51 protein-coding genes and 1 pseudogene are annotated in these 49250 nt (G+C 47.8%); 24 read left to right on the forward strand and 28 right to left on the reverse strand.

The features are described from left to right. The first annotated feature begins 298 nt into the window (after positions 1-298). From AC5JR3_RS11410 to AC5JR3_RS11440, 7 genes are all read left to right on the forward strand, one after another. Complete coding sequence (locus tag AC5JR3_RS11410; RefSeq protein ID WP_495846000.1) at positions 299-1585, forward strand: TIGR04295 family B12-binding domain-containing radical SAM protein; 1287 nt, start codon at positions 299-301, stop codon at positions 1583-1585. A 50-nt stretch (positions 1586-1635) separates the two neighbouring features. Next, complete coding sequence (locus AC5JR3_RS11415; RefSeq protein ID WP_495846002.1) at positions 1636-2766, forward strand: glycosyltransferase family 4 protein; 1131 nt, start codon at positions 1636-1638, stop codon at positions 2764-2766. A 177-nt stretch (positions 2767-2943) separates the two neighbouring features. Further along, positions 2944-4071 (forward strand): CgeB family protein, encoded by a 1128-nt coding sequence (locus tag AC5JR3_RS11420; RefSeq protein ID WP_495846004.1) that lies wholly within the window; start codon positions 2944-2946, stop codon positions 4069-4071. A 135-nt stretch (positions 4072-4206) separates the two neighbouring features. After that, complete coding sequence (locus AC5JR3_RS11425) at positions 4207-4572, forward strand: hypothetical protein (RefSeq protein WP_495846006.1); 366 nt, start codon at positions 4207-4209, stop codon at positions 4570-4572. 24 nt (positions 4573-4596) lie between these two features. Further along, complete coding sequence (locus tag AC5JR3_RS11430) at positions 4597-5688, forward strand: CgeB family protein (RefSeq protein ID WP_495846008.1); 1092 nt, start codon at positions 4597-4599, stop codon at positions 5686-5688. Between the two features lie 212 nt (positions 5689-5900). Next, on the forward strand, positions 5901-6194 hold the full coding sequence (locus tag AC5JR3_RS11435; RefSeq protein ID WP_495846098.1) for a BrnT family toxin: 294 nt from the start codon (positions 5901-5903) through the stop codon (positions 6192-6194). Continuing rightward, positions 6148-6480, forward strand: coding sequence for a BrnA antitoxin family protein (locus tag AC5JR3_RS11440; RefSeq protein WP_495846010.1), 333 nt, complete (start codon positions 6148-6150; stop codon positions 6478-6480). The genes AC5JR3_RS11435 and AC5JR3_RS11440 overlap by 47 nt, the downstream gene beginning before the upstream one ends. 140 nt (positions 6481-6620) lie before the next feature. Here AC5JR3_RS11440 and AC5JR3_RS11445 read toward each other — a convergent pair. After that, a pseudogene (locus tag AC5JR3_RS11445) lies at positions 6621-6788 on the reverse strand (site-specific integrase); the annotation flags it as partial. A gap of 158 nt (positions 6789-6946) precedes the next feature. Here AC5JR3_RS11445 and AC5JR3_RS11450 point away from each other — a divergent pair. Next, complete coding sequence (locus AC5JR3_RS11450; protein WP_495846012.1) at positions 6947-7243, forward strand: type II toxin-antitoxin system TacA family antitoxin; 297 nt, start codon at positions 6947-6949, stop codon at positions 7241-7243. Further along, positions 7234-7752, forward strand: coding sequence for a GNAT family N-acetyltransferase (locus AC5JR3_RS11455; RefSeq protein WP_495846014.1), 519 nt, complete (start codon positions 7234-7236; stop codon positions 7750-7752). The genes AC5JR3_RS11450 and AC5JR3_RS11455 overlap by 10 nt, the downstream gene beginning before the upstream one ends. 14 nt (positions 7753-7766) lie before the next feature. Here AC5JR3_RS11455 and AC5JR3_RS11460 read toward each other — a convergent pair whose 3' ends face one another. After that, the gene (locus AC5JR3_RS11460; protein WP_495846016.1) at positions 7767-8807 is read right to left on the reverse strand and encodes a hypothetical protein; all 1041 of its coding nucleotides are present in this window, start codon (positions 8805-8807) and stop codon (positions 7767-7769) included. Between the two features lie 354 nt (positions 8808-9161). On the opposite strand from AC5JR3_RS11460, the gene AC5JR3_RS11465 reads away from it, so the two are divergent. The 3 genes from AC5JR3_RS11465 to AC5JR3_RS11475 all read left to right on the forward strand — a co-directional run bounded on the left by AC5JR3_RS11465 (position 9162) and on the right by AC5JR3_RS11475 (position 12779). After that, the gene (locus tag AC5JR3_RS11465) at positions 9162-11051 is read left to right on the forward strand and encodes a TIGR04290 family methyltransferase (RefSeq protein WP_495846018.1); all 1890 of its coding nucleotides are present in this window, start codon (positions 9162-9164) and stop codon (positions 11049-11051) included. A gap of 229 nt (positions 11052-11280) precedes the next feature. Next, on the forward strand, positions 11281-12522 hold the full coding sequence (locus AC5JR3_RS11470) for an MFS transporter (RefSeq protein WP_495846020.1): 1242 nt from the start codon (positions 11281-11283) through the stop codon (positions 12520-12522). A 74-nt stretch (positions 12523-12596) separates the two neighbouring features. Then, complete coding sequence (locus AC5JR3_RS11475) at positions 12597-12779, forward strand: hypothetical protein (protein WP_495846022.1); 183 nt, start codon at positions 12597-12599, stop codon at positions 12777-12779. A 152-nt stretch (positions 12780-12931) separates the two neighbouring features. On the opposite strand, the gene AC5JR3_RS11480 is transcribed toward AC5JR3_RS11475, so the two are convergent. Next, the gene (locus AC5JR3_RS11480; RefSeq protein ID WP_495846024.1) at positions 12932-13714 is read right to left on the reverse strand and encodes an alpha/beta fold hydrolase; all 783 of its coding nucleotides are present in this window, start codon (positions 13712-13714) and stop codon (positions 12932-12934) included. A 127-nt stretch (positions 13715-13841) separates the two neighbouring features. On the opposite strand from AC5JR3_RS11480, the gene AC5JR3_RS11485 reads away from it, so the two are divergent. Then, the gene (locus AC5JR3_RS11485) at positions 13842-14681 is read left to right on the forward strand and encodes a DUF1838 family protein (protein ID WP_495846026.1); all 840 of its coding nucleotides are present in this window, start codon (positions 13842-13844) and stop codon (positions 14679-14681) included. Between the two features lie 74 nt (positions 14682-14755). Here the strand turns inward: AC5JR3_RS11485 and AC5JR3_RS11490 are convergent, their stop codons facing one another. Further along, on the reverse strand, positions 14756-15313 hold the full coding sequence (locus AC5JR3_RS11490; protein ID WP_495846028.1) for an HdeD family acid-resistance protein: 558 nt from the start codon (positions 15311-15313) through the stop codon (positions 14756-14758). A gap of 273 nt (positions 15314-15586) precedes the next feature. Here AC5JR3_RS11490 and AC5JR3_RS11495 point away from each other — a divergent pair, with 273 nt between their 5' ends. Continuing rightward, the gene (locus AC5JR3_RS11495) at positions 15587-15802 is read left to right on the forward strand and encodes a high light inducible protein (RefSeq protein ID WP_495846030.1); all 216 of its coding nucleotides are present in this window, start codon (positions 15587-15589) and stop codon (positions 15800-15802) included. Positions 15803-16082: 280 nt separating this feature from the next. Here the strand turns inward: AC5JR3_RS11495 and AC5JR3_RS11500 are convergent, their stop codons facing one another. The 6 genes from AC5JR3_RS11500 to AC5JR3_RS11525 all read right to left on the reverse strand — a co-directional run bounded on the left by AC5JR3_RS11500 (position 16083) and on the right by AC5JR3_RS11525 (position 20567). Further along, a complete protein-coding gene (locus AC5JR3_RS11500; RefSeq protein ID WP_495846032.1) occupies positions 16083-16373 on the reverse strand; it encodes a hypothetical protein in 291 nt (96 codons plus the stop codon). A 208-nt stretch (positions 16374-16581) separates the two neighbouring features. Further along, a complete protein-coding gene (locus AC5JR3_RS11505) occupies positions 16582-17433 on the reverse strand; it encodes a peptidoglycan-binding domain-containing protein (protein ID WP_495846034.1) in 852 nt (283 codons plus the stop codon). Between the two features lie 46 nt (positions 17434-17479). Then, positions 17480-18364 carry a peptidoglycan-binding domain-containing protein gene (locus AC5JR3_RS11510; RefSeq protein WP_495846036.1) on the reverse strand — a complete coding sequence of 295 codons (885 nt, stop codon included), beginning with the start codon at positions 18362-18364 and terminating at the stop codon, positions 17480-17482. A 158-nt stretch (positions 18365-18522) separates the two neighbouring features. Beyond that, positions 18523-18681, reverse strand: coding sequence for a hypothetical protein (locus tag AC5JR3_RS11515; RefSeq protein WP_495846038.1), 159 nt, complete (start codon positions 18679-18681; stop codon positions 18523-18525). Positions 18682-18750: 69 nt separating this feature from the next. Next, complete coding sequence (locus AC5JR3_RS11520; protein WP_495846040.1) at positions 18751-18927, reverse strand: hypothetical protein; 177 nt, start codon at positions 18925-18927, stop codon at positions 18751-18753. 206 nt (positions 18928-19133) lie between these two features. Then, positions 19134-20567 (reverse strand): fimbrial protein, encoded by a 1434-nt coding sequence (locus tag AC5JR3_RS11525; RefSeq protein ID WP_495846042.1) that lies wholly within the window; start codon positions 20565-20567, stop codon positions 19134-19136. Positions 20568-21066: 499 nt separating this feature from the next. Here AC5JR3_RS11525 and AC5JR3_RS11530 point away from each other — a divergent pair, with 499 nt between their 5' ends. After that, on the forward strand, positions 21067-23490 hold the full coding sequence (locus AC5JR3_RS11530) for a glycoside hydrolase family 31 protein (RefSeq protein ID WP_495846044.1): 2424 nt from the start codon (positions 21067-21069) through the stop codon (positions 23488-23490). Between the two features lie 33 nt (positions 23491-23523). On the opposite strand, the gene AC5JR3_RS11535 is transcribed toward AC5JR3_RS11530, so the two are convergent. The 9 genes from AC5JR3_RS11535 to AC5JR3_RS11575 all read right to left on the reverse strand — a co-directional run bounded on the left by AC5JR3_RS11535 (position 23524) and on the right by AC5JR3_RS11575 (position 29800). Then, positions 23524-23985, reverse strand: a complete 462-nt coding sequence (locus AC5JR3_RS11535) for an SH3 domain-containing protein (RefSeq protein WP_495846046.1) — start codon at positions 23983-23985, stop codon at positions 23524-23526. A 92-nt stretch (positions 23986-24077) separates the two neighbouring features. After that, positions 24078-25592, reverse strand: a complete 1515-nt coding sequence (locus AC5JR3_RS11540) for an AAA family ATPase (RefSeq protein ID WP_495846048.1) — start codon at positions 25590-25592, stop codon at positions 24078-24080. An 89-nt stretch (positions 25593-25681) separates the two neighbouring features. Beyond that, entirely contained in the window at positions 25682-26185 is a 504-nt protein-coding gene (locus AC5JR3_RS11545) for a YceD family protein (RefSeq protein ID WP_495846050.1), read from the reverse strand. Between the two features lie 53 nt (positions 26186-26238). Next, a complete protein-coding gene (locus tag AC5JR3_RS11550; RefSeq protein ID WP_495846052.1) occupies positions 26239-26745 on the reverse strand; it encodes a Jag family protein in 507 nt (168 codons plus the stop codon). Positions 26746-26747: 2 nt separating this feature from the next. Beyond that, positions 26748-27896: a membrane protein insertase YidC gene (gene yidC / locus AC5JR3_RS11555; RefSeq protein WP_495846054.1), complete on the reverse strand. Its 1149-nt coding sequence runs from the start codon at positions 27894-27896 to the stop codon at positions 26748-26750. A gap of 197 nt (positions 27897-28093) precedes the next feature. Further along, the gene (locus AC5JR3_RS11560) at positions 28094-28486 is read right to left on the reverse strand and encodes a PH domain-containing protein (protein WP_495846056.1); all 393 of its coding nucleotides are present in this window, start codon (positions 28484-28486) and stop codon (positions 28094-28096) included. Continuing rightward, positions 28473-28895 carry a ribonuclease P protein component gene (rnpA, locus tag AC5JR3_RS11565; protein ID WP_495846058.1) on the reverse strand — a complete coding sequence of 141 codons (423 nt, stop codon included), beginning with the start codon at positions 28893-28895 and terminating at the stop codon, positions 28473-28475. Before rnpA ends, AC5JR3_RS11560 begins: the two co-directional genes overlap by 14 nt. A 76-nt stretch (positions 28896-28971) precedes the next feature. Continuing rightward, entirely contained in the window at positions 28972-29109 is a 138-nt protein-coding gene (gene rpmH / locus AC5JR3_RS11570) for a 50S ribosomal protein L34 (RefSeq protein ID WP_495846060.1), read from the reverse strand. A 151-nt stretch (positions 29110-29260) separates the two neighbouring features. Further along, entirely contained in the window at positions 29261-29800 is a 540-nt protein-coding gene (locus AC5JR3_RS11575) for a DUF2808 domain-containing protein (RefSeq protein WP_495846062.1), read from the reverse strand. Between the two features lie 778 nt (positions 29801-30578). Between AC5JR3_RS11575 and AC5JR3_RS11580 the strand changes: the two genes are divergently transcribed. From AC5JR3_RS11580 to AC5JR3_RS11590, 3 genes are all read left to right on the forward strand, one after another. After that, positions 30579-31724 carry a Re/Si-specific NAD(P)(+) transhydrogenase subunit alpha gene (locus AC5JR3_RS11580; protein ID WP_495846064.1) on the forward strand — a complete coding sequence of 382 codons (1146 nt, stop codon included), beginning with the start codon at positions 30579-30581 and terminating at the stop codon, positions 31722-31724. Positions 31725-31827: 103 nt separating this feature from the next. After that, complete coding sequence (locus AC5JR3_RS11585) at positions 31828-32121, forward strand: NAD(P) transhydrogenase subunit alpha part 2 (RefSeq protein WP_495846066.1); 294 nt, start codon at positions 31828-31830, stop codon at positions 32119-32121. A gap of 355 nt (positions 32122-32476) precedes the next feature. Beyond that, entirely contained in the window at positions 32477-33892 is a 1416-nt protein-coding gene (locus AC5JR3_RS11590; protein WP_495846068.1) for an NAD(P)(+) transhydrogenase (Re/Si-specific) subunit beta, read from the forward strand. 315 nt (positions 33893-34207) lie between these two features. On the opposite strand, the gene AC5JR3_RS11595 is transcribed toward AC5JR3_RS11590, so the two are convergent. From AC5JR3_RS11595 to AC5JR3_RS11615, 5 genes are all read right to left on the reverse strand, one after another. Next, positions 34208-35752 (reverse strand): serine/threonine protein kinase, encoded by a 1545-nt coding sequence (locus AC5JR3_RS11595; protein ID WP_495846070.1) that lies wholly within the window; start codon positions 35750-35752, stop codon positions 34208-34210. Positions 35753-35883: 131 nt separating this feature from the next. Further along, positions 35884-36063, reverse strand: a complete 180-nt coding sequence (locus tag AC5JR3_RS11600; RefSeq protein ID WP_495846072.1) for a hypothetical protein — start codon at positions 36061-36063, stop codon at positions 35884-35886. A 24-nt stretch (positions 36064-36087) separates the two neighbouring features. Beyond that, positions 36088-36531: a hypothetical protein gene (locus AC5JR3_RS11605; RefSeq protein ID WP_495846074.1), complete on the reverse strand. Its 444-nt coding sequence runs from the start codon at positions 36529-36531 to the stop codon at positions 36088-36090. A gap of 158 nt (positions 36532-36689) precedes the next feature. Further along, a complete protein-coding gene (locus AC5JR3_RS11610; protein WP_495846076.1) occupies positions 36690-37910 on the reverse strand; it encodes an anhydro-N-acetylmuramic acid kinase in 1221 nt (406 codons plus the stop codon). Between the two features lie 125 nt (positions 37911-38035). After that, a complete protein-coding gene (locus tag AC5JR3_RS11615) occupies positions 38036-38335 on the reverse strand; it encodes a P-II family nitrogen regulator (RefSeq protein ID WP_495846078.1) in 300 nt (99 codons plus the stop codon). A 142-nt stretch (positions 38336-38477) separates the two neighbouring features. On the opposite strand from AC5JR3_RS11615, the gene AC5JR3_RS11620 reads away from it, so the two are divergent. From AC5JR3_RS11620 to AC5JR3_RS11635, 4 genes are all read left to right on the forward strand, one after another. Beyond that, positions 38478-40358, forward strand: a complete 1881-nt coding sequence (locus AC5JR3_RS11620; protein WP_495846080.1) for a tetratricopeptide repeat protein — start codon at positions 38478-38480, stop codon at positions 40356-40358. A gap of 83 nt (positions 40359-40441) precedes the next feature. Continuing rightward, positions 40442-41866 (forward strand): 16S rRNA (cytosine(967)-C(5))-methyltransferase, encoded by a 1425-nt coding sequence (locus AC5JR3_RS11625; RefSeq protein WP_495846082.1) that lies wholly within the window; start codon positions 40442-40444, stop codon positions 41864-41866. Positions 41867-41929: 63 nt separating this feature from the next. Continuing rightward, on the forward strand, positions 41930-42349 hold the full coding sequence (locus AC5JR3_RS11630) for a tellurite resistance TerB family protein (RefSeq protein WP_495846084.1): 420 nt from the start codon (positions 41930-41932) through the stop codon (positions 42347-42349). A gap of 297 nt (positions 42350-42646) precedes the next feature. Further along, positions 42647-43909, forward strand: a complete 1263-nt coding sequence (locus tag AC5JR3_RS11635) for an S-layer homology domain-containing protein (protein WP_495846086.1) — start codon at positions 42647-42649, stop codon at positions 43907-43909. 401 nt (positions 43910-44310) lie between these two features. On the opposite strand, the gene AC5JR3_RS11640 is transcribed toward AC5JR3_RS11635, so the two are convergent. Continuing rightward, on the reverse strand, positions 44311-45660 hold the full coding sequence (locus AC5JR3_RS11640; RefSeq protein WP_495846088.1) for a sensor histidine kinase: 1350 nt from the start codon (positions 45658-45660) through the stop codon (positions 44311-44313). A 373-nt stretch (positions 45661-46033) separates the two neighbouring features. On the opposite strand from AC5JR3_RS11640, the gene AC5JR3_RS11645 reads away from it, so the two are divergent. Next, positions 46034-46351 (forward strand): DUF3155 domain-containing protein, encoded by a 318-nt coding sequence (locus AC5JR3_RS11645; protein WP_495846090.1) that lies wholly within the window; start codon positions 46034-46036, stop codon positions 46349-46351. Between the two features lie 83 nt (positions 46352-46434). On the opposite strand, the gene AC5JR3_RS11650 is transcribed toward AC5JR3_RS11645, so the two are convergent. The 3 genes from AC5JR3_RS11650 to AC5JR3_RS11660 all read right to left on the reverse strand — a co-directional run bounded on the left by AC5JR3_RS11650 (position 46435) and on the right by AC5JR3_RS11660 (position 48478). Beyond that, on the reverse strand, positions 46435-47001 hold the full coding sequence (locus tag AC5JR3_RS11650; protein ID WP_495846092.1) for a cofactor assembly of complex C subunit B: 567 nt from the start codon (positions 46999-47001) through the stop codon (positions 46435-46437). A gap of 155 nt (positions 47002-47156) precedes the next feature. Beyond that, positions 47157-47501: a PadR family transcriptional regulator gene (locus tag AC5JR3_RS11655; protein ID WP_495846100.1), complete on the reverse strand. Its 345-nt coding sequence runs from the start codon at positions 47499-47501 to the stop codon at positions 47157-47159. A gap of 347 nt (positions 47502-47848) precedes the next feature. Continuing rightward, complete coding sequence (locus AC5JR3_RS11660; RefSeq protein WP_495846094.1) at positions 47849-48478, reverse strand: hypothetical protein; 630 nt, start codon at positions 48476-48478, stop codon at positions 47849-47851. An 89-nt stretch (positions 48479-48567) separates the two neighbouring features. Here AC5JR3_RS11660 and AC5JR3_RS11665 point away from each other — a divergent pair, with 89 nt between their 5' ends. Then, the gene (locus AC5JR3_RS11665) at positions 48568-49134 is read left to right on the forward strand and encodes a DUF3611 family protein (protein ID WP_495846096.1); all 567 of its coding nucleotides are present in this window, start codon (positions 48568-48570) and stop codon (positions 49132-49134) included. Positions 49135-49250: the final 116 nt, after the last annotated feature.

Genomic DNA, 49250 nt, shown 5'->3' on the forward strand with positions numbered 1-49250 from the left:
AAGTATGAAGTATCAAGTATGAAGTATGAAGTATCAAGTATGAAGTATGAAGTATGAAGGGTAAGAAGTTAGGGCGTGTTTCCGCTCCTCCCCTGTTAAATTCAGATCCCCCCCAGCCCCCCTTAAAAAGGGGGGAGAATTCACTCAAAGTCTCCTGTGATATCAAAGGCGGGCGAAGCAACATCTAGCTTCCCCCTTTTTAAGGGGGACGGGAGGGGGATCTCCGGGGCATAAAAACACTTCCCTGCTCCCCATCTCAGGGCAATGCCTACCTGACAACTACGTTGGATTTATTTATATGAAGTACGCACTTATTAATCCCAACTGGACATTTACGGGCAGCATCTACTTCGGCTGTCGAGAACCCCATCTGCCATTGGAATACGGTTATGCTAAAGCCCTGCTGGAGCAGCAAGGGCATGAAGTTTTAATTGTTGATGGGCAGTTATACAACCTTTCACCAGAAGACATCAGAAACCAAGTCGCTGCTTTTAAGCCAGACTTTACTGTTGTTACTACTGCTCCTAGCTATCTATTCTGGCGCTGTGCCCCTCCAGAACTGCGCGTTCCCCAAGAAACCGTGCTAGACCTGCGGAATATCGGCGGCACAATGGTTGCAGTTGGGCCCCACGGCTCCACAACTCCCAAAGCAACGCTGAAGAAACTGGGTGTGGATGTGGTTGTTTTAGGGGAATGCGAGGAATTTTTGCCTAAATTAACGGAAAATTGGGAGAATGTCTCCTCTATCTGTTACTGGGATGGGGATAAACCCCGTCTCCAGGGTAGTCCTCATACTTCTGATATGACGGCATTGCCAGCGTTGCATTGGCAAGCAGAAACAATTCAACGCCATCATCACCACCATCATCGTTTCGAGGCGGCACCAACAGGTGCGGGTGCGGAGATGGAAACCTCTCGCGGTTGTCCTTACCATTGCTCATTCTGCGCGAAGGACAACTTCCGCAACAGCTACCGCAAGCGTCCTCTGGCTGTAATTTTGGAAGAACTGGACGGTTTAATTGCTCAGGGTGTGGAGTACGTCTACTTTATTGATGAGATTTTCTTGCCCAATCGCTCGCTACTAGAAGCCTTGGTAGAACGTCCGGTGAAATTTGGGATTCAGACGCGGATCGATTTGTGGACGCGATCGCTATTGGAACTATTAGGTCGTGCGGGTTGCGTTTCCATTGAGGCAGGTGTGGAGAGCATTTCTGAACAAGGGCGTCAGCTATTAGATAAAAACTGCAAACTCTCCACTGAAGCGCTGAGTGAGTTACTGATTCACGCTAAGAAACACGTTCCGTTTGTGCAGGCGAATTTGCTAGAGGGGAAAGTGGATGATCCAGAAGCGATCGCAGCTTGGCGTCAGCACTTACAGCAGTTTGGTGTCTGGGCAAATAAACCTGTGCCGCTATTTCCTTACCCTGGCTCTCCTGACTATACGAAAAAGTGGGGTTTCCCAGATGAGGAAGCGTGGGAACGGGCAAATGCTTACTATTTGGATGTTTATGCAGAATTTAGCGATATTCAAGATGAGCAGCCCTTGCCTTTATCTCAGTTGGAACTTAGCGCGCCTACAAAATAAATCGGTTGCAATCTCTAAAACCCCTCTCCATTCATGAGGGGATTCCACGAATGTTAGTGAAACGCGTTTTGATGACGGCTGACACTATTGGCGGTGTCTGGACTTACGCTTTGGAACTCGCGCAGGAGCTGGGAAAACAGGGGGTAGAGGTGGCACTGGCAACAATGGGCGCACCTCTAACGCCCCAACAGCGTCAGGTAAGCCAACAAATAGGAGCGCAAAGCCTTGCACCCATACAGGTGTTTGAGAGTAGTTTCAAGTTGGAGTGGATGGAGGAGCCTTGGGAGGATGTCATCAAGGCGGGGGAGTGGTTGCTGGAGTTGGAAGCACGCCTCCAGCCTGATGTGGTGCATCTCAATGGCTATGCTCATGGGGGATTGGCTTGGCGATCGCCTATTTTGATGGTAGGGCATTCTTGCGTGCTGTCGTGGTGGGAGGCGGTGAAGGGGGAACCCGCCCCTGCTAGTTGGGAGCGATATCGCCAAGAGGTAAGGCGAGGGTTGCAGGCGGCAGATTTAGTGGTTGCACCTTCTGCGGCAATGTTGGCAGCATTAAAGAAACATTATGGTGTCACCCAGGGGAGAGTAGTGCCGAATGGTGGCGATCGCGATCGGTTTTATCCCCTTGAGAAAAAGCCGTTTATCCTGACGGCGGGGCGGTTGTGGGATCAGGCAAAGAATGTGGCGGCGTTGGAGGCGATCGCGTCGGAGGTGTCTTGGTGTATTTATCTGGTGGGGGAGGGGAAGTATGGGAGTAATGAACCACAGAGGCACAGAGGACACGGAGAAGGAGGGGGAGAGGGGGATTCTCCGGTGTTTTTGGGGCGGTTGTCTCCTGAGGAGTTGGCGGGGTGGTATGCTAAGGCGGCGATTTATGCGCTTCCGGCACGGTATGAACCGTTTGGGTTATCGGTGTTGGAGGCGGCACTGTCGGGCTGTGCGTTGGTGTTGGGGGATATTCCCAGTTTGCGGGAGATTTGGGGGGAGGCGGCTTTGTTTGTACCACCGGACGATCGAGAAGCGCTTTTTAGTGCAATTGATAGTTTGATGGGTGACTCTTCTCTACGCACATCTCTTGCTAAGAGTGCCCGTACTCGTGCGCTTGAGTTTACGCCTGAGCGGATGGTACTTAGTTATTTGGATGCTTATCAAGACTTAAGAAGGCTGAAGTGTAAAGGATGAAGGATGAAAAAGTTAGGACTTATGCAAAACTCACGGATTAAGGGCGTGGCAATGCCCCTACGAGATAATTAACGTTTTCACGCCTCATCGACGTAAGTCTAGATAAAACTTCATCCTTCATACTTCATCCTTCATACTTCATCCTTCACACTTCATCCTTCATCCTTTTATTCAGTTATGCGGATTGTACTGTTTTATCACTCACTCTTATCTGACTGGAATCATGGGAATGCTCATTTTTTGCGGGGTGTAGTGAGTGAGTTGCGATCGCGTCATTATGATGTGAGCGTATACGAACCGAAAGATGCTTGGAGTCTGCAAAATCTGTTGGCAGAACATGGAGAGGAGCCGATTCAAGGATTTTATTCTGCCTATCCAGGTCTTGATAGTATCCGCTATGACTTAAACGCCCTCAATCTTGATCAAGTGCTGGATGATGCAGATTTAGTCATTGTCCATGAATGGAGCGATCGCACGTTAGTTCGACGCCTCGGAGAACATCGCCACAAAGTCGGCGGATATCGGCTGCTGTTCCACGATACCCATCATCGCTCTGTCAGCGATAAGGCTAGTATGGCAGCCTACGACCTCTCCAACTACGATGGCGTCTTGGCATACGGCAATGTGATCCGCGATATTTATCTCACCGAAGGCTGGACGCAACAGGCTTGGACTTGGCACGAAGCCGCAGATACACGCCTTTTTCATCCAGAAGTGGGGGAAAACTCAAAATCCCTTGGTGACTTAGTTTGGATTGGCAACTGGGGAGATGAGGAACGCACCGCTGAATTATACGAGTTTCTAATTGAACCCGTGAAGGCATTGGGGATAAAGGCACGGGTGCATGGAGTGCGCTATCCAGAAGAGGCGATCGCTTCCCTATCATCCGCTGGAATTGAATACGCCGGATGGCTGCCGAATTACGAAGTCCCGCAGGTATTCTCACGATTCAAAGTTACCGTCCACATTCCCCGCTGTCCCTACGTCAAAGCCCTCCCCGGTATTCCCACTATCCGCGTTTTTGAAGCCCTCGCCTGTGGCATTCCGCTCATATCCGCGCCGTGGGAAGATATTGAAGGCTTATTTACACCCGGTAAAGACTTCTTAATTGCTCATACTGGCGAGGAAATGCAACGCCATTTAAATACCTTACTTCAAGATGACCAGATGCGAAACGAAATAGCCCAGCACGGACACCAAACCATCCTCTCTCGACACACCTGCGCCCATCGAGTTGATGAACTGCTAAATATTTATGTAGAACTCGAAGGTTCCGAAGCGGTCGAGACATCATCAAAACTTTAGAATCAACCCTCTTTCTATAACCATCCAAAATAAGCTAAAAAACTCTCTCTTCTCCTCCTCCGTGACCTCTGTGCCTCTGTGGTTCGTCAAACTTACTTACTTCCTCCACTTACCATCTAACTATTAAATTAAACAATGAAACTAACCATTGAGAACGAAATTCTAAAAATTGAATGGGAAGAAATTGAGCAGTTTTGGGCCTTTAACTTTACCAACCCATTTAAAATTCCCTTAGCTCATATCCTCAACATCACAACAGATGAACCTCCCAGCAGTTGGCAAGAAATTCGTGCCCCTGGAACCTTCCTTCCTGGCATCATCAAAGCTGGAACTTACTACACTCCTAGAGGTCGGGAGTTTTGGTATGTCGTAAAAGACCGGGATTATTTAGTTTTAGAACTTCAGGAAGAACCCTTCAAAAAAATTGTTCTTACCCTAGAAGGCAATCAAAGCTGGAAAAATCGAATTATGCAACTAAAAAACTCATCAGAATTCAACTGATAACGGCGGAATAATAAGTTTGAGATGACAAATAGACTCAATATTGCATTTTTCGGTTCTAGCCTTGTCTCTGCCTACTGGAACGGTGCAGCAACTTATTATCGCGGGATGATTCGAGCCTTACATGAGCGGGGACATCACGTTACCTTCTACGAGCCAGATGCTTACGATCGCCAAAAACACCGCGATCTTCCCGATCCAGACTGGGCAACGGTTGTCGTCTACGATGCTTCTAAGGATGCTCTACTTGGCTGTTTGAAAGATGCCCAGAATGCCGACTTGATTGTGAAAGCAAGTGGGGTGGGTGTCTTCGATGAATTTCTAGAATCCGCCGTTTTAGAACTTAAACAACCTCACTCCCTGATTGTCTTCTGGGATGTGGACGCACCAGCCACCCTTGACCGAGTTCAAAATAACCCTGCTGATTCCTTTCGTTCCCTGATCCCCCGCTACGACTTAATTCTCACCTACGGCGGCGGCGAACCCGTCGTCAACGCTTACAAAGCCTTGGGTGCTCGTGAGTGCGTCCCCATCTACAACGCCCTTGATGCAACGACTCACTACGGCGTCGCACCCGATCCTAAATTTGAGTGCAAGCTGGGCTTTTTAGGAAATCGCCTCCCCGACAGAGAAGCGCGTGTGGAAGAATTTTTCCTCCGTGCGGCGGCGGAGTTACCACAGGAGCAATTCCTTCTGGGCGGTAACGGCTGGGACGATAAGCCATTACCCAGCAATGTTAAATATTTAGGGCATGTTTATACCCGCGACCACAACGCCTTCAACTGCACGCCCCAAGCTGTGTTGAATATCAGCCGCGAAAGTATGGCAAGATACGGCTTTTCTCCAGCCACACGAGTCTTTGAAGCCGCCGGGGCTGGGGCTTGTATTATTTCGGATGTCTGGAAAGGGATTGATTTATTCCTTGAGCCAGAGCGCGAAATTTTGGTTGCCGAAAATGGTCATGACGTAGCAGAACACCTGCGCCAACTAACACCAGAGAAGGCACAGATGATCGGTGAAGCTGCTCGTAAGCGGGTATTAGCTGAACACACCTACGCCCATCGAGCTGAACAACTAGAAGCTTTACTGACAAAGACTCTAGGGAATTTTTTTTAAACGCAGAGGTGCGTAGAGGATGATTCCTCTCCTCTGAGGTCGGTTAGGTGAAAGAAGTCCGGCAAGAAGACACAACGAATGCCTCTAAACCATGGGTTGACATCTTTACAGCCTCCGAAATATCAGGCGATATTCAGTTGCGATCGCTGATTTATATCCTCTAGGCTCCAAATCCTAATACCGTCACACTGTTGGATCGCGGCGATCGCCTCCTGCTTGGTCAACACAGTTGGCACATACTGAGTTCGTTTCGCTCGAACGGCTTCAATGCCTGCCCTGTCGAGATTGAGTACTTCACGATAGAGAAACAGCTGCTTGTCGAATTTGATGATCGGGAAGATTATGGTGAAGATCGATGGATTGGCATCGGTTTACTAAGTGGGCGGGTTGTAGTCGTTGTGTACACCGAGCTTGAAGAGGAAATAGTCCGTATCATCTCCCTACGAAAGGCACTGACTCATGAACGCAGACGCTATGAACAATACCTCCAGAACCGATTGGGCTAGGATCGACGCGATGAGCGATGAAGATATTGACACCTCTGATATTCCGCCACTGTCAGAGGAGTTTTTTGCCAAAGCGCAATTGCGAATGCCAAAGTCACCAATAAAAGTATCAGTTTTAGTCGATCCCGATACACTTGCTTGGTTTCAGGCACAAGGAGAGAGCGCTGAACAACAGCTGTCTGTGGCGCTGAGAATTTATGCTGAGGCACACAAAGCTCATCCAGCGTCAGCAAGCAAAGTGAGCCTCATCCAGCAGGCTAACAATTCAAATGCAACGGGCGGTTGAAAACCGCTAGTGCTGAGTTCGAGGTTAACTGCCTTCGCTGATTTGAGTCGTTATCATGCAAGGCGTTGGCTTGCAGAGCGCACTCTGGGTTGGCTGATCGCCTCCTACTTGGTCAACACGGTTGGCACATACTGAGGTCATTTCGCTCGAACGGTGTCAATGCCTGCCATATCAAGATTAAGTACTTCCCGATAGAGAAACAGCAAGGCACTGAGAGCTTGATTTTGTGTCGAAGCCGAAACCTGACCCTCGACGGCTAGATGTGTGAGAAATGCTTCGATTTCAGCTTTGCCCATCTCCTTGGGATGGTTTGTTTAACTGTAGCCACGGTCAAAAAATCACAGAAATGTGTTGACATTGTGTATACAAAGCTTTTAAATTAGAAGAGTCTCCTATGGTCAGTAGCTTTAATACTGCTGTAGGTAAAGATGTAGTATCTTTGTCCCTCTTAGAGGGGGTAAGCGTTATGTCTGCCTCAGCCGGTGAAGGGTCAGCTAGCCAAACCCGCGATGTCACAATCAACATCCGAGCTAAGAAAAATCAACGCGATCTAATTGATCATGCGGCTGAAGTGCAGGGCAAGAGCCGCTCAGAGTTTATGCTTGAGTCAGCTTATCAGAAGGCTCAAGACGTTCTTCTAGATCGAAGTTTCTTTGGGTTAGATGAAGTTAAATTTAAGCAATTTGTGGCGTTGCTGGATGCACCACCTACGCGAGATGAGAAACTACACACGTTGCTGACAACCAAGTCTCCGTGGGATTAGATCGAGATCAAGACAAGCTATGTCCGCCTGAAAAACTGAATTCGTCACATCGAAGTGAAAGCTTTGACTCAGGTAACAGTCAGCTAGATGACTGGCTGAAGCGCCGTGCTCTGAAAAATGAGTTAGAAGGAGCTTCACGCACTTATGTTCTCTGCGTTGGTGAAATAGTCGTCGCTTACTACTGTCTTGCCAATGGAGCAGTGGCACAAACTGCTGCAACAGGTCGAGTTCGCCGTAATATGCCCGATCCGATCCCAGTTATGATTATTGGACGACTGGCGGTTGATCGCCACTGGCAAGGTAAAGGTATCGGGCGTGCTCTGCTGCGAGATGCAATTCTTCGCACTCTGCAAGCTGCTGAGATTGCAGGGATACGGGCAATTCTCGTACATGCCATCTCGGAAGATGCGAAGCAGTTTTATAAGAAGTGTGGTTTTACTGCTTCACCTATTGATCCGATGACACTCATGGTGAAAGTTAACGATGCCACTGCTTCACTTTACTTATGAGAGTGTTAATACTTTTACAAAGAGTTTAAGTATTGTGAGAGTTGCAACTGCAAAATCTCTCCTTTAATCTGTTCTACCTCAAAGAGAGTCTCAAGGCATTGGCTAGCAAGTGTTTCAGTCTCCACATTCTTTGCTTTCTCTAGAGCCTCATTACATTGTTTAACCACAGTTTCCATATCTAAACTGCCTACTTCTAGCGGCTTTAGTCCCGGTACTTGGCTTGACAATTGCTCGCTCAGTTGGGCAAGCATTGCTTCTTTCTCCTGAAGCTGTTGCTGTCGCTTTTCAATTTCAGCTAGTTGTTCTGAGGACATAATATTCGCCCATTCTTGCTCTTGAAGGAGTTTCTTTAGCTTTTCAATTTCAGCTAATTGCTCTGGGGATATAGTATTCGCCCCTTCTTCCTCCTGAAGGAGTTCCTGCTGCTTTTCAAGTTCAGCTAGTTGTTCTGGGGACATAATATTTGCCCATTCTTGCTCCTGAAGGAGTTCCGCCTGTCGCTTTCCAATTTTGGTTAATCGTTCCGGAGATTCAACGCTTGCCCAGGCTTTCCACTCACTGAGGGGAAGCGACCACCTGCCAGTTTTTACTGGGATTTTATATTGTTCAGCTAGATAGAGTAAATAGTAAGTAGCATGACGAAAATTCCTGTGCAACGAACTGTCAAAGGAAACTTTTTTGTTAAAGCCAAACTTACGATGTTTAGCGTAAATTTCAGCAGATCGTCTTTCATTCCTGCCATTGATTAGTTTGATTTCTTTAACAGAATCCCAAGGAAGATAAGTTTTCCAAAATAACCCTCGCATAAGAATGCCATTACTTCTTATCTGTAATGAAGTATCTATAGTATTGAGAATTACCCAAAAAATAAAAGAATAAAACACAGCGCCGAAAAAACTTGAAAAAAGCATAAAGCTTGTTAATTCAGGATTGAATAAATTTTGGATAATTATCAAGAAAACATATATCCAGAGAACTTTTATAAATAAAGCAACTATCTGAGGAATCCTGCGAGGCTTTAATATCGCTAAAATGTCCTGACTGTCTTTGAACATTTTTCTCTAGGTGGTGAAATTAGTTAGCTCTTTTGAGTGGCACGATTATCGCAAAAATTAACGGATTAGGGAAAGAATCTTCAAGAAAAGCAGGACTACTTGATCAACCCTGTCTAAAGACAAGTTCGCTATTTGAAAGGGCTTGATACCGCATGAGGAGAACGATCGCCAAAGTGTACCCGTTCAACTTATACGCGATCGCCCTAGGGTGTGTTTTTGGGATAAAGCCACGCAATTGCTCTTGATGAATCAGCTTTGCTATTTCCTAAGCAGGTGATGCGAGGGTTCAAAGTAGCGGCAGATCGTATCCAGACTCTTATAAGCTGCTAATAGCATTTGCGATCGCCACTTAGTATGAAAATCATCATCCTAGGATTATCCATCACTTCCTCTTGGGGCAACGGACACGCCACTACCTACCGGGGACTGGTGCGCGAACTGGTAGCCAGAGGTCATGATGTCCTGTTTCTTGAACGGGATGTGCCTTGGTACGCTACCAACCGCGACCTTCCTCATCCTCCCTACGGGCGCACTAACCTATATTCCAATCTTGAGGAGCTAAAAGACAGTTTTACTCAAGATGTGCGCGAGGCAGATTTAGTCATAGTTGGCTCCTATGTGCCGGAAGGGGTGGCGGTGGGGGAATGGGTAACAGCGACTGCACGCGGCGTCACAGCGTTCTACGATATCGACACGCCAGTAACTTTGGCAAAGTTGGAACGGGGCGATACTGAATACCTATCACCCCCATTGATTTCCTGCTACAACCTCTATCTCTCCTTTACTGGCGGTGCAACGTTACATCGGCTTGAGCAGCAGTATGGCTCACCGATGGCAAGGGCGTTGTATTGTTCTGTTGACCCAACTTTGTATGCTCCAGAAGAGGGCGATCGCCTCTGGAATCTTGGTTATATGGGCACTTACAGCGACGATCGCCAACCAACCCTGAATCACTTGCTGATGGAACCCGCACACCAATGGGGAGAAGGTCGTTTTGTTGTTGCTGGCCCTCAGTATCCCAGTACCATTAAATGGTCGAGCAATATTGAGCGGATTGAACACCTACCACCCGCTGAACATCGCACCTTCTACAACGCTCAACACTTCACGCTCAACGTCACGCGGGCTGACATGATTCGGGCTGGATACTCCCCTAGTGTGCGACTATTTGAAGCGGCGGCTTGTGGGACTCCGATCATCAGTGACTATTGGGAAGGGCTAGATACCTTCTTTGAACTTGGTAAAGAAATTTTGGTGGCAGATTCCCCGGCGGATGTTTTAGGGTATTTGCGCCAAATGCCAGAAGAGGAGCGTCGTGCAATTGGCGATCGCGCCCGCAAGCGTGTCCTAGCAGAACATACATCTGCCCACCGTGCAGCGGAACTGGAGCAGTATGCGATCGCGGCAATGGCGATGAAAAGTTCACCAAAGCCCTCTTTCTCCAATCACCCAAAAGATTTGCCAAGTGCGATCGCTAATCTTGCTCCTTGGTTTCACAACCTCCACCTTCCTGACGGCACCCAGACAGCACCCGATCATTTCCTAGGGGATTTTCCCGCCTTCAAATGGCAGCAATTGGCTACTTCCCTGCCAGAAAATCTCGAAGGTTGGCGTGTCCTCGATATCGGCTGCAATGCGGGTTTCTACAGTTTTGAACTCGCCCGTCGTGGTGCCTACGTCACCGGGATTGATGTTGATCCGCACTATCTAGCACAAGCAAACTGGGCACTCTTGCAGCTTGGGCTTGAGGAACGAATTGAGTTTAAGCAGATGCAAGTCTACGATTTAGCCCACACCGAGGAAAGCTTTGACCTAATTTTGTTTATGGGCGTTTTTTACCACCTGCGTTACCCACTGTTAGGTTTAGACATCGTGGCGCAAAAGGTGAAGCGTCTTTTAGTCTTCCAAACCCTTACCCTGCCGGGAGAAGAGGTGTATGAAGATACAAGCGATCGCCCTATCCATGACCGAGAAGCATTAACTCAACCCGGTTGGCCCAAAATGGCATTTATTGAACATTCCTTTGTTGGTGACCCCACCAACTGGTGGATTGCCAATCATGCTGGGGTGGAAGCGATGTTGCGTTCTAGCGGTTTGCGGGTTATCAATCGTCCGGGGCACGAAATTTATCTATGCCAACCCGATCCGGCTAATCCTTCCTGCGTGCAAACCTGGAACGAAAAAGAATATCTCGCCGCTACGGGCAAATTATGGCACCAAGGGGGATCAGGTGATGGGGAGTAGGGATACGGCATGTCGTGCCCCACCGACTCAGCACTTTGCTATCACCTCCAATCTCAGCCTGAAGTGCTGAAGATGTTTCTCTCAGCAAACGAAAGAGAGATTATTTCTGTAGTCTCATATACGTTTATTAACCTTTTTCGGCTATTGTAACCATATTGTAACTTTAGACAATTTTCCTCAGAGTCAAAGCGGCGGCGATAGAAGAGGAATTGTGAAGTAGAGGGAGCTAATGCCGAACCAACCCCATAACTTTAGCCATATTGAGGAAGTAAACCCAGAAAGGAGATTAAAGCAGCACCATCGTTTATTTTTTTGGTTAGCGATCGCGGCGGGCTTAATATTTTTCCAAGGCTACATGATCGCCCCGCTGATCCCTCGCCTCGCCGAGGTTTTTGAGGTTTCAGACCAGGAAATTGGACTCATCGTTCCTGCCTACCTCCTCTCCTATGCCCTTGCTGCTCTCTTCTACGGGTTACTCTCAGACCGTTTTGGTCGTTGGCCAATTATCCGCGCCTCTCTATACGTCTTCATTCTCTTCACCGCACTGACAATAACAGCTCAGTCTGCCACACAACTAATCTTCTGGCGACTCTTAACGGGTTTAGGAGCCAGCGGTTTGATTCCCATGACCTTCGCCTTGACCGGAGATTTATTTCCCTTTCGAGAGCGAGGAAAACTGCTGGGTTTTGTATTTGCGGCAATGGAAGGCGGAATGGCTCTCGGTTCCGCAGGTGGGGCACTTCTCGAACCCTTTATCGGCTGGCAAATGCTGTTTATTGCCACATCAGTGGCGGCGGCATTCATTCTTTGGCGCTTGCAACGCTACAGCGCGCTATTTGATTCCCCCAAACAGCAATCTTTACCATCGATCAGAGATATTTTTGCAGGCTATAGCACCGTACTGGCAACATTTCGCGGTAAGCGGACTTATGCCTATGTCTTCCTAAACGGCATCTTCCACTCTGGAGTTTATACCTGGCTGGGACTCTACCTATCTCAACGGTATAACTTGGGAGAGATTGGCATCGGGCTAGCAATTTTCGGATATGGAGTTCCCGGTCTTATATTTAGCCCCCTGATTGGTAGAGCCGCAGACCGCTGGGGACGCCGCTGGTTAATTCCCCCAGGATTGGCTGTAGCCGCAGTAGCAGGAGCCGCTTTAAGTTTTCAAATTCCCTTATGGATGACGACAGCATCAATACTGGTTTTGTCCCTTGGCTATGACCTAACTCAGCCTTTGTTTGCAGGCATCGTAACTGATTTGGGGGACGAAGACAGCTTAGGTCAGACGATGGGGCTAAAAGTTTTTACCCTCTTTACCGGATTCGGTATTGGTAGCGTACTTTTCGGTCAAGCACTGCTTTTGGGGTTTGCCCCTGCTTTGATAATCTTTAGTCTTGTGCAACTGTTAATTGCCATTGCCGCCATCCCCTTGTTCCGTTCCGAGGCTCCACAACATAAAAAGTCTTGAAGTTGCACTAGAGAAAGATGTTTTCTCCGCTCAAGACTGGTTTCCTAGGATGTAAGAACAGGAAAACAAACGCAATGGGTAAAACAAAGCCAGCGCAGTCAGAGGTAAAACAAGTTCTTGCTGCTCTCGAAGCCAAAGGCATCAGAAAGTGGGAAATTCTCAACGCTTGGTCAGAACTAGCCTACCAACAAGGCAACTATCCCGCTGCCAACACACTAGCAACAGCGGTGGCACTAGGAAAGCCAGTGATTGAATAGTACGAGCAAGGGTTGAAATAGAAATGACAAGCAAAATAGAAGAACGAAGAGGCTTTTTAGGACGGTTGTTCCGCGTCATCAACGACGTTTTGCTCTGGCTCGTCCGCTGGATTAAGCCGCGTCGAGAGTAGGGAATAACGGGTACTGGAAGCTTACGAATTCAATTCAACTTGCTCAAGAAAATCAAAAATCAGAGCAGCTAATTCTTCCGCCCTAAAAAGACTCCACTCATGATAAACCCCCTCAATCACCCTGAGTTGAGAACCCTTTATTCCCTGGGCAATCTCTTGACCCATATTAAGGGGAGTAAAAAGGTCATTTTCTCCCCATAAAACTAAACAAGGAGATTCAACGTGGGGCAAAAATGGTCTGATATCTTCGTCTAGAGAAATTTGAGCTGCTTGAATAACATTACCCGTTTGGAAAAGACTGTTGTACAGGAAAGCTTGAACAATATTAGATAAAGGCTCAGGCTTTGTCATGGGCATTTGGGCAACTATTTCAAATGACCTTCTCAGCATAACCTCCGCTAAATATCCTAAAGGGATACCTGTACTGTCTAGTACAACAACACTACTTACCAAAGAGGGCATTATAGTGGCTAAGATAATGCTGATCGCTCCTCCTAAAGAATGCCCAACTAAATGAACTTTTTTTAGGTTCAATAAATGAGCAAACTCAATCAAGCAATCAACGTAATCTTTATAAGTTGCCAGAGATTTGGTGCTAGTAGATTTGCCAAAGTTTGGTAAATCAGGAGCAATGATGTAATGATTTTTTGCTAAAGCGTTAAAAATCGATTGATAAGCAAGGGTAGAGACACTCCAGCCATGGATAAATAATATCGGGTCTGAATTTGATTTTTTGCCTCCCTCTAAATAGAAAAGGTGGGATTGACTTAGATTAATTCGCTTTTCAGTAAATTCACTCTTCACTTTTTGAGGTAACAGCTTTTAAAGGTTTATGGGGTTAAAACTATATCCCCGGAGGGAATGTTGAATAGTGTAAGTCGTGATAAAGAGCTAATACCAGTGTTGGTTATTCTGGAGTGGCATAAATTAAATGAGTTTCGCTAAGCCGACGATTACAGACGAGCAATTTGTAAAGATACGCTGTAGTACAGATAGCAGAACATCTTATTTTGAAGCAACAGGTGCGATGTATGCTCAACCGATGGATATAGATGAACCAATGCACCTGTTTGATTTCTTTGGTGTCGATATTTCACGCTGTATTCAGGATGAGTCTACCTCACGGTGGACGTTAGTCAGTCGTAAAATCACGCTTTATCTCGATCCAGAAAGCGGAGAAGTTTTGCGGAATTGGCAAAACCCTTGGACGGGGGAAACCTTAAATGTGATGCATCGCTCTTATGACTACCAGGAGTTTCTTATTCCCCCGCAGTTACCCGCTTACATCACCCCGGAAATCTCCTCAGTCTCAATTGACATCAACCTCAAACTCCCGAATCCCCTAGCCAAAAATCCTAAGTTTGCTGATTATTCTTCGGAGGAGTACATCCAATCTTCGGACTCCTACAAATTCCTGTTTCCGACAAAGATGTTGGAGGCGGAAGCCGTGAGTCCTAGTGACAATCGCTCGGTTGCACTGTCGTACTACCGCATGGGAGTGTGGGAACCCTGGATGAAAATGAAGGGCAAACCAGGCTTTCTCGTCTTGAACTATACGGGGGCTAAAACTGATGCTTTTGATGAGCTACACCCCGATATTAGAGCTTTAATTGTAGAGCGAATGCCTTTGTTCCGCGAAGCTCCTCCCCAGCAATTGGAGCGTTCAATTGCTACTAGTTGGAGCCGTTTTGAAGAGAAGTTCGATGCTTATTTGCGGGGTGAGGAGTTTCCGCTACCAGCACCGATACAGGAGGAACCTTCTCGATCATGATAAATGACTCTCCAGTGGCACTATTTTCGAGCAGTTCCCCTGATCGAGTCCAAGATTTATCGCTTAATGCTTTTTTAGAGCAGTGTTGGCGGCTCTTCTTTGTGCCAATTTCGTAGCCGGAAGGCGAGAATCAGCAACATTATGCCGAAACTGATGGCATAAGCGCCAATTACCCACAGAATCGCCAAAGCACCAGCAACGGGGCGGATTGTCAAGAGTAGACCAAATAATAGCGAAGCCACACCTGCAGCCGCTAGCAGCCACTCATTCTGTATTTCCTTCCGCAGGGCGATCGCTGCAAGAATCTCGAAGACGCCAGAGATAATTGCCCAAGCTGCGATCAGGTAGACCAAGATTACCCCGGCACGCACTGGTTGTAAGAAAACGAACACACCTATGAGGATGCCGACTAAACCTTGTAGTAGGAGTATCAACCCTTGAGCGCCTGCCCCTCGTCCTCTTAATGCCGCAATCAAGGCAAAAACCCCACCGATAATGGCAAAGGCACCGAAGAGTGCCACCAGTACTGCCAAGCTGATACCAGGCAATAGGAAAACTGCTATACCGAAGAGGATAGCGATCGCCCCCCGTAATGCCAGCGTCCACCAGTTACGAGCAAGCAGGGTTCCCATTCCCAATCTGCTTTCAGGGTTCGGTCTCATTGGTTAGAAGTAACGCATCATCAGCCCATCAATAACATTAATTACTCCGTTGGTAAAGCCAGCGGTGTTATAATCTATCGATTTTTTTAGATTTTAAACAAGTTTATACTACTTTTGTATCTGAGAACACATTTTTTGACTCCTGAGGTCATCCCTGAGAATGGCACAACTATAAATCTATTGGTAGGTAATTCAGGTAAGGGTAAATCGCTATCATTCAAAGGTTCTCTGAATATACTAATCATGAAAGATCGTCCGACTGAAGAAATTCGCGCTGTTAATTTACCTCCTGTTGCTACTGCCTATAACAACAAAGATCGTAATGCCTTTATTTTGGGACGGAATCCTCAAGCTGAACTCTGGAATGGACGTTTAGCAATGCTTGGTTTCTTGAGCTATGTACTTTGGGATTGGAAAGGTTACAGCGTACTCCGTGATGTCCTTAACCTAATGAATTAGTTCCCATAGCGAATTGCCCAACTTTTTTAAACCAACTGCAATAAATAAGCGGTTTAGTTCATTGAAATCGACTCAAGTTATTAACCTGAAATTTAAACTTCGAGCGGACTACGGGAAAATAGATCAGCCCTAGGATAAGTAGATGTATCAGTCTCAGTTAAGTTAAAAGATAGTTTCTCTCCTGCTCCGTATCAGGGCTAACCACTTACTGGCTAGCCCTTTTTTTATTCCCATAAGAGAAGTTAGGGGAGCCAAGGGGAGAAATTAAACAACATACGCTTTAATAAATATGATTGTGAATCCACTCTTCATTTTCTCGCAAAACATTCATAATGTTCGCACGGATCAAAGCTTTCAAAAGAAGTTGTTCTTCAGGGGTTCCATACAATATTTGAGTATCTTTAGGTAGTTCTTGCTGTGCTTCAAGAATTACATAGCATTGATCGGAAATTTGGTTGAGTACCGAGGAAATTAACTTTTGTCGTAATTCCTGAAAAGAGAATGCCATTTGATAAGGATACTCCGGATAATCTTCTAAGAGATCTTCAGTTTCCTTAATGACAAGCCACAAAGTTAAATTAATTATTCGAGGAAGCATTCTGAATTTTAATTTGTTTTATTTTGCTAAAAAATATACTGTTTTCTAAACTTGATGGAATTAAATTTTTTACGCTAGTTAATTTAAAAATAATGGCTTCTGACTCGCTGTTGCGTCTGCCAAAAGCCGGGGAAAGATGTTAAGTTTGCTTGTGATTATGCTTACAATTCAAGACAAAGCGTTACTTAACGCCATACGCCTGCTGGGCAGCTTCGACGGCGGTTTGGGTTTGTGACCCCCAGATACCATCTAGTGCCCCTCGATAGAATCCCTGTGCTTGCAAACGCTGTTGTAGTGAGAGAACGCTAGCGCGATCGCGCTCAGGACAGAGTTGTTGTCCATCGCTTGATTTTGAGGTGGAGGTAGGGATTGTTCCCCCAATTGCTGGGAGGGCTGTCCTGGTTTGGGAACCGATAACTCCATCCACGGGAAGCCGTCTGGCTTGCTGAAACTGTTTAACGGCGGCTTCTGTTAAGGGGCCAAATATGCCGTTAATCGGCCCTTTAAAAACGCCTGCCACTGCCAAGCTTTCCTGCACTGCACTGACTTGGGTGCCGCGATCGCCTCGCCGCAAAACATTCGTCACGGGACGCGAACCAACTGCCCTAGCTGGCTGTTGTCGTTGAGTGCTGCTAGGGGGAAGGCTAGCGGTTGCTTTCGGTGTACATTGCAAAGAAGCAAGAGTTTGTGCCCCAGCAATACCGTCAGGCGCGAGTCCCTGCTTTTGCTGAAAGCGGATCACAGCTTCTTTTGTAATCGGGCCAAAGTTTCCTGTCACCCGTGCCCGAAAGTAACCTAAATCCTGCAAACGCTGTTGTATAGCAACCACTTCAGAACCGCGATCGCCTGGTTGAACGAGTGCCATTGTCTGAGTTGCTGTACCTACAGTGCTCAAGACAAGCATTAAAGACAATAACGGCATCCCACACCGGGGAAGCTGCCAATTCCACGTCACAACCCAGTCAGCCTCTATCGGTGCCTGATTTGCCAAAGCAAGATGAAGATAAGCCAGGGTTTCCATATTTTTTACCATTTCTGACTGCACACCAGCACCAGTCTATCTTGCGTGCTATCCGCGATCAAAAACGCACTACCCGTGCATCTAGTCCCCGCGATCGCAGCAAGTAGGAACGGCTTTCAGCGAGGTTGCGGTCGTTAAACGACCCAGCATTCACGTACTGACCTCTTCTGCTAGCAGCTAGAAAGGCATCAGACACGGCTCTACGGGCTTGAAGGAGGGTGTCTTGACCTCCTGGTATCACGACGATATAGCGATTCTGTTGTGCTACCCCAGCCAGTCCTAACGCCACAAGCGTCTGGCTATCGGCAATACCATCAGGGCGCAACTCATTGGCGCTCTGAAATCGCCTGACCGCCGCCGTCGTTTGCGGGCCATAAACTCCATCAATTGTACCGGGATCGTATCCTCGCTCTCTTAAGCGTTCCTGAAGCCGCCTGACTTCAATCCCTCTATTCCCCGGTTGGAGGGTAGTAGGTCTAATAGGAGTCGGAGACGGAAGCGGAGCCGCTGCCGCGAAGCTTGGTTCTCCCGGTCTTGCAGGAGGGAAATAGGCATTGCTGTTGTAGCTTGGTACACCGCTCTGCCTAAATAAAGCTGTCTCAGTTGCTCCCTGAACGAAACCATCCGGATAAAGCCCCTGCGCTCGTTGAAATGAGGTTACTGCTGCTTGCGTTTGGGGGCCGTATACACCATCAATTGTTCCGAAAAAATAACCTAATTCCCGCAAGCGCTCTTGAACGACTGTGACATTAAATCCCCTCTCGCCTGGTCTCGCCTGCTGTGCGATCGCCTCATTTGCCCCTAAACCACTCAAGGCGATAACTACAGGTAATAAATACTTCCATGCACGCCTAGAAAGCTTTTGCTGCTCTAGCCATGCCAAAAAATTAGCCTCTTGAGAAGGCTGGCGATCGCAAAGAGGCAGGAAATCCGGATTCTCCATAGTTCTTAGAGCACACTTTTTTATCAGTCAGTCTACCCTAGAGCTTGAGACGTTGTTGATTATTCAATGAATATTGATAACCTGCTCTCTTGCTTAGCCAAAAATCGTCACAACAGTCACTCCCTTGTCTTGATTGGGGGAGATTCAGTATTCAGTGCCTAGTTGCGATCGCCCAAGCCAATAGCTTGCACTACCAAACTTCCTGGGGATTTTGTGGCAATTATCTCTAATTCTTTGCAAATCTTTAACTTGATTGCCTTTTCCTCAAGCAAAGGCTCAACTAATATCGTGTTGAGAATAGTCTCAATTTGAGGCACTCAAATCAACGACTTTGCCAAGAATGATTCAAAGAGGTAATTCTGCCAAAAAGCTATTTTTAAGGATAGCTAAATTAGTCCCGTTAGAGAAAACAGAACAGCTATCAATGCGGAAAAAGCGGTGATCCCTAGGGCGACAAAAGGGTTTTGTCCTTGACTTACGGCAAAAGATGTCACAACTCCCGCACCTAATGCTGCGATAAGAACAGATCCCAACCAATCTTTGTCTGAATTATTTTTGTACATTTTTTACTATCCACCAGTAAGGTTTGGAGTGGAGTGGGTTTCAGTTTTTAAACCGTAGCACTACTTCCGAAGTACCTCTCCTGGTAGAGAGAATTTTGAAATCAAGCTTCAATTTTAGTCAAGTTTCTTTACATAGAAATGTAAATTCCGTCAGCCGTTAAGTCGGTGCACTTAAGGAAGCCGAAGGTTGAAAATGCCACTAGGTATTAAATCCAGCGAACCGAGTAGCGATCGCCTTCCTGTGCGAGGAAAGCATCGAGTTGATGTAGAGTCAGAGGTTCTAGGAGGGGGACTGGGTAACGCCCATCGAGTTTCTTGAGATCAGTGTAGTGGCGGGCAAATGAGCCTAAATCTCCAGGGTAGGTCTGTTCATTCACCCCAACAAACTGACCGTGCTGACGGGCCCGATTGACCATAGACCGCCACTGATCAATTGAGGCAATACCGAGTGAGTTAAGACCATTGGAGAACAGGTTGGCGTAAATTTCATCGTAAGGCTGGGCAGTATCCAGATAGCGATTCAGGTGATCCAGTGAGGTTAGATCATTAAATACAGCCCAATAAGGCACTAGCCCCAGACGTAGCGCCAACCAAGGATTGAGATATGTAAACGACTCCACTAAAAGTCGGTTGGTTGGCAAACCCCGTACCTTATACCACCACCGATAAAGGTCAGCCACCAACGGACTCAAATCCTGGGGATCATTAAACACAATCCGACGAACCCGCAGACCCTGTTCATGGGCAAACTTCTCTACATCCTCCTGTAAAGATGGCTCAAAGCCCCATTCTGACTCCGGTAAATAGCCATCATGGGCAGGTGGGTTCCACTGTCGGTGCTTTGATCCGTGTCGTCTGAGAAAGTCGGCAATCTCCTGGCTGTCCTGAAAATAGTCTTTTGGGGATAAGCCACCTTTGCCACCAAACTGAAACAGATGGCGATCTGCAACCTGGGTAGATAGCCACTTGTATTGGCAATCTACCAGGAATATTGTGCCACCGGGCGCTAAATTCTGCTCCAGGAACTGCTTGTACTCTGTGCCAAGACGGGAGCGTTTCAGCCGGAAGTAAGAGACATGACCCACCTTCAATCGATCCTGATTAGGGTCGTGCATTTGGTATGCCCACAGGTCAGGATTGTTTCTGAGTAATTCTTTGGTAGGTGCTTTAGCCCACTCCAGTTCCTGTTTTGGGTCATCGAGATCCACTGAATGTCGCGCGCAAACGAGGAGAGTTTGCGGCAACCAGGGAATACCAAGTGCCGCACCCAGATGTACTGCACCACCACTAGAGGAGCCAATCAAGACGCCGGGATAGCGTCGTTTGGGATATTGGCTCACGACCCACTGAGACATTGTTTGGGCCTGCACATCGTTTAAAACGCTGGGCGAGGCAGCATTGAGCCAACCTACAGCAGTGGATATTGGCTCAATCAGTTTGCTGGGGAGATAGCTAGCCGCATTGAGGAAGGAACCTGTCAGCGATGGCGCAAACCCTCCCGCGCGCATTTCTTTGCCATGCAGGTATTTGGCTGTTGCTTGTAGTGCTGCTGTCGCTGAATCCAGACCGACGATGTAACTGGGTTTTCTCCCGGATGATGCGAGTCGTTGAGTAATTTTCTGGTAGAGAGACAATGGCATGACATCTGTGTTTCAGCGAGCTTATCGGCTGGAGCATATAGCCTTTTTAATTGCTTTATCAGGGAAACTTCGCTTCCTCCACCAAGCCTGACTGGTTGCTCAGGAATTGCCCTGTAGTAAGCAAAAATGCCTAGCTTATAAAATACTCAGCTATTTGTCAGACAAAATCATTCGGAAGGGTGATTACATGGTGGCAATTGCTCAAAGAGTGAATGTTTGGAAGCCTGTAATGAAGGCGCTGTTTAGGAGTTAAAGAACGATTTTATAAATACAGTTTCTTTTATAACGGAAGCGGTTACTCTAAGCCAGTTTTTTCCCTGCTCATAGTCGTCGTAGCGGCGCTTTCCCTAGTTTAAGATAATAACCTCACACTCTAGATAGAGAAAAGGTTAATTCCTTGAGGGGAAGAACTACAGGAATTTAGTAATTAGCTTGGTTAGAGCAAATGTCATGTCCCTCACCTTGTGACACTTGCTGCCCAAAGATTTAAAACAGAACTATGGCGTTTCTCGAACAGCTATCACTGAAGCTAAAATTCGTGCTGAGGTCGCTGTTTTTTTTGCAGTACATCCCACAGGCGTTGTTCTATTCTTATACACGCGATCGCGCTGAGCGCCGATACCTACCTGAAACCCCATCAGAGCCGTTGACGTCGCCGGGAAAGTTAGTCAAAGCAACGGCAACAGAACGAGGAGCCTACTTCTACTTTGAGCAAGCAGAACTTCAGATTGATTTTCTCACGCCTGATTTTGTCCGGGTGAATTGGTTTCCGGGTCTTCTACCCATTCCCTATGCGATCGCTTGTCAAGATTGGGATATTGTTGAAACCACATTGAAACCAACTGGTGATGACTGGATTTTAGCCAGTAATGTCTTAAAAATTACCGTTGGTGTTGATGGCAGCCTCACCTTTTTCAATCCAGATGGAAAAATTGTCAGGGAAGAATTGCCACCCCAACGACAAGGAGAACGATGGGTACATCAAGCTTGTTTACGAGCAGAAGAACATATTTATGGGTTAGGAGAACGGGCATCCTCGCTTAATTTACGTGCTGCCAAAAATGAGCAGCAAACGAGTAAAACCTACCAAATGTGGAATTATGACCCCGGAAATATTTATAAACCGGGTGTCGATCCGATGTATATCTGCATTCCCGTTTATTTGGGATTGCACGATTTAGGAAGTTACCTAATTTTTTACGAAAACACCTTTCGGGCTGAATTTACTTTTGCTGATCAAGCGATCGCTAATTTTGAAGGTGGCGCACTTCGTTACTATGTCGCCGTTGGTGAACCGCCCCAGCTTATAGAACGCTACACTCAATTAACTGGTCGTGCGCCATTACCTCCTCGGTGGGCATTAGGGTATCACCAATCGCGCTGGGGCTACCGCACCGAAAAAAATGTCCGCGAGGAAGTGCAGACATTTCAAACCCATAATTTACCGTTGAGTACGATTCATCTTGATATCGATTGTCAAGTTAATCATCGCGCCTTTACCATCGACCCGAAACGTTTTCCCCAGCTCAGAAATTTCACACAAGAACTGGCACAATCAGGCATCCAGTGCATTGCTATTAACAATCCGGGTATTAAATACAGCCGTCAGAGCAACTTATTTATAGAAGGGCAAGTCCTAGATGCTTTTTGCACCTACCCCAATGGAGAGCTAGTGATTGCACCTGTTTGGGCAGGATGCACTGTATTTCCTGACTTTACAAACCCGACGGTACGGAGTTGGTGGAATCAGCAATTTGCCTATCTGCTGAATGTCGGCATTGCTGGATTCTGGAATGATATGAGTGAACCGGCGGCGTTTGTTACTTGGGGCGATCCGACGCTTCCCAAAGTCGCGCAACATAATTTAGAAGGCAGAGGGGGCGATCATCGGGAAGCGCATAATCTGTATGGATTGCTGGAAGCTAAAGCCGCTTTTGAAGGACTTCGCCAACATCGACCTCAACAACGTCCTTTTATTGTGTCGCGATCGGGTTGGGCGGGTTTACAACGCTATGCTTGGACGTGGACTGGGGATATTGTTTCAACTTGGGAAGCCTTGCGCCAAACAATCGCCACGGTGATTGGATTAGGGTTATCGGGAATTCCCTATAGTGGGCCGGATATTGGTGGTTTTTTAGGCAATCCTTCAGGAGAACTCTATGTGCGGTGGTTTCAGATGGCAACTTTTTTTACATTTTGCCGGACGCACAGTTCTACTAGCGTTGAGCCTCGCGCCCCCTGGACGTTTGGTGAGCCTTACTTGAGCATTATTCGCCGCTTCCTGGAATTGCGCTACCAATTGATGCCTTATTTCTATACTCTGGCTTGGGAATCGGCCCAAAAGGGATACCCCCCAGTACGTCCTTTGTTTTGGTTTGACTGGAACGACCGATCGCTTTGGGATCGGGAAGAGGCATTTTATTTGGGAGAGGCGCTGTTAGTCTGCCCAATCCTCAATCAGGGGGAGCGATCGCATCCTGTATCTCTGCCAAAAGGACATTGGTATAACTTCTGGAACGACACCCTGCTTGAAGGTGGAAAGACGATGCAACTAGAAGCACCACTGGAACAGATTCCGGTGTTGGTGAGGGCAGGTAGTATTTTACCGATGGAAGACGCACAACAATTAACTCTTCACCTTTACCCACCCCTAGAGGGTGAGAGTGAAGGCTGCATTTATAGTGATGCTGGGGATGGCTACGAAGACTCTCGGCGCGATCGCTTCCGCCTCATCCGCGCTCAGCAAAGTTTAGAACTCATTTGGGAGCAAGAGGGAAACTATAACTTCCCTTATCAAGGGGTGCAATTGCAGGTGCACGGGATGTCAGTGCAACAAGCCTGGGTGGATGAGCAAGAAGTGGCAATTGAGGAACAACGATTGCCAGCCCATTCTTTTAGACGGGTGCGCTTTCGCTGTAGTTAAAAACGCAAGTACCCCAAAATTGAGGCTCAACTCTTAGTCAAGGCGTTCAATGTTACCCCCTTTGACCCAACCTTCTTGTCCCTCCTCACCGAGGCGCACTTGTTGCCATTTTTGATCATCGCTTTCTTTAAGGACGATAATTTCTTGGTTATAGGCAACCCCACCAATACGGGCAGCATCCGGCGTGGGGCCATCCCGCAAGCTTAATCCCTCTGCCCAAGTCACCCGTGCGGTGTAGCTTCCGGGGGGTAGCTGAGCCTCCGTCGGGGAAGGGCTAGGATTTGCTTGTGGTTTGGGGGTTGCTTCCGACTTGGCGTCTGAACTCTGAGCTTTAGCTACGGGTTCTGGCGGTTTTTCTTCGGCAAAAGTGGGTCGATCCGGAGGCGTCGAAAGCTTGGTAAGGAAGTAATAACCAGCCGCCGCGCCACTACCAGCGAGCAGAGTGACGCCGAGGATAAAGCCAATTAAAAACTGTATTAGACCTGACAAACTCATAGGGAGTTGTTAGTTGTGGGTTGTTGGTTGTTAGACGCGAGGCTGAAAGGCATTTTTAGCGGGGTTGAGTTGTAATCTGCAATCGCTAAATGCTACTGAAGTTGACGCTGAATGCGACTACTTAACCGACTGTCTCTAGATGCCATACGGGCTTTTCCGGCGGCTGCCCAGTCTTGGAGAAACTTGATTTGTTCTTGAGCTGTCCGTGCTAGGGGGACGATTTGGCTAGCCGCTTCCAAAACGTCGTCTGTGGTAAAGTCTCGGCTCTGGCTGAAGCCGATATGCATGGCTTCAATGAGAGTTTGCTCAATTTCTGCACCGGAAAAGTCGGGGGTCTCGTAAGCTAGCCGCTCTAAATCATAACTTTTTATGTTATGAGGACGCAGTCGAGATAAATGTAACTCAAAAATTGCTAAACGTTCTTCCTGACTGGGCAAACCCACAAAGAAAACTTCATCAAATCGCCCTTTTCGCAACATTTCTGGCGGCAGTGACTGGATATTGTTGGCGGTGGCAACGACAAAGACAGGCGATTGCTTTTCTGCTAGCCAACTAATAAAGGTGCCAAAGACACGGCTAGTGGTTCCTGAATCCCCTTTACTATCCAGTCCGGAGAAGGCTTTATCAATCTCATCAATCCAAAGAACGCAGGGTGCGAGGGCTTCTGCCAGTTGAATCATCTGCCGGGTACGAGATTCTGATTCTCCCACCAAGCCGCCAAACAAACGCCCGACATCTAGGCGCAGGAGGGGAAGATGCCAGTGGTGGGCGATCGCTTTTGCCGTTAATGACTTCCCGGTTCCCTGAATCCCCGCCAGCAGCAAGCCACGCGGATGGGGTAAACCATACTGACGTGCCCGTTCTGTAAAGGCACCTCCTCGCCGCAGGAGCCAATCTTTCAAGTTATCCAATCCGCCGATATCAGAAATTTGCTCGGTAGCCGGGTAAAACTCTAGGATTTGAGTTTGGCGAATTGACTGGCGTTTTTCTTCTAAAATTAGTTCCACATCTTCGGGTTGGATAGCACCGTGAGAGGCTATAGCCCGTGCCAACACGCGGCGAATCCGCTCTAGAGAAAGACCTTGAGCCGAACGCACCAGCTCATCTAAGACGTTATCGTTCAAGCTTTGCCCGGTGGCGCTCACTAAGCGAGCGACTTCTGTTTTAATCTCTGAGGCATGGGGCAAAGGGAACTCTAAAATTGTTAATACTTCGCTTAGGTCTGACGGAACGGAAACCTGGGGCGAAATGATCACTAGATTTTTCGGCTGAGACTTTAGACGCCGCGACAAATTTCTCAACTTGCGAGCAATCGAGATGTCTTCTAAGAAGCGGTGAAAATCTCGTAAGACAAAGATTCCCGGTGCATCGGCTGACAATTTCTCCACAAACTCTAGGGCTTGTAGGGGATTGCGGCGTCCAAACCCAGCGTCATTGAGGTTCCCCTGGTAGCCATCGACAAAATCCCAGAGATAGACAGCGCGATTTCCCAGGTTTTTAGCTGATTGGGCGATCGCGGATTCTACTCGCTCTTCTTCCAGGGTGGGAATGTAAATTAACGGATAGCGGGCACGAAGCAGCAGCTCAAACTCGTCATTGAATGTCATAGCAGTAGCTAGGGGCGATGAGGGCAGGGATTGGCAAACAACCATCTCCCCTTCTTAGTTTCCCTTAACAGCTCAAAATGAAACACATTTTAGGAAAGTTGTCGCTTTAGAGCTTCCAGGGCATCCCAACGGCGGTCAGTGTTCGTCTCTACGGCATCTTGTTCAATGGGCTGAATTCCAGGACAAGCGCGATCGCATAACTGCCGTGGGGGAATTGCCAGACACAGTTGCTCGTACAACCAGGTATCCGGTTCAAAATACCCTTGCGGATCTAGGGTTTCTACCAACTCATCTAAAGGCGTTTCCCGCTCTATTGGCCCCATATCCGGTTGATTGGCAGATTCATCTAACCACACCAGTTCGCTTGATTGCAGGGATAATCGATGATTGTATTGCTGCAGGCAGCGATGACAAGTCAAGGTCATAATAGTTTCTGCTTGTGCCGAAACTTCTAAATAATTGCCCTGATGCCTAACTTGCATTTGCCCTCGCACTGGTGTCAAAGTTTCCAGAGCGGGCAAAGGTTCATCAATGGTTATCGTCTCTATTTTCCCCGGTAGTTTGAGTAGCCGAGGGATATAAATGGCTTCCATGATGCTTAGTTCCTACTCAAAACAACACACCTAAGTGATAGCACTAAACCCATTCACTCGTTTTGTGAACGCAGGCGCACTACCAAACATCGCTCCGGCTCCTGTCCGCGACTGAGGGATTCTAAATCCTCACTCTCCTTTAAAAAGGTATGTATTTGACGCCGCTCTGCCGATGACAAAGACCGTAGTTCAAACTCATCCCCTGTTTGGCGGACTTTTTGAGCCGCGCTATCAGCAAGAGCGCGCAGTTCTGCTTGCCGCCGGACGCGGTAGCCATCGAGTTCAATGGTGTAGGAGGCTTGCTGCGCTTTTTCCTGGTTTAAGTTCAAAATCGAATTGGCAAGATACTGAAGGGCATCAAGTGCCGCCCCTTCCTTACCAATCAACTGTTGAATTTGGTCTGGTGTCAATTTAGTTTCGTCGATGATCAACCAATAGCTGGGAGGCTCGTCGTCTGAAGAAACTTCCTCTGTTGTTGCCTGCACACCCGTTGGTAAGTTAGCTAGCAGCAGTAGCTCTTCTAGCCACTGCTGACCTCGCTGCATAAGCTGATTGCTCATAACTAGCCTGATGTCTTTTTCTTAGAACGCCCAAACTTTTCTTCGGGCAGCGCTTCTCTTGCTTTGCTGTCTTTTTCGGCTTTTTCCTGCGCTTCTAGCAGTTTTTGGAGATTTTCTGGCAGGGGTTCCCGCATCAAAAAGAAGGTTTGCGCCGTCTGAAATACGTTAGCAATTGACATGTACATCAAAACTCCAGCGGGTAAGGGGAAGAACAAAAACATCCCCGAAAAGAGTACTGGAGTAATTTTATTGACGGTTGACTGCTGTTGGGTTGTGCTGGCATTTTGACCAGAAAGAATCTGGTTGACATACAAGCTCACACCAAAGAACAAAATCATCCCCACGATATCCCAATGAATGGTGCCGTCATCATCAAAGGCACCAACGTGTCCCAAAGCATTAATAAAGAGAAATCCTTTATTGGAGGCAATTCCAGGTACAGTCCCTTGCAAGGTGACTTCGCCCGGTTCTAATGCTTCGATTGTGCCATCTTCGTTGATGCGAACCCGCTCTTCACCCTTTGTAACTTTCCACTGAGGTCTCAGCTCCGCATCTGGATACTCCGCCAGCAGGGAATTGAGGGGTTTACCTTCAACCGTTTGAAATTCAACCTCTGTTTTTTCTCCCACCACTAAACGATTTCCAGCAGGTAGCAGTGCTGCAATTGGAGCATGTTTGCTGTCAGTGAAGTAGATATTTTGGGGTTTAGTGACAAATGCCTGGGGTTGAATCCGTTCGATTTGTTCATTGGGAAAGATTTGCAGGTTAACGGAATAGTTAACATCTGCAAAGGGCGATCCCCGCAATGTGGCAAACAGGGCAAAGAGCACAGGCATTTGCAACAGAACGGGTAAGCAGCCAGCTAGGGGATTGCCAAATTCCTTTTGAACGTTAAGCATTTCCTCCTGCTGTTTTGCCGGATCGTCTTTGTAGCGTTCTTTTACTTCACCCATCCGCTTTTGCATCATCGGCTGAGCGATTTTCATCCGGCGCATATTGCGAATGGAGCCAGCACTGAGAGGATAGAGCGCGAAGCGAATCACCAAAGTCAGCGCCACAATGGCGAGACCATAGCTAGGCACAATCCCGTAGAAAAAATCCAGGATTGGCAGCATGACGTTGTTAGAGAGAAACCCGATACCAAAATCCATTCGTATGAAGTAAACTCAGCTGTGTAAAGTTTTCTGAATCTAATCTATCTAATTATCTGGCTCAATGTGGGGCAGTTGCTTGTGTTGCACTTGAGCCTGGTTACACAAGCCGATTTTTTGGAATTAAAGCAGCCTTTAGAGTCACCGTTGCCAAGGCAAAGGTGACTAGCCGCAAAAAAGCCCCGGTTTTTTGGGAATTACCCCTTAATGGCATCCAGAGGTCTTTTGGTTTTGTCGGCAACTTTTTCGGCAATATAGTCATAAATTTCCCGAAAACGGGGAAGAGAGCGCAACTCTAAACGACTACCACCTCTGAGGGTGATCACAATGTCGCCCCACGCACCCAGTCCACGGGGAACTTTCACAATTTTGACGATTTCTGAATAAATAACATCAGTGCGATCGCGTCCTTGCCAGCCTCCGGTGACAGAAATCCGGCGGTCGGTAATCCGATAGCGTAGCCATAAAGCCCGGACAATCGCTCCGACTGTTAAGGGTAAACAAATGATGGTAAATCCTAACACAATATTAATAATCAGGTCGCCGATGTGCGGGCCGCCTTCATAGATTGCTTCTTCACGAATGCCCATTCAGTACCTCTGCTTCTGCCAACAACTGCTCTAATTCTCGCAAAAATTGACCATATTCGCACGAGAGTGCTGTTGGTCGTACAATGACCACCAACAGCCAACCTGGTGCCAGTCGGGGCATTAGCGCCGCAAAGATGGCACGAATCTGGCGTTTGATTCGGTTGCGGACTACCGCTTTTTTGCTGACTTTTTGGCTAATAGAGATGCCAATCTGAGAGGGGGAGGTGTAGTTTGCCTGTTTCCATCTCGTTGCCGTTGCTTGGGTTGAGGCATCCTTGGCAGCACTAGGCTCGAAGCGCTGCCGCAAAGCTCGTAAAGTCAAGTGACGTCCTGAGCAACGAATTCCCTGCTGATAGACTGCTTTGAAGTCTTGCCTGTGCTTGAGTCGATTTTGTTTTGGCAATGCCACAAAAAACTCCAATATGGGGGCTATAGAGGAGGGTTCTTTAGCCCCAGCGCGTGATAGACAGGACAATACAAAGCCCTTAAACAGCTAGGCGGCAACGTCCCTTACTTCTGCGCGATTTAATTACAAGTCGTCCGTTCTTCGTACGCATCCGGGCGCGAAACCCTGACTTTCTTTTTTGCTTGCGGCTAGTGCCGTGGAGAGTTCGTTGAGTCATGAGTGTTCACTTTAAATACAGCAATATGACTCCTTGTTTAAAGAGTCACAATCTTTAATATTAGCATCTCAACCGGGAGGAGAGCGGCTGTATTTTTTCAGGGTAGAGACGCGATCGCTCGCATCTCTACTGCTTTGCCACCTAAGTTGAGTTAACCTCTGCCAATACTAATAATCCACGTTCCTAAATAACGGGGTAGAGGCACATCCCCCGGTGTCAGAGTTTGAACGTTGAAGTAGTATGTCCCCCCAAATGGCGGGTTTTTTACATTAGAAAGCACCAATTCCACCTTATTCCCCGCCGTAATGGGTTCCTCTAAGTAAATCTGGATCAGGTTATTTTCTTGATCCCATTCCACCTCAGACAAGGGAAGCGATTTACCTTTGACACGCACCTCGATTTTATCGGTGTCAAATTTGCCATCAAAGTAATCAGGATAAGAAATGGCAAACTGAGCAACTCCCAATTCCAGCTTTTTGGCAGGAATTCTTAACCTGTAGCGATCCCAGCCATTGGGACGACCGCCGTAGTCTAATAAGTAACTCAACTGATTTTCACGGCGAACACCGCTAAATAGTGTCAGTCCATCGTTACTCTGTGCCCAGCTCGTAGCAGAAATACCAGTAAGTAAACAAGTGGTAACCGCGAGGGCACCAAACAGGCATCGCATTGAAGATTTTTTGGATGACATAACTTTGCTGCTCTTACCGTAGGGTGTTGACATTTGTTACTAAACTTTACTCTTGTTGATGCGTTCAAAGCCAAGTTCCACTGAACGCAGGATCGAGCTTGGTGACGAACAATCTCGTAAAAGGTGCCGTAGACAGGGGAAAGTCACGATTTTGCTAACTTTATAAGCGGTCAGCCAGCTAGTATTACTTGGGACTTGAGCTGAGGGTAGCGATCGCCCTTTGATTGATAAGATCAAAGCTGTCTTGAGGAAGTTAAAGATACGTAACGCGTCTTTTTCAACCTGAATCCTAGCATTTAGTATCACAAGTTACGGGAACGATTTTTTATCCGGTTAAAAAACTACAATCCCTAAGAACACGTTAAAAAACGTGGTGCCCCTCGACGAATCACATAGGATGCAAAAAGTCATTTTCAGCAGGCAATGCTTTGAACAAGTCTCAAGTTAGTTCAGCCAGTCACACCCTGATCAAACGAAAGTGCCTATTAATTGTTGTAGCAGTAGCGCACTTGTGAAGAAGCCTAAAAGCTGGTGAATGACAATCGTTAGCATTAGTTTATTGTTAACGGTAAGCAGGCTCTAGCCTATGGCAGATAGAATCAACCCTCACCACCAGGCAGCAATCACTATTGTTGACGAGTTCCATAGTGAAAATTGACCGCTAGTTCTTCTAGCTGCGGTGCGTTGCTACTATTGTTAACCACGCCGTATCAAAAGAATTGAGCATGACTCGGTTCCATCCAGATAAATTTTTCCGTCCTCACCTCAAGGAGTGTTCATGAAAATAGCAGTTCCCAAAGAAATCGAATTCGGTGAACATCGTGTTGCCCTAATTCCTGATATTGTCGCCCGTTTAGTCAAACAAGGCTTAGAAATCTGGGTAGAAAAGGGGGCTGGAGAAGCTTCATTTTTTAGTGATGCTGCCTACGAAGCCGCCGGGGCAAAAATCATCCCTGACGCCTCTACTCTCTGGACTCAAGCCAATGTATTCCTGAAAGTCGGCGTTCCCAAAGACGAAGAAATTCAGCAAATGCCGGAAGGAAGTGTTTTGCTCAGCTTGCTGAACCCCTTGGGGAAGCCAGAAACAGTACAGCAGCTAACCAACCGTAAAGTCACGGCGTTCGGTATGGAATTGATCCCGCGTACCAGCCGCGCCCAAAGTATGGATGCTTTATCCTCTCAAGCTGGCGTTGCAGGCTACAAAGCGGTGCTGATTGCCGCTGCTGCTTCACCCAAGTTTTTCCCCATGCTCACCACAGCCGCCGGAACCATCAAACCCGCGAAGGTGTTTATTATGGGAGCCGGGGTAGCTGGCTTACAGGCGATCGCTACAGCTCGTCGCCTCGGTGCGATCGTTGAAGCCTTCGATATTCGTCCCGCCGTCAAAGAAGAGGTGCAAAGCCTCGGTGCCAAGTTTATTGAAGTGAAACTCGAAGAAGAAACCGTCGCGGCTGGCGGTTATGCCAAAGAAATTTCTGAAATTTCCAAGCAGCGCACTCAGGAAGTTGTCACAGAGCATGTTAAAAGTGCCGATATCGTGATTACAACCGCTCAGGTTCCAGGCAGAAAAGCGCCCTTGCTCGTGACTGAAGAAATGGTGCAACAAATGCAACCTGGTGCAGTGATCGTAGATTTAGCGGCTGAACAAGGCGGTAACTGTGCTGGCACCGAACCAGGGAAAGATGTCATCCGTCACGGTGTCACCATTATCGGGCCGATTAATTTACCCTCTTCTATGCCCATACATGCCAGTCAGATGTATGCCAAAAACATCTCTACCTTGTTGCAATACATGGTGAAAGATCACGAGTTGCAGTTGAACTTTGAAGACGACATTATCAGCGGCACTTGCGTTACCCATGGTGGAGAAATTCGCAATCAGCGCGTCAAAGACGCTCTAGCGCAACTAAGTCCCACCGCTTAAAAATTACGCCAAATCGCTACAAACAGGTTTTTCATCATTAGTCTAGGGTTTAAACTGCAATGGCTAATGATTGCTGACTAACAACTAAGGAGTCTGTACGTTTATGACCTCAGTATTGATAGCAAGTTTGTTTGTCTTCGTTCTGGCATCCTTTGTTGGCTTTGAAATCATCAACAAAGTGCCTCCGACTCTCCATACGCCGTTGATGTCCGGAGCCAATGCTATTTCTGGCATTGCGGTGATTGGGGCGCTGCTCATTTCCAGTGCCAAAGAGTCAAATGTAACTGTGATTTTGGGCTTTATTGCCGTGGTGCTAGCCACTATCAACGTCGTTGGTGGTTTCCTGGTCACCGATCGGATGTTGCAAATGTTCAAGAAAAAAGAGGCAAATGTCTAGATTTTGAGTGGTTGGTTTTGAGAAGAAATTAAGGCATTGCTGAACAAGAGTAGGATTTGTGATTCTCAGCGCAATCCTTCGCGGCGCTCAAGGGTAAACTCTGTGGAGCGAAGAATATCGGTAGATGTTGATTTCGTCTTGCTTGGTTCAGTATGACAAGGCGACGTTTCATCCCCAAATTCAGCAACCCTGAAATTAAAACGAAAAACTACTGCAACTAGCCCCTTTTTGATTGAGTTCAGGATAGTTAAACTCACGGAACTCACAGCACGACAAGCTTTCTCTTGAGAAAGTCTGCGGCAACTTCTACGACCGAAATGCACTAATTCCCAACAACGAACAACGAAAAATTGATATGAGTGACTTTTTGCCAACAGGAATTCAGCTGTCTTATTTAGTGGCTGCTTCACTGTTCATCATCGGACTGAAAAAGCTGGGATCGCCAGCAACAGCAAGGAATGGGAATTTATTGGCAGCATGGGGAATGCTGCTGGCGGTAGTCGTAACACTACTCGATCAGCAAGTGTTGAACTATCAGATGATCTTGATAGGGATAGCAATCGGTTCCGTAATTGGGGCGATCGCTGCTCAAAAAATAGCCATGACTGCCATGCCACAGATGGTTGGCTTGCTCAACGGTCTGGGAGGTGGCGCTTCGGCTCTAGTGGCGGTGGGTGAATTTTGGCGCTTGCTCAGTTCACCAGAAACGGTGCCCCTTGATGCCACAATTACGATGATTCTTGGTGTCTTGATTGGTGGTGTCACCCTCACCGGGAGTTTTGTCGCCGTGGCGAAGTTACAAGGGCTGATTAGCGGCTCTCCTGTGACCTTTCCCTTGCAGCAACCTTTCAATGCCTTGCTGCTGATTGCTTTTCTCGGTTGCAGTGGCTATATGTTAGTGACGCCGGAAAATTCCACCGTCTTCCTGGCTATGGTAGGCATCTCTTCCCTGTTAGGGATTTTGTTTGTCCTCCCCATTGGCGGCGGTGACATGCCCGTTGTAATTTCGTTGTTGAACTCCCTATCGGGTTTAGCTGCAAGTGCGGCTGGTTTTGTGGTGATGAACAACATGCTGATCATCGCCGGAGCTTTAGTGGGTGCATCGGGCTTGATTCTCACCAACATCATGTGTAAGGGAATGAACCGCTCCCTCGCGAGTGTTTTATTTGGTGCCTTTGGTGGTGGTGGCGGTGCAACGGCTGTTGCTGGAAGCGGGGCATCAGGAACCCAAGGCGACAAGGTTGTGCGGAGCATCGGTGCTGACGAAGGTGCAATGATGCTAGGTTATGCCCGCAACGTGGTGATTGTTCCGGGCTACGGGATGGCAGTTGCTCAGGCACAACATGCGGTGCGAGAGTTGGCTGACCAGTTAGAAGGATTGGGAGTAGAGGTCAAGTTTGCCATTCACCCTGTTGCTGGTCGGATGCCGGGGCACATGAATGTACTGCTAGCAGAGGCAAACGTGCCTTATCCTCAGCTTTATGACATGGAGGATATTAATCCTCAGTTTGAGGAAACGGATGTGGCGTTAGTGATTGGGGCTAATGATGTCGTCAACCCATCCGCTCGCAGCAATTCCAGCAGCCCTATTTATGGGATGCCGATTCTGGAAGTGGACAAAGCCAAGCACGCGATCGTGATTAAGCGTGGAATGAGTACGGGCTTTGCCGGGGTCGATAATGACCTGTTCTATCAAGATAAAACAATGATGCTGTTTGGCAGCGCTAAGGACGTAGTAGCGCAGTTGGTAGCTGAGGTGAAGCAGCTCTAATTCTAGGATTGGGGAGAAAGGGTGAGTCGGTGAATGGTAGGGGCGCGGCATGCCGTACCCCTACTGAGTAGCAAAGAAAGTATGTTCGGCGAAGCCGTTGCCGGAGGCGCTTGGTGAAGTATGAAGGGTGAAGTATGAAGGGTGAAGTATGAAGGGTGAAGTATGAAGGGTGAAGGAGGTTATCAGTTTTCCTCATCGCCTCATCGCCTCATCGCCTCATCTCCTCTGCTCCCCTGCTCCCCTGCTCCCCTGCACCCCAATTCCCCTGCTCCCCTGCACCCCAATTCCCCTGCTCCCCTGCACCCCAATTCCCCACTACCCAGAGATATCAGTCGGAAAGTCAGTATGAATCGTTTCTAGCTTCATCTCAATTTTTGGTTTTAACTTCTCAAATTCTTGTTTGAGTAATTTTTTGCTGAGCTGGGGTTGAGCCGCCGAACTTAAGGTTTGACTAGTATTTGCCCACTCGGACAGCATTTTGCGTTGCATAGGAGCAATCGTTGAAGACATGACACTGATGCACTGCTGGGGTTCTGATAGGGAGAAAAATAAAATCCGGTATTTGCCGACGGCTCCCAAAAGCCGCGCCATTTTTTGACCTAAAGGCGTTTTCAAGTCTAAGTAACAAGGGAGCCAACGAGCGCCGTGTTCGCGGTTATGCAGGGCTGTAATCCACAGCATCATTGGATGAGGGGACATCAAAAATAAGAATTGATTGTAGCGGGTGCTGACAAGGCGGCTTTGAATATCTTGCTTTTTCAACATGACCCAGAGGGTCGGTAAGATTTCTTCGTTGACGCGTAGAAGATGGGGAAAAACAATTTCTGCATGGGGTTTGTCTTTTGGCCAGGAGGCTGACCGACAGATTTCATCTGCCGTGGAAATATACTTCGGTTCTCGTTCAACCGGAACAGGTAGATTTGATTTTGAAAAGGTAGCACTGCTGCGTAGACCGATTTGCCGACCTTGGTTGAGCTGCTGTTCTAAGGGTTCTAGGGCTTTTAAAACTTCAGTGGCGCTTTGTGGGCGATCCTGGGGAGCTTTCGCCAGACAACTCATCACCAAGGTTTCAAGGCTCTTGGGCAGCTTTTTCAGTGCTGGGTCAACAGATTCAAAGGTTCTTGGGGGGTTGTAGTGATGAGCTTTGTACCATCCACCAAAGGAGTGTGTTTCTGCCGTAATCGGCATCTCCCCGGTGAGCATCTCAAACATCATTATGCCCAGACTGTAAATATCAGAGCGTTTGTCTAGCTCTTTACCCTCCATTTGTTCCGGTGAACAATACGCCAATGTTCCCATAAAGGAATGGGTTTGGGCGCTGTCTTCCTGAAGCAGCTTGGCAATCCCAAAGTCTAGTATTTTGGCAAGTTCACCAAAGGAGGGGTCTTGAACAACCAGGATGTTGCTGGGTTTGATATCGCGATGAATAATTGGGCAGATGGCTCCGTCCATGACGATTCCCTTATGAGCGCACTCTAAACCCAGGGAAATTTGGCGACTGAGGCTTAAAAACCGGGGTAAAGAGAGGGCTTGGGGGCGGATAATATCGCTCAAGCCTTCTCCTTGTAGAAATTCCATGACGTAGAACGGAGTGTCGTTTTCGTCTACGCCGTAATCCCTGACTCGGACAATATGAATGCTTTTTTCGCCAAGCAAGGCGCAAATTGTGGCTTCTCGCTCAAAGCGATCGCGCATTTTTTTGTTCAGCAGCGATTGGGAGAGGAATTTAACGGCAACAATAACGCCTCCCAACAACATATCTTTAGCTTGATATACCTGACCCATAGCGCCTTTGCCCACTAAGTCCATGAGTTGGTAGCGGTTGGCGAGTAAGCGACCAGTATTGAAGTCCGTCTTCATAGTGAGGCTCCGAAAGCTTGGAGCAGTGGAGGAGTCTGCTTATCCATAGCGCGTTGGATTCAAGGGGTGAAAGCATGGGTGAGGTCAAGCGTGGTTCGAGACACATCCCCCAACTCCATAAATATAGGTATTTAACAGAGCGACTGTCGCCGCCAACTGCCGACAACGAGCCAGTTGATTGGAGTCGGTACGTAAGACGCCGAAAGAGAAGTCCCGGCACGTTGCGGTGCTGCGAGGCGTGCTAGTTCCTGTGTTAGAGAGATAGCAAGATTTGCAGCAATGTTGCTACTAAATGTTGAGAAACCGTACATATTCAAACACTAGAACTCATGCGATCAGAGCTGACGCTCTAAAGTTGCCTCCATTGTGCTGGTGAGATAGTGACCTGCCATGATGCCACTAGATAAGTAGTAAGTGTTCTCATTCAACTGATGTCGAGTTTCAAAGCCGCTGCGCCGTTGGCGATCGCCAAGTACCCAGTAGCGTTGAACAATTGATTCTGGAGTTACCCAGCCTTCACCCTCAACACGACCCAAGACACTATGCTGCAAGACAAATGTGTACTGCCGCTCTCCGACATCTAGGCGTCCTCGGTACTGAAAAGAGATATCCTCTCGTTCACTTCCGGGAAAGACAAGCTTTGTAACCATGGTGAACCAGTTCTCTCGACCCCAAGCCACTATAGTTTTGCCTTTCACGGCAATTGGCATGCCATTGCGCTCTAGCCAATTTCCCTGGAGTATCCAGCGTCCTGGCTCCAATAAAAAGGTATGACCCACAGTGCTACCTCTTGCCTGTTGTCGAACCTCGCTCCTGAGTTATCCTTTAGCACCCGCTCATGGGTAGAAATACCAATCATGATAGTTGCTTAAATGGGAATGAAAGGCTGCAAGTATGTCTAAGTATAACTAAAGTCCGATCTCTTACAGTATCGTGACTAGGCGGATTGAGGGATGGGCAGATGAACTTCCCCCAATAGCATCGCTTGTTCAGCACCCGTGACAGCCGGAAGATTGCCGGGAATACCCAACTGACGCCAATACGCCAAGACAGCAAAGGCGATCGCTTCCTTAAAATCAGCACTCACCCCAAGTTCCTGGGTTGTCAACACCGATACAGATGGCAGCCGCGCGGCTAGTCGTTGTTTTAAGTAGAGGTTGCGACTTCCCCCACCACACAACAGCACTTGCTGGGGAAGTTGGGGCAAAAAAGTCTCATAACTATGGGCAATTGACGCGACGGTGAGTTCCGTTAGAGTTGCCAGCACATCCGCCGCAGTGAGTTGGTAAGCGATCGCCTCCTGCAAGCATCGCTGCCAATACTCCACCCCAAAATACTCCCGCCCGGTTGATTTAGGAGGCAGTTGCTGAAAAAACTCATCCTGAAGCCATTGATTGAGCAACCCCTCACAGCAAGTTCCCTCGGCGGCGAGGCGTCCATCTTGGTCATAGGTTTGATTGCCGTTTGTAAAATGCTGCACAGCTAAATCTAACAAAGCGTTGCCGGGGCCTGTATCCCAACCTGTTACCTTTTGCTCCCAATTCGCCTGATTGCGAGGTGGTAGATAAGTAAGATTACCTATTCCCCCAATATTTTGGACGCAGCGAGGATGGAGGGCATCACTAAATAAATAAACATCAATCTTCGATACTAACGGCGCACCCTGTCCCCCGGCGGCAATATCCGCCACACGAAAGTTGCTCACTGTAGGGATACCAGTAAGGCTGGCAATAACTTCTCCGCGACCTAATTGCAGGCTATAGCCCAAAGCAGTCCTGAGTACTGAGTCCTGAGTGCTGAGGGAGTTTTGAGGGAAAGAAGTTGAGCGAGCTTCCTTTTTGAGGGGCGGTCGGTGATAGACGGTTTGACCGTGGGAGCCGATGAGGGCGGCGGGAGCCTGACCGAGCTGGATGGTTTGGGCAGCTTGGGCAAATTGGTAGGCGATCGCATCGTCGAGTTCTGCCAACTCTGCCATTGATAGCGACGCACCGCCACAAACCGCCAAGATTTTTTCTCGCAGAGCAACGGGATAAGGATAAGTTTCTCCCGCCAACAACTCTAGGTTTAAATCATTATCTGTGCCTGTGATTTCTACTAGAGCCGCATCAATACCATCTACAGAGGTGCCGCTGATCAAGCCCACTACACGAGTAATCATTAGTTATTTGCCATGCATCTCTGGGTTATTTACCATGACGCCTGACAAAAAGCACTTTTGTGGAAGAAATGATTCTCGGTATTAGTGGTTTCCTGCTTGCTCAGTTGAGACTGATTGCATCCTGGTTAATCAAACAAGCCATCTACTGTTTGCCGATAAGCAATCAAGGCGTAAGTGTCCTGAAACGATTTCAGTTCATCAAACAATTTGTCTGATGTTTCTGCTGCAACGATGGTTTTGACTTCAATGTTGGTGTTGTAGCCAGCAATATCTCCCATGCGTCTACCGTGACTGCCAGCGCCCCGCGCCTGAACAATCGTGTAGCCGGAGGAACCTAGTGTTTTTAGCAAGTGTACCAGGCGGTCTTGCAATACGGCTTCACAAATAATAGTAACGAGAGTGCCCTGGCTGAGGGAAGAAGACATAAAAACTCTGGGAATGGTTGTACTACCAGTATTCCATGAAGCGGTTGCGACTGTAGAGTTGACAACGAATTTAAGGAATCGGCAAGTCAACAGTAAACAAACACGCCTACCATGAATTTAAGTAAGCAACCAGACTTGCATTATGCCGGATGTGCCATTGCGCGATCGCTATCTCGAACTCATCGACCAAATTGTCACCACCACCCTCAAGGGAAACATCAGCTCCAAGGAGCAGGTGTATCAAATGTTGCTCAAAGGCGTTGAACCCGGAACTGGAGAAATCTTTGAGCGTTGCCTAGAAGAGCGCTTTACCTCTACTCAAGAGCAGATAGATAACCCCGTTAGCGAAATCAAACAGGCAAAAGCCACCCGCAGCCTCAGAGCGATCTCAACGATTCGCAGCGAGTGGGAACGCGCCCAAAAGCAAAACCAAGTCTCCGCCGCCATCAACACCGCCATTAATGCGGTCACAACAGCAGAACCCGAAGAACGTCTCTCTGCTCTACTGCGAGCCATCGACCCCAACCAACAGCAGACCCTAACTTTACAGCAGCTCAAACAGCTCTCCCAAACCCTACAACAGCAAAGTCAGCAAACTTCTGACCCAGATAGTGCTCAAGAGATTCAACAGCTCTCAGAGGGCTTGAAAGCGGGTTTAGCCTCCTGGCAGCGACTGGAAGATTATTTAGTGAGTTGGATTTACGACCAAAGCCAGGGAACGCTAGGGTTTGGGGGGCTTCCAGAACAGCGTGGCCCTTGGGGACTATGGGCAAAACAAGTGGGTAGCCCGCTCCCTCAGTCTCTGTTCCAAACCCTTGCCCGGAATCAATCCTTGAGCGAATGGGCAGAGAGCCAGCGCGGTATTGAATTGGGAGCATGGGTAGAGTTAGCCGTCGTTCTCCAGTGCCTACAACTGGCTCTAGTGAAGTGGTTCGACAAAATGGTTTATGACTCGAAGGTAGGGGCAAAACTCTCCATTTCTACCTTCATTGTCTTTGGCGTGATTTGGTCGCAGTTGGCGATCGCATTTAGTCAGGCATTAACTGGAGTGAAACGCGATCGCTTTGTTAATGGTAGTTTTCAAGTCTGTCTACAAATCTTACGGACATTTTCCCAGCGCGACTACTTCCCCCTTTATGGCGGTATATTCGCCAGCTTGGGTGGCGACTACCTGAGCGATGCCTTGAACTATCTCAACGAACCACTGCGGCGCGTAGAAGGCACCCAGGAAAAAGCCAGAATTCTCACCTTATTAGGCTATTCTTTCCGGGCGCAAGGGTTGTATGAACGGGCAGCATCTTTCCATCAGCAAGCCCTAGATATTGCTCGTGATGCTAATGACAGTCCTTGTGAAATTGCTAACCTCAATCACCTCAGCCGCCTTTGTGTTGCCCAGAAAAATTATGCCGAGGCAATTAGCTATAGCCAACGGGCGTTAATTCTTTCGCGCCAAGCCGGGAATAAGTTAGGCGAAGCCAATGCTTTGGCGAACTTGGGCTATAGCGAGGTATTTCAAGCCCAGCAGCAACAGCAAGCTGAACCGGAAGTCTACGAAAGGGCGATCAACTATCTAGAACAAGGTGTGCAATTATCAGAACGATTAGGCGATCGCCAAAGTCAATCCTTGTGCTTCAGTAGTTTAGGGCTTGCTTATGTAATTGTTGAACAACCTCAACAAGCGATCGCTTACTTAGAATCCGGCTGGCAAGCGGCTCAGATTTCTGGTGACTTGTACCTGCAAGGACTCAATCTGGCATACCTATCCCAAGCCTGCTACAGCATGGCAAACTGGCAAAAAGCTGTCTATGCAGGCGCTCTCGGTGCCTATGTTTTAGAGCAAATCAATGCCAGTGACTGGCGTAAACCCGCAGGTTTGCTAACCATCTTGCAAGGACAGCTAGGAAATGAAGCCTTTCAAAACCTGCTGGGACAAAATCGTCCAAAAATCATCGCCCTAATTGGCGTTGATGGCTATGACTACATAGGGGAACTGCTGGAAAAATATCGGAGTTCCTTAGATTGATTAGTGCCGCTTGCAAAATTTAGAAATTGCTCCTAAGGGAATTTAAGGAGCCGCACTCGACGCCAAGAATGACGAAATAAATAATGACGAATGACAATCCCCGCCAATTGGCATTTCTCGCCCTTCGAGACGTGCAACAACGGGGGGCTTTTACTGATATTGCCCTCGATCGCGTCCTGCAAACGGCTCAATTGAGCAGTATGGATCGGGGATTGGTGACAGAGTTAGTTTATGGGTGTGTGAGAAGACAGCGATCGCTTGACGCCTTGATCGATCAGTTAGGAAAAAAGAAAGCTCACCAGCAACACCCTAACTTGCGTACCATTCTCCATATCGGCCTTTACCAACTGCGTTACCAAGAGCGCATTCCCCCCTCAGCCGCCGTTAACACCTCTGTCCAGCTAGCAAAGGACAATGGCTTTTCCAAGCTTAGTGGTGTCGTTAACGCTTTACTACGTCAATATTTGCGGTTAACAGAAGCCAAAAAGCAAGCGGCAATAGGCAAAACGGAGGAGACAGAATTAATTCAACCTTCATCCTTAATACTTCATACTTTAATTGACCCTCTCCAGTTACCAGAAAACCCAGCCGAACGCTTAGGGGTGTTGCACAGTTTTCCCGACTGGATTGTAAAAAATTGGATTGAAGAGATTGGTTTAGAAGAAACCGAACAGCTTTGTCAGTGGCTAAACCAGCCGCCAACGATTGACCTGCGGATTAATCCCTTACAGACAACCCTTGAGGAAGTCGAAGCCGCACTCTTTGCCACGAATATCTCAGTGAGCCGCGTACCACAGTTGCCCCAAGCCTTAAGGTTAGCGGGCGGCAGCGGTAACATTCAACAGCTAGCAGGGTTTAATCAAGGGTGGTGGACGATTCAAGACAGTAGTGCCCAGTTAGTCAGCCATCTCCTCGACCCTCAACCCGATGAGGTCGTTATTGATGCTTGTGCGGCACCGGGGGGAAAGACAACCCATATTGCTGAATTAATAGAAGATCGGGGGACAATTTGGGCGTGCGATCGCGTGGCTTCGCGACTGAAAAAACTCAGCGCCAACGTTCAACGGCTGAAACTAAAGTCTATTGAGATTTGTGTAGGCGATAGCCGTGAGTTCTCTCAGTTTACTAATACAGCCGATCGCGTCTTACTTGATGCCCCCTGTTCTGGCTTAGGAACGTTGCATCGGCGTCCTGATATCCGTTGGCGGCAAACTCCCGCAGCGGTATGCGAACTTTCACAGTTGCAAGGGGAACTCTTAGAACAGGTAGCCCAGTGGGTCAAGCCGGAGGGTATTCTCGTTTATGCCACCTGTACCCTGCATCCGCAGGAGAATGAAGGTGTCATTCAACCCTTTTTGGAGCGTCATCCTCTCTGGCAAATTGAACCGCCACTACCTGATTCACCGTTGGCTGATTTTGCTACTCCTCCGGGTTGGCTGAAAGTTTGGCCTCACCGGAAACAGATGGACGGCTTTTTCATGGTGCGGTTGAGGCAACGGAGTAGTTAGACACTAACCACTATTGAAGGGAACTGTTTCGATCGATCAAAGAATTAATTTGAGGAAAACACAATGGTTGCAGATTCCAGTGTTAAACAACTCGTCAAGATTTTGATTGGTGCTGCCTGGATTGATGGCAAAATTCAGCCAGAGGAACGGCAACACTTGCAACGAGTTGCCAAGGAACATGGCGTTGCGGATGATCCACAAATTCAGCCGTTGTTGCACGAACTCAGAGCCGTGCAACCAACAGAGTTTTACAAGTGGGTACAAGCTTATCTCGGCGATCGCCCCAATTCTGAAGATTATCAACGCTTAATCGAAGCGATCAGCGCTCTGATCTACAGTGATGGAGACGTTGCCACAGAGGAAGCCAAGCTTCTGACTCGCTTGCAACAACTTGACCCGGCAGAAACGCCTAAGTCAAGTAGTAATGGTGTCCTCAAAGCTATCCAAAAACTTTACCGCCGTTGGCTGAACCAGCAAGCCTAAGTTTTTCCGTGCAAAAGAGCAAGTTTTGGCAAGATTTACGACATTAAGTCAGTAGATTTCCTGTTTATTCCGATAGACACCTTGACAAAAAACAATTTGCTCTAACTAGGCAACTATTTGAATCTGGTCAGCGTCTTGGATGGTTAGGTCAGGTACATGCTTTACAGCTTCAATGACCCGAGTTCAGCCTTTTGTAGCTAAAATTAGCCCGAATCACAGGCTAGCAAGTTACAGGAACATCTGACGCCGTCTCAGGTCTTATTGCTTAACGAAACGATTTTCTTGGAGAACGCCCAAATGTCTAAATTCAACCGCTTGCAGTCTACTACTGCCCTCTTCCTCACCCTCGGTTTATTGGGGGGAACAGTAACACCGATTGTGACTTCCATGGTCGCCCCTGCCCCGGTTTTTGCCCAAACCACAACATTTAGCGATGTTTCCTCCAGTTACTGGGCAAGTCAGTTTATTTCCGAACTATCGCAGCGAGACATCATCGCTGGATTTCCCGATGGCACCTTCCGCCCGAACGCCCCAGTAACTCGCGCTCAGTTCGCCGCTATGTTGCGGAAAGCGAACCAACAGTTCAACAAGCAAGCTATTCGTAACCCCATCAACTTTGTAGATGTCCGCTCTAATTACTGGGCAGCTTCTGCAATTCAGGAAGCTTACACGACCGGATTTTTGGCAGGCTATCCCGGTAATGTCTTTAACCCTGAACAAAACATTCCTCGCGAACAAGTCTTAGTCTCTCTGGCAAATGGTCTGAACTATACTGCCAGCACTGCTACAGAAGCCACTCTCGCTTACTACAACGACGCTAGCAGGATTTCTAACTTCGCTCGCGCTCCCATTGCTGCTGCAACCGAAGAGCGTTTGGTGGTCAACTATCCTACGGTTAAGTCCCTTAATCCCCTGCAGGTTGCAACCAGAGCTGATGTAGCCGCCTTCATCTACCAAGCCTTGGTAGCAGAAGGAGCAGCGCAAACGATCGCCTCTCAGTACATCGTCTCGCCTACACCCGTCGCTCAGGACTTCCGCATTCCTTCCGGAACCACTCTTCCCGTACGCTACGAGCAAGAAAGGATTCTGGTGACTCAGAATGAAACCGTACCCCTAACTCTGACTGTTGCGGCAAACATCACCACCGCCGATGGTAGAGTCTTGATTCCCGTGAATTCTCAAGTTGTAGGAGAACTGCGCCCAGCCAGCAACGGCACTCAGTTTGTTGCTCAGGAACTAGTACTGACGAATGGTCAGCGGATATCTCTTGATGCCAACTCTGAGGTCATTACGGAAACCGAAACAGTGCGTAAGGGTACTAATGTTAGCTCCTTGATCAGAAATGCTGCCATCGGTACCGCTGCCGCCGCTGCTATCTCCGCCGTCACAGGCGACGATGCGATCGCCACTGAGGAACTCTTACTTGGTGCAGGTGCAGGTGCAATAGTCACCTTGATTCGACAATTCCTAGGTCGTAACAGTGTTGACTTGCTCGTTGTTGAACCAGATACTGATTTGGATCTGACCTTGGAAGAAGACCTAGTAATCAGCGCTAGGTAATACCAAATCTATGAAATGTCCGCTGCAACGACTTCTATTGCTCCCCCCGCCAATTCGGGGGGTCGGGGGTCAGCTCTGTAGCCTACAAAAATAGAAATGGTATAAGCACTTTCCCTTAAGGGATTAATCTAAAAATGAGTAGGGTAACGGGAAGTCCGTGCCCTATTTTTTTGCTGGAACAATCTTGAAAGTAGGCTGGGGAGCGGGGGTGCTGGGGTGCTGGGGAGAAGCTGATAACCTATTCATACTCCATACTTTCTTCCTTACTTTAGGACTCAGAATTCACCGACTCCGTCTTCATCCTTTCTCCCCTACTCAGGACTCAGGACTCAGGACTCAGGACTCAGGACTCAAGAGACTCAGGACTCAGAACTCAGGACTCAGGACTCAGGACTCAGGACTCAGGACTCAGCACTCACTAACGGTAGCCAGACAATAAATGTCGTTCCTGAACTGGGAAATTCTTGCATTTCCTCATCCATCCAACTGGCATTGGCGGGGCTAAAGACTTCAATTTCTCCATGCATTTGTTCCACTAATTCTTGGGCGATCGCTAACCCCAAACCACTACCGGGAATGTCCCCTGCGGCTTGAACGCCTCGATAATGCCGCTCAAATAAGTGTTCCAAATCTTGCGGTGGAATGCCAGAACCTGTATCGCTAATCGCGATCGCCTGATACATTTCCTGGGGGGAGTGTTGCTGCACATCGACCTCTATATAAACGCGTCCCCCCGCTGGCGTATACTTCAGCGCATTGTCAATCAGGTTACTCAACACTTCCCGCAAGGCTCTAGGATTAGCGTAGACTGGCGGCAAATTTGAGGGAATTTGGGCGTGTAACTCTAAATTCCGTTCTTGGGCGATCGCTTGTGCCGAGATTAACATCGGCGACAAAACCTCAATGACAAAAAAGGATTCTAAGGAGAAAATGTTTCCCGGAAGAAGGGAATAGGAGGCAGGTACAGAAACCTCTTCTGGGATCGGAGCGGCTGTCAACGTTAACGGCTCAAGTTCCGCTTCCGTCATATCTAAACACTGATCAAACTGTTGCAGCAACTCTTGCAGGCGCTCGCTTTCCCGCACGATACTATTTGCCACTTCAGAATTTTTATCCCCTGGTAACAGTCGCTTCAGTAGTAGTTTGCCAAATGTCCGTACCGCCGTCAGAGGATTGCGAAATTGATGGAGTAAGTCGTCTAAGCGATCGCGCTGTTGGGCTTGCAGTCGCTGCTGCTGACTCACCTTTTCCTCTAACCAAGCACGACGCCGATCCATCAAACAAGCGACCGTCAGTGTCCTGGCAATCCCCTCAATTTGCCCTTTTTCGTTACTAGTCCAAGGTCGATCTTTCCGACTCGTCACCAGCAATCCAACCACTACGTCTTCATGGATTAAGGGCAAAATGATTTGGCGTTGCTGCTGCAAAGAACTTTCTTGCCAACTTGCAGTAGTTGAACCTTGAGGGAAATTTTGATTCCTGCCAAACGCCTCAGGTAGCAGCAGTGGTGTTGAAGGCAAACTTGCCATAGACTCCGCCTGTTCAATCTGCTCCGGCAGTGCTAAGGTGTTTTCTTTATATGCCTCCGGCACGTCAGGATAAACCACTATGGGAACTAGCTTTGTTTCTGCTCCCTCGACCAATTCTTCTGTCAAATACACAGCACTCAGCGCGGCTCCTAAGCCTTGAGTCAATATTGACACCTGCGATTGGCATAGGGTGACAAATTCTGAACTAGCAGGAATAAACATGCGGTGAGGGTAAGGGTTGTCAATCTAACGGCGCGATCGCGCTTACCTTAAGTAGCGGCTCTTTTCTATAATGCAGAACCGCAGAAGAAACTAGCTACTCCTCTAGAAAATAGGGAGAAAGAATCAAGGGTGAAAGATGCAACGCCTGATAGGGGGCTGTCTTTTATTAAGTTTCGTTAAAGAAAATCTCCGGTTTCCGATAAATTTCTTAGCCAGAACCTTCTCAAAACTTCTTTACCCCAACTGTTGAGGCGATCTCCCGATTTGTATCTTTCTATAAACAGATGTTGATATTTTGAACTCTACCAGATATACTTGCGACGGCTTTTGTAACCGACATTACAACTGTCAGCAGAAAGAGGAGGTAAAGAGGTTGGCAAGAAGACGCAAACGCAAAAGTCGCCGTCGTCAGGAAGGACGTAAAATTCTGGAGCACGTGCCTCAGTATAATATCGAAAGTGGCGAAGATAAACCAGTCACAGCAGCAAGGAAATACATTCAAGCAACAGGTATCGCTCCTCCTGCTTTGCTGTTAGTGAAACGGAACGAACACACGACAGACCGCTACTTCTGGGCAGAAAAAGGGCTATTTGGTGCCCAATATGTTGAGGAGAATCATTTTCTGTTTCCTAGCTTGAGGCTGTTTGAATCTCCACTAGAAACGGCGACAGTTGCGGTTCCAGTCCGCTAAAAAAGTCACCAGTTACTACAAAAAAAAGGTGATTTGATACTTAACCCTGCTACAGTGCCAAGGCTTTAGCGGGGTTAATGTCATTAATTAGGATTAAAAAAACCTCCCGATGCAGATCCTGGTGAGGGTTTTAGGGATAAGGCGCGTTGCAACTCCAAAAGCTCATCCCGATGAGCAGTCACCGTAACGATGCTTTGGATACCTGTTTTCTCATTGGTAATCTCTTCTACCTGGAGGAAAACTTGCTCTGGACGTTCTGCTTTTTTCCAGTAATAGACGCCAGCTAAGGGCGCAAGCAGTACCAGTCCGAGAAAAGCATTGGAGAAAGCTGGGTAGAGTTGAGACAGAACCAGTGATAGACAAAGGGTGCCACAGATAGCCAGAACAGTTAGGAGAGTTGCCAAAAATAAGCTAGGACGAACAATCCCCTGAAAAGTGACTTGATGCTGTTCAGCATCGACTGTTGCCACTTTGTAGGATCGTGCTTGCATATATTGCCCCAACTGAGTCAGCAGCGAGTCTTCGGAGGTGGCGGCGACTAGTTTAACTTGTTGTGTACGGTCTTTAACAGAAGCACGAATAAAGAAAAATAGACCAATGGCTAACAGTAGCGTCAGCAGAAACGTTGAAGAAAGAACGGGGGTACTCACAGGCTTTTATCGGAAACCAGGCATTAGCAGGCAATTAACAGCGATTAACATTGTAGCTGGAGGAGGAACTGGGAAAGCGGGTGCACCCCAAACTGGGGAGAGAAAAGCTGGTAGCGACTAGTTAAAGTGGCGCTTCGCCATAAACAGATCTTTAATTAATTACCTCTTGTAATGTATTGACACCAAAATTCTGCAAGTTCCTGCGCTTGCGGCTGCCACTCCGGGCTGATTTGATACATACGGCGTGGGCGTCCTCGTCCTTCGACTTTTTTCCAGTACCCAACGATGATTCCTTCGTCTTCAAGAAACTTGAGAGCGCTGTAGAGGACGGTATCCGAGAGCCGATAGCTAGGATAGTCCTGTTCAAGTTGCTCAATGAGTTCGGTTCCGTAGGATTCTCGCTGCAACAGGATAAAAATTATATAACAAACAGCGACTTCCTTATTGAGATAGTTGGGCGGAGGGTCTCGAAAAAACTGATAAATATCCTCAAGCTTCATCTGTATAACCCGCAGAGTATCCCAGTCAACCGGATTTGAGGGGAAAAGACTTTTTTTCACTAACATGGCTTTCGATGACCCTGGAAACTCATACTGAAACAGCGTACTGTCATTCAGAGCAAGGACAACAGACAGGTTACCCTACTCATAAATAGAAAGAATTCACGCCTAATTAATCAATTACGGGATGCTTCGCGGAATTTCCGCAATAACTCGGCTAAATATAACAATTAATTTTAATGATGTCGCTTATTCTTCTTTCACCAAAGAGAAGATACTTCCCTAAAATTAAGCTCTAGGAAAGGAGAGGAGAAAGCAAGATTGCTTACTTAAAAATTTGTCGCCAACTATCCTCTATCGACCTCTGTGCGTTGAGTGGGGATAGCTTGCACAACGAATTCTGAATTTGCCTGCCAGACTTCCTGTGTAATTTTGCCAGTGGCATCAACATGGACTTGATAGGACACCCAGAGAAACACAGTGCTTCCTCGGTCGGACTTGGCGGTGATCTTAAATTCTGCTGCTACGAGGCGATTGCGTCTTTCTTTGGCAACAACTTTAAAGTCTTCAATTGTGTACTGTGAAAAAAATTGCTCCCAGGCAGCACTGATTGATTGACCTTGATAAGTTTCAGCCACAAGACCGTGGGATTGATTGAGAATAGCGTCTTCGCGATAACCTGTAGATAAGCGTTCTGTATCTTCAGTGGCGATCGCTTCCCAGTGATTTTGAGCCACATCCAGGGGATTTCTCGCCACGTCTCGTTTATAAAGATTCAAGCTGCACACTAAGGCGATGGCGCAGGTTGCAGAGGTGAGATGCTTCCTGAATGTCGCTCCCATATATCGGTACCGTGCTACCTTGAGAAACTTTTGGAAAAGAGCTGCCTTATTAGGATAATGACAAATAGCGTCAGCAGAAAGTTCTCCAATTTCGCCCTTTTTAACAAAATTTTTGTAGGAAACGCGATCGCTCAAGTACAGTTACGAAACTGGCACTCACGATCAGGGGCGACCAGTGAGAAAATGGAACTAACCTAGGTCTTGATTTGTAACGGCCAACGTCAATGCGCGATCAGTTTACTTCCTCTTCCATCCCCCCAGGACTCCAGCGCTTTGCTCTCCGGCTCCGTCTAGGCGGTTTGATTGCCTTTTGGGTGCAATTAGTACTAGCCGTGGTTTCCACCGTCATCTTGCTTGTGTACGTGGTTTTTAGTAACAATCCTGGTAGAGCAGGTGGTACAGGTACTGGGCTGGGAATATTTTTTGCGATTTGTGGGCTAGTGACACTAGGTGTCGGGACTTATTGGGCATTCCGTTACGTCCGTATGGCGAAGGCTCTGCTAGAGCCTAATAACTCTAGGCGTCCAAGTAAAGCAGAAACAATTCAAGCGCTGCAGACCGGAGTAGCGATCAACTTAGCTGGAATGCTACTGACTTTGGTCGGAGCGCAAGCGATCATTGGTAGTACCTTGGGAAGGTCTTTGTCTCAACAGCCTGGTTTAATCGTCCGGGGTCAGATTATTGAGCCAATAGATTTGTTTGTTGTACAAGCCAACACAAACACGATTTTTGCTCACTTTGCAGGACTAGTTGCTGCTCTTTGGCTATTGAGTCGGATTAATAAGGGCTGAGTGTGAAGGATGAAGTATGAAGGATGAAGTGTGAAGGCTTCGGCCGTGAGCTCAGCCGAACGGGTGAAGTATGAAATAGGCGATTGGAGTAATGGCTAATCGTCGTCAATTATTCT

The sequence above is a fragment of the Kastovskya adunca genome (assembly GCF_059505785.1).

What these genes read in the sequence shown, in the direction of transcription:
- AC5JR3_RS11410 (WP_495846000.1), top strand. Translation starts at nt 299, where the DNA reads ATGAAGTACGCACTTATTAATCCCAACTGGACATTTACGGGCAGCATC.
- AC5JR3_RS11415 (WP_495846002.1), top strand. Translation starts at nt 1,636, where the DNA reads ATGTTAGTGAAACGCGTTTTGATGACGGCTGACACTATTGGCGGTGTC.
- AC5JR3_RS11420 (WP_495846004.1), top strand. Translation starts at nt 2,944, where the DNA reads ATGCGGATTGTACTGTTTTATCACTCACTCTTATCTGACTGGAATCAT.
- AC5JR3_RS11425 (WP_495846006.1), top strand. Translation starts at nt 4,207, where the DNA reads ATGAAACTAACCATTGAGAACGAAATTCTAAAAATTGAATGGGAAGAA.
- AC5JR3_RS11430 (WP_495846008.1), top strand. Translation starts at nt 4,597, where the DNA reads ATGACAAATAGACTCAATATTGCATTTTTCGGTTCTAGCCTTGTCTCT.
- AC5JR3_RS11440 (WP_495846010.1), top strand. Translation starts at nt 6,148, where the DNA reads ATGAACGCAGACGCTATGAACAATACCTCCAGAACCGATTGGGCTAGG.
- AC5JR3_RS11450 (WP_495846012.1), top strand. Translation starts at nt 6,947, where the DNA reads ATGTCTGCCTCAGCCGGTGAAGGGTCAGCTAGCCAAACCCGCGATGTC.
- AC5JR3_RS11460 (WP_495846016.1), bottom strand. Translation starts at nt 8,807, where the DNA reads ATGTTCAAAGACAGTCAGGACATTTTAGCGATATTAAAGCCTCGCAGG.
- AC5JR3_RS11465 (WP_495846018.1), top strand. Translation starts at nt 9,162, where the DNA reads ATGAAAATCATCATCCTAGGATTATCCATCACTTCCTCTTGGGGCAAC.
- AC5JR3_RS11470 (WP_495846020.1), top strand. Translation starts at nt 11,281, where the DNA reads ATGCCGAACCAACCCCATAACTTTAGCCATATTGAGGAAGTAAACCCA.
- AC5JR3_RS11475 (WP_495846022.1), top strand. Translation starts at nt 12,597, where the DNA reads ATGGGTAAAACAAAGCCAGCGCAGTCAGAGGTAAAACAAGTTCTTGCT.
- AC5JR3_RS11485 (WP_495846026.1), top strand. Translation starts at nt 13,842, where the DNA reads ATGAGTTTCGCTAAGCCGACGATTACAGACGAGCAATTTGTAAAGATA.
- AC5JR3_RS11490 (WP_495846028.1), bottom strand. Translation starts at nt 15,313, where the DNA reads ATGGGAACCCTGCTTGCTCGTAACTGGTGGACGCTGGCATTACGGGGG.
- AC5JR3_RS11495 (WP_495846030.1), top strand. Translation starts at nt 15,587, where the DNA reads ATGAAAGATCGTCCGACTGAAGAAATTCGCGCTGTTAATTTACCTCCT.
- AC5JR3_RS11505 (WP_495846034.1), bottom strand. Translation starts at nt 17,433, where the DNA reads ATGGTAAAAAATATGGAAACCCTGGCTTATCTTCATCTTGCTTTGGCA.
- AC5JR3_RS11510 (WP_495846036.1), bottom strand. Translation starts at nt 18,364, where the DNA reads ATGGAGAATCCGGATTTCCTGCCTCTTTGCGATCGCCAGCCTTCTCAA.
- AC5JR3_RS11520 (WP_495846040.1), bottom strand. Translation starts at nt 18,927, where the DNA reads ATGTACAAAAATAATTCAGACAAAGATTGGTTGGGATCTGTTCTTATC.
- AC5JR3_RS11525 (WP_495846042.1), bottom strand. Translation starts at nt 20,567, where the DNA reads ATGCCATTGTCTCTCTACCAGAAAATTACTCAACGACTCGCATCATCC.
- AC5JR3_RS11530 (WP_495846044.1), top strand. Translation starts at nt 21,067, where the DNA reads ATGGCGTTTCTCGAACAGCTATCACTGAAGCTAAAATTCGTGCTGAGG.
- AC5JR3_RS11535 (WP_495846046.1), bottom strand. Translation starts at nt 23,985, where the DNA reads ATGAGTTTGTCAGGTCTAATACAGTTTTTAATTGGCTTTATCCTCGGC.
- AC5JR3_RS11540 (WP_495846048.1), bottom strand. Translation starts at nt 25,592, where the DNA reads ATGACATTCAATGACGAGTTTGAGCTGCTGCTTCGTGCCCGCTATCCG.
- AC5JR3_RS11545 (WP_495846050.1), bottom strand. Translation starts at nt 26,185, where the DNA reads ATGGAAGCCATTTATATCCCTCGGCTACTCAAACTACCGGGGAAAATA.
- AC5JR3_RS11550 (WP_495846052.1), bottom strand. Translation starts at nt 26,745, where the DNA reads ATGAGCAATCAGCTTATGCAGCGAGGTCAGCAGTGGCTAGAAGAGCTA.
- yidC (WP_495846054.1), bottom strand. Translation starts at nt 27,896, where the DNA reads ATGGATTTTGGTATCGGGTTTCTCTCTAACAACGTCATGCTGCCAATC.
- AC5JR3_RS11560 (WP_495846056.1), bottom strand. Translation starts at nt 28,486, where the DNA reads ATGGGCATTCGTGAAGAAGCAATCTATGAAGGCGGCCCGCACATCGGC.
- rpmH (WP_495846060.1), bottom strand. Translation starts at nt 29,109, where the DNA reads ATGACTCAACGAACTCTCCACGGCACTAGCCGCAAGCAAAAAAGAAAG.
- AC5JR3_RS11575 (WP_495846062.1), bottom strand. Translation starts at nt 29,800, where the DNA reads ATGTCATCCAAAAAATCTTCAATGCGATGCCTGTTTGGTGCCCTCGCG.
- AC5JR3_RS11580 (WP_495846064.1), top strand. Translation starts at nt 30,579, where the DNA reads ATGAAAATAGCAGTTCCCAAAGAAATCGAATTCGGTGAACATCGTGTT.
- AC5JR3_RS11585 (WP_495846066.1), top strand. Translation starts at nt 31,828, where the DNA reads ATGACCTCAGTATTGATAGCAAGTTTGTTTGTCTTCGTTCTGGCATCC.
- AC5JR3_RS11590 (WP_495846068.1), top strand. Translation starts at nt 32,477, where the DNA reads ATGAGTGACTTTTTGCCAACAGGAATTCAGCTGTCTTATTTAGTGGCT.
- AC5JR3_RS11595 (WP_495846070.1), bottom strand. Translation starts at nt 35,752, where the DNA reads ATGAAGACGGACTTCAATACTGGTCGCTTACTCGCCAACCGCTACCAA.
- AC5JR3_RS11600 (WP_495846072.1), bottom strand. Translation starts at nt 36,063, where the DNA reads ATGTACGGTTTCTCAACATTTAGTAGCAACATTGCTGCAAATCTTGCT.
- AC5JR3_RS11610 (WP_495846076.1), bottom strand. Translation starts at nt 37,910, where the DNA reads ATGATTACTCGTGTAGTGGGCTTGATCAGCGGCACCTCTGTAGATGGT.
- AC5JR3_RS11615 (WP_495846078.1), bottom strand. Translation starts at nt 38,335, where the DNA reads ATGTCTTCTTCCCTCAGCCAGGGCACTCTCGTTACTATTATTTGTGAA.
- AC5JR3_RS11620 (WP_495846080.1), top strand. Translation starts at nt 38,478, where the DNA reads ATGCCGGATGTGCCATTGCGCGATCGCTATCTCGAACTCATCGACCAA.
- AC5JR3_RS11625 (WP_495846082.1), top strand. Translation starts at nt 40,442, where the DNA reads ATGACGAATGACAATCCCCGCCAATTGGCATTTCTCGCCCTTCGAGAC.
- AC5JR3_RS11630 (WP_495846084.1), top strand. Translation starts at nt 41,930, where the DNA reads ATGGTTGCAGATTCCAGTGTTAAACAACTCGTCAAGATTTTGATTGGT.
- AC5JR3_RS11635 (WP_495846086.1), top strand. Translation starts at nt 42,647, where the DNA reads ATGTCTAAATTCAACCGCTTGCAGTCTACTACTGCCCTCTTCCTCACC.
- AC5JR3_RS11640 (WP_495846088.1), bottom strand. Translation starts at nt 45,660, where the DNA reads ATGTTTATTCCTGCTAGTTCAGAATTTGTCACCCTATGCCAATCGCAG.
- AC5JR3_RS11655 (WP_495846100.1), bottom strand. Translation starts at nt 47,501, where the DNA reads ATGAAGCTTGAGGATATTTATCAGTTTTTTCGAGACCCTCCGCCCAAC.
- AC5JR3_RS11665 (WP_495846096.1), top strand. Translation starts at nt 48,568, where the DNA reads ATGCGCGATCAGTTTACTTCCTCTTCCATCCCCCCAGGACTCCAGCGC.